This window comes from Halomonas sp. BC04 (genome assembly GCF_000568385.1).
This window is the reverse complement of the sequence record NZ_AZQX01000348.1, coordinates 1-56,446: the sequence shown is the minus strand read 5'-3', so window position 1 is coordinate 56,446 and position 56,446 is coordinate 1. Positions and strand designations below refer to the sequence as shown.

Sequence of the window (56,446 nt, the reverse complement as noted above, 5' to 3'; positions counted from 1 at the left end):
CGTCGGTGACGATCTCCACCCTGGCACCCTTGTCGGCCAGAAAATCCGCCGCCGAGACGCCGGAAAATTCGCAGATGGCGTCATACACCAGCACGTTCTTGCCCGGGGCCACCTTGCCCGAGAGGATGTCCCAGGTGCTGACCACCAGGCTCTCCTCGGGATTCTCCGAATAACCCCACTCCGGATACTGGCTCAGGAAAGGCTGGCCGCCGGTGGCCAGCACCACGATGTCCGGACGCAGGTCCTCGATGGTGGCCACGTCGGCACGGGTACCCAGGCGCAGGTCGACCTTGAGGCGCGCCAGCTCCAGCTGATACCAGCGGGTGATGCCGGCGATCTGGTCGCGCTGCGGAGCCTGGGCGGCAATGGTGATCTGCCCCCCCAAGCTCCCTGCGGCCTCGAAGAGAGTGACGTCGTGACCACGCTCGGCTGCCACCTTGGCCGCCTCCATGCCGCCGGGACCGCCGCCGACCACGACGACCTTGCGCTTGGGGCCTTCGCTCTTCTCGATGATATGCGGCAGGCCCATGTACTCCCGCGACGTCGCGGCATTCTGTATGCATAGTACGTCCAGGCCCTGGTACTGGCGGTCGATGCAGTAATTGGCGCCGACACACTGCTTGATCTGGTCGATCTGGCCCATCTTGATCTTGGCGATCAAGTGAGGATCGGCGATATGCGCTCGGGTCATGCCCACCAGATCGACGTAGCCTCCTTCGAGAATGCGCTGGGCCTGATTGGGGTCCTTGATGTTCTGGGCATGGATCACCGGCACGCTCACCACTTCCTTGATGCCCGCCGCCAGGTGCAGGAAGGGCTCCGGCGGGTAGGACATGTTGGGAATCACGTTGGCCAGGGTGTTATGAGTGTCGCAACCGGAGCCGATCACGCCGAAGAAGTCGACCTGGCCGGTGGCATCGTAATAGGCGGCGATCTGCTTCATGTCCTCATGATTCAGGCCGTCGGGATGGAACTCGTCGCCGCAGATGCGCATGCCGACAACGAAGTCGTCGCCCACCTCGGCGCGCACCGCCTTGAGCACTTCCATGCCGAAGCGCATACGGTTCTCGAAGCTGCCGCCCCACTGGTCTTCGCGCTTGTTGACACGCGGGCTCCAGAACTGGTCAATCAGGTGCTGGTGCACGGCGGAGAGCTCGACGCCGTCGAGACCGCCCTCCTTGGCCCGGCGCGCGGCCTGGGCGAAGTCGCCGACGATCCGCCAGATCTCCTCCTCCTCAATGGTCTTGCAGGTGGAGCGGTGCACCGGCTCGCGAATGCCCGAAGGCGACACCAGGGTCGACCAGTCGAAGCCGTCCCAGCGCGAGCGGCGGCCCATATGGGTGATCTGGATCATGATCTTGCCACCATGCTTGTGCACGGCATCGGCCAGATTCTGAAAGTGTGGAATGATGCGATCGGTGGCAAGGTTCACTGAACTCCACCAGCCTGGGGGCTGTCGATGGAGACCACCGAGGAGCCGCCGCAGATGGAAAGACCGCAGCCGCCCTTGGCCTTCTCCTCGTAATACCGAACATAGCGCTCGGTGGTCATGCCGCCGTCGGTGGCGTGCACCTCGGCGTGGGCGGTGCTCACCACGCGGTTACGGATGGTCAACTTGCCGATCTGAATCGGCTCGAAGAGTGCTTCGAATGCCATGAATATCTCTCCTCGTCCCGGAATTAGTGAGCGGCGCCGGTCAACGGCTTGACTTCGAAATAACCCACGTCGCAGCCTTCCTCGGCCCCGCTCTGGGTCTGCTCCGCGACGGTGCGCAGATTGCTGCCCCGGGCGGCGAGGATCTGGTCCATGGCGCCGGCGAACCAGCCGGTGAACATGTACTCCACCTTGCGACCCACCTTGCCCAACTGGTAGACGAAGGCGCTGTGCTCCAGGCGCACCCGGCAGGTGCCGGCATCGAGGTCGATGGCATCAATGATGAAATGACCCCAGCCGCGCTGGGAGAGCCGCGTCATATAGTGCTCAAACACCGCCTCACCCTGGAGACGGTGCAATTCGGCCTCCTTCTCGCACCAGTGCCAGGCGCTCTTGTAGCCGGCGTGATAGAGGATCTCGGCGTACTTCTCGGCGCCCAGCGCTTCCTCCACCGCCACATGGTTGTTGATGAAGAAGTGGCGCGGCACATAGAGCATGGGCAGCGCGTCGGTGGTCCACACGCCGGTCTCGGCATCCACCTCGATGGGCAGCTCGGGGGCCAGTTTGGTCACGGTTGAATTCCTTGAAGCTTGATGATTGTTATGAAGTTGCTAAGCAGCCGTTCTGCAAGGAAAGCGGCGCCGGGGATAGGTCGTAGAGGGGGTCTTTTGCCATGGATGGCAAAAGTAGCGTCCAGGGAAGGATTCACAGCGCCCCCTCGTAGGCCTATCGTCGGGAAAGCCGCGTGTAAGGACCTAAGCGTAAGTCCTGCCACGACGGCGTTCCCTCAGGCGCCCCAGACGTCCTTCAGGACCCGCACCCAGTTCTCGCCCATGATCTTGCGCACCTGGGTCTCACTCATTCCGCGCTTCAACAGCGCCTCGGTCAGGTTGGGGAACTCGCCGATGGTGCGGATACCCTCGGGGTTGATGATCTCGCCGAAGCGGGTCAGGCGGCGGGCGTAGCCCTTGTCGTGGGTCAGCCACTCGAAGAAGTCCGATCCGTGGCCCTGGGTGAAATCGGTGCCGATGCCGATGGCATCCTCGCCGACGATGTTCATCACGTACTCGATCGCCTCGACATAATCGTCGATGGTGGCGTCGACACCGGCACGCAGGAAGGGGGTGAACATGGTCACACCGACGAAGCCGCCGTGCTCGGCGATGAAGCGCAGCTCCTCGTCGGACTTGTTGCGCGGGTGATCCTTGAGGCCCGAGGGGAGGCAGTGGGAGTAGCAGACCGGCTTCTGCGACTCGAGGATCACCTCTTCGGAGGTCTTGGAGCCGACGTGGGAGAGGTCGCACATGATGCCGACCCGATTCATCTCGGCGACGATCTCGCGCCCGAAGCCCGAGAGCCCGCCATCACGCTCGTAGCATCCGGTGCCCACCAGATTCTGAGTGTTGTAGCACATCTGCACGATGCCCACGCCGAGCTGCTTGAAGACCTCCACGTAGCCGAGCTGGTCCTCGAAGGCGTTGGCGTTCTGGAAGCCGAAGAGGATGCCGGTCTTGCCCTCCTCCTTGGCCCGGGTGATGTCGGCGGCGGTGCGCACCGGACGTACCAGGTCGCTGCACTCGGCCATCAGCTGGTTGGACTTGACGATATTATCGACGGTGGCCTGGAACCCCTCCCACACCGAAACGGTGCAGTTGGCCGCCGTGAGGCCACCGCGGCGCATGTCCTCGAACAGCTCGCGATTCCATTTGGCGATGATGAGGCCATCGATGACGATGGCGTCCTGGTGCAGTTCGTGGGGGGTCATGGCCGGTTCTCCGTGTTGTCGTTGCCTGCCGGCAGCATAGCGCCGGCAGGTTCCCTACACGGAGGCTGGAAGCGACGGAGAGGATTCCAATTGCGTCACATCTGTCGCGAAAGCGAGACCAGGCTATTTTTTGATCGCCACTCTCGATTGGTTGACCGCCACACTGGCATAGGTCGGCTCCCCACGGGCCTGGTCGAGGGCGACCATGGCGCTGGAAACCGGCTCAACGGAGACCGGCTCGAAAGCGGCACCGCTGAATAGCGTGTCCACCTGCTTCTCCTCGATGCGCGCCATGGGCTGGAGATTCCCGATACGCTCATCCCTGGGAGGAAAGCCGAAGAACTCGCGGTAACACTTCGAAAAGTGGGGCGTCGAGACAAAACCGCAGGCCGAGGCTACCTCGATGATCGACATTGAGGTCTGCTTCAACAGTTGCCGCGCGCGGGTCAACCGAAGCTTGAGGTAATAACGGGATGGAGAGCAGTGAAGATTCTTCTGGAACAGTCGTTCGAGCTGGCGCCGGGAGATACCGACATAGTGGGCCAGTTCGTCGAGGCCGATGGGCTCTTCCAGATTGACCTCCATCAGCGCCACGATCTCGAGCAGCTTGGGCTGTGTGGTGCCCAGCACGTGGCGCAGGGGAATGCGCTGCTGGTCCTGCTCGTTGCGCACGCGCTCGCAGATGAACATCTCGGAAATACCCGCCGCCAACTCTCGGCCATGATCCTTCGCGATCAGGTTGAGCATCATGTCCAGCGGCGCAGTGCCTCCGGAGGAGGTCGCTCTATCGCGATCGATGCAGAACAGCCGCGTGGTGAGTTCGACCCGGGGAAAGGCCTCTCGCATCGCCGCCATGCATTCCCAATGGGTACTGACGTCGTAGCCGTCGAGCAGGCCGGCCTTGGCCAGGGCCCAGCTACCGGTACAGATCGCCCCCAGCCGGCGCGAGAGTCTCGCCTGGCCCTGGAGCCAGGCCACGTGCTCGCGCTGCACGCTGCGATGCGGCCCCACGCCACCACATACCACCACCATATCGAGTCCCAACGGTGTTCGCAGGGAGACGTCCGGCGTGACCTTGAGTCCATCGCTGGCGCTGACCGGCTCACCATCGGCGGTGAGGGTGTACCAGCGGTAGAGTTCATGGCCGGCGAGCTGATTGGCCATGCGCAAAGGCTCGATGGCAGAAGCCAGCGAGATCAGGGTGAAGTTGTCCAGCAGGAGAAATCCGATCGTCTGGGTCTTGATCCTTCGCCCCGGGTCTGCGGGCTCCTGAATCCCTCAGGATCCTTCCGTGATGAGCTTGTCATGGTCTCTCTCCCGCGGTACTGGTTCGATCGGCTCTTACCACACCACTGCCCGATTGGTGTTAGAAGTACAGAGCCGATATGCGACACCCTGTCGCATATCGGCATGTCTTATACACATTATCCAATCCTGAGACGCGCCGCTTATCGTATTTTTCTCTATCGGGCTCCGTTCTCATTGAGTGACACAATCGCGACGACCAGAGCCCTCTCTGCCGCAGGCAATGTCGACACGGGTTATGATATTCCCAATATTCTGCCATGGAGCCCTCATGCCCTCCGCACTACCCCTGCCCCTTTCGACTCCCAGCCGCAACCTGGTACGCCTGACCATCGTGCGGGGCATCACCTGGACCGGCTTCCTGGCCGCGGTGATCATCGGCGTGGAGCTGCTTCATTTCGACCTGCAGGTGGTCGCCGTCATCGGGGTGATCGTCGCCATGGGGCTGATCAATCTCTTCACCTGGTGGCGGCTCGGCCGCCAATGGGCCGTCAGTCATACCGAGTACGTGCTTCACCTGCTGGCCGACGTACTGGGCCTGACCCTGCTGTTCTACCTCACCGGCGGCTCCACCAACCCCTTCATCAATTACTACCTGATACCGGTGACCATCGCCGCCGCCACGCTGCCCTGGCGCTACGCCTGGATCATCGCCTCGGCGGCCATGGCATCCTATACGATGCTGATGTTCGACTATCATCCCGTGCCGCAGTTGACCCACCACTACGATGATGAGGCCATCGATCTCCATGTGCTGGGGATGTGGCTCAATTTCGCCCTTTCGGCAGGCCTGGTGACCTTCTTCATCTACAAGATGGCCCATGCGTTGCGCAGCCGTGAGCAGGCCCTGTCACGCACCCGGGAGGCGGCCCTGCGCAATGAACAGGTCGTGGCGGTCGCCACCCAGGCCGCGGGAACCGCTCATGAGTTGGGAACGCCGCTCTCGACCATGGCCGTGCTCTTGAGCGAGATGCGCGAGGAAGTGCGTGGAGACAGTGGGCTCGAAAAGGATGTCGACCTGTTGCGTCAACAGGTGGACGTCTGCAAGGAACGCCTGCGTCAACTGGTACAGAGTGCAGACCGCGGCCGCATGGCAAAGCCGGAGGTGCGCGATGCCCGCGAATGGCTCGCCAGCGTGGTGCAGCGCTGGCTGGTCCTGCGACCCGATGTCAGTCATCGGCTGGATATCGGTAGCCAGGACAGCACCCCCTGGCTCAAGGTGGATGCCACCCTGGATCAGGCCATCACCAACCTGCTGAACAATGCCGCGGATGCTAATCCGGACAACATCAGCATCCGCCTCGATTGGACAGCCGAGGAAGTGGTGATCGATATCCGTGATCATGGCCCCGGGGTCGCCCTGGAGATCGCCGACCAGCTCGGTGAGACCTTCGTGTCGACCAAGAGCAAGGGACTGGGAATCGGCCTCTTTCTCACCCACGCCACCATCAACCGATTCGGCGGCGGCGTAAGCCTGTATAATCATCCCGATGGGGGAACGCTGACCGAAGTGACCCTGCCGCCAAGCGAGCTCTGAACCGGGCGGCATCCCTTCCGAATGACGCGACGAGGTTGCCATGCAAGATGCCGACACACGCCTGCTGATCATCGATGACGACGAAATGTTCTGCCATGTCCTGTCGCGTGCCATGACCCGGCGCGGTTTCGAGGTCCTCGTGGCACACGATGCCGAACAGGCGATGGCCCTGGCGCGGCGCCATCGCCCCGACTTCGCCACGCTGGACCTCAAGCTGGAACAGAGTTCCGGCCTGAAACTGCTGCCGGAGCTCCTCGACGTCCTGCCCACCTGTCGCGTCGTTGTGCTCACTGGCTACTCCAGCATTGCCACCGCCGTTGAAGCGATCAAGCTCGGCGCCGTCAATTACCTCTGCAAACCGGCGGATGCCGAGGAGATCCTCATCGCCCTGGGCCGCGAACAGGGCGACCCGAACGCCGAAGTGGCCGTCTCCCCACCCTCCATCAATCGCATCGCCTGGGAGCACATCCAGAAAGTGCTGCAGGAGCATGACGGCAACATCTCCGCCACAGCCAGGGCACTGGGCATGCACCGCCGAACACTGCAGCGCAAGCTGCAGAAACGGCCAGTTCGGCGATGATGTTGCTTCCACATTGACGCTACCCTCACCCCGCGTCGGGGCTCATCACCTTGTCCATCATCCGCTGGGCCAGCCGACTCGCCTCCTGCAGCGAATCGAGGTCCGATAGATCGTCGATGAGCTCGCAGCGCCACAGCCATAGCGACGGGTTGGGTCGCTCCGCTACGAAGGGGTAGCGCCCCGAGGGCAGGGCGAAACGACGACGGCTTCCCGGCTCCGGTGGGAGCGCGTCTTTCTCGGCCGGAACCAGCACCAGCGAAAGCGACACCGGGGTGACCAGGGCACCGACCAGATAGATCGCTTCCTCCCCTTCCGCCTGATCCTCAGGCAACACCTGAAAGCACAGGCATCCACGCTCAACCGTGGGTTGTAATGGGCCATCTCCTTCAACCCGCGCCCCTGCTGCTGCTGCCAGGCTGCCGCCAGATTCCGGAGACGTTCATATTGGTCTGGTGTCAGGGCCTGCATTGGCACTCCTTCTGGACAAGTGGTTAGGAGCCTGTCGGATTTGACAGATCATCGCGAGAGATTTGAATAGCGAAACAAGTTTCACGATCTGATGAGGCGAATAGCCCGCAATTTAACGATTCGGATCCCAGGGTCGTTCGGTTCGGCAAGGAATCGCAACGACTGCTATTCTGGCAGCTCCACCTGCGACGAGGAATGCCCATGCTTCCCCAAGATCGCCTCGAGCTGGCCATATCGATTGCAACCGAAGCCGGTGAACGCATCATCGCCGCGCGCCAGGGCCAGGCGTTCAGTCAACGCTACAAGCAGGGCCAGGAACTGGTCACCGATGTCGACCTTGAGATCGACAGGCTGATCAGCGAGCGGCTGGAGACAGCACTGCCGGGCGAGTCACGCCTGAGTGAGGAGCTGGCGCCGGATCGAGGGGTGATGGCAACGGCCGAGGCACTGTGGGTCGTGGACCCCATCGATGGCACGGTCAACTTCGCCCACGGCCTTCACCATGTCGGCGTCTCCATCGCCTGGGTCAGCGAGGGCAGGACCCGCCTCGGCGTGGTCCACGCCCCGTTCCTGGGTGAAACCTACACCGCCCTGTATGGCCAGGGCGCCTGGTGCAACGGCAAGCCCATCCATGCCAGTCGCCGCTCCAACCTGGAGCACTGCCTGGTTGGCACCGGCTTTCCCTACCGGCGCGATAGCCGCCCTCCCCTGATGCGGCGACTGATGGCGATACTTCAGCACTGCCAGGACGTACGGCGCAACGGTTCGGCGGCACTGGACCTCTGTGATGTCGCCTGCGGCCGGCTTGATGCTTACTACGAAAGCGTCTCACCCTGGGACTTCGCCGCCGGCCTGTTGATCGCGCGAGAAGCCGGCGCCCGGGGAGGCCATCTCTATCCTTGCCCGGAGGCATTCCCGAGGACCTGTATGGCGAAAACCTGCTGGTCAGCGCACCGGAGATCCACGCCGAACTCGCCGACCTGCTGCGTGCTGCCGATGACAATGAACTGATGCCTTACTGAGGCTTTCCGACGCCCAGCAACACCATTGGCAAAAGGCTAGTTGATTACGCATAAGACTCAGCAGGCGCCTGGCGGAGGCCGCTGCGTCGGTGATGGCCGCGAATGTTGGCAACACCGCCGGGAGGCTTGCGCCTCCAGTCGTGATCTAAAGATTCCACCTACAGCGGCGTGGCAACGTCGGTGGAGAAAGCAGCTGTAGGAGCGCTCGGTTCGGCGCCCCGACTCCGCATCGCGACTGGCGCCGTCAGGCGCCTTGGCGGAGGCCGCAACGCCAGTGGTCGTCGCAGACATCGGCAACAACGATAGCCCTGGGTAATATCCAGGCTAGCGGCTCGCTATTGGCGCCCGTACAAGCGATCGGTCACAATGTCGCCAACCAATTAAAGGAGTGCTTCTATGTTCGTGGTTATTTTCGGCCGTCCCGGCTGCCCCTTCTGTGTCCGTGCCCAGGCGCTTGCCGAGCGGCTGGAAGCGTCCGGCGCCATCGAAGGCCACCGCTACGTCGATATCCTGGTGGAAGGTATCAGCAAGGCCGACATGGAGAAGACCATCGGCAAGCCTGTCACGACCGTGCCGCAGATATTCGTCGACCAGTCCCACGTGGGCGGTTTCACGGAGTTCGACCAGTACGTGCGTGAACACGACCTTCTGGCCCAGACCAGTGCTGGCTAATGGCCAACCCTCGGGGAGCACCCCGCCCTGCTCCCCGTAGCGTCATTATTCCGTTGACCGTTCTTCTCCGTTGAAAGCCGATTGCCGCCAGCACCTATACTGACGCCAAGCGTCCTGCCTACAGGCGCATCAGGAGACAAGGAACGGCAACGATGCAGCGGGAAGAGTTCTTGCAACAACTGTGGCTCGACTACATCCACCAGAATACGGATGTGGGCGCCCTGCGCCTGTGGCCCATCGATACTCCGGCCGAATACCTGGCGATACTGACGCTGAATCAGTCGCCCTTTGCGGCTGTCGACCTCTTGCCCACCCTGGGACATCTCGGCTTTCGTTCCACCCAACGCTATGCCATGGCCGATCGTGGCCTGCTTGTGACCCTGCTGGCTCCGCCCGATGACGGCCCATGGCTGATACTGGCCGAACTGCAGATGGGAACCCTCTCGCGTGAGCCAAGGGCCCGACTCGCCGAACTGGTGGCCAATACCCATCCGCAGGATGCCCGTGGACAGAACCTGTTGACGCGAGGTCGTCCCTGGGCGATGCCCGACTGGCCCAGCTATCGAATGCTCTGCGATGCCCATCCGCTGGCCGGCTGGCTATCGGTCATGGGGCCGAGCATGCACCATGCCGGCTTCGACTGCGAGCACATCGGGCAGGGTATAGACAGCCTCGACAAAGCCCTCGAGGAGAGCGGGCTCAAGGGTAGCGAGGGTCGCCAACATGGACTCTTTCCGATCTCGCCACTGCTGAATTACCGCTTCTATCCCACCTGTTCGCGTCGTATCGCCTTCGCCGACGGCGATGAGCACCGCATCCCCCTGGGTGGCCTGGCCTGATGCAGAAGCGACTCAGCAGCGACCATGAACGTGCCGTCGAGCTGCTGCTACCCCACCACACCCGCTGCGAGATCTCCTGAAGGAGACGGTTATCCACAAAATTTGTGGATAACACTGTGAAAGAGCCCGTTGTAAGTCCGGCTTGGCCAGGAAACAACAGGGTTGAAACAGGCTGGTCATAAATTCATCAGGCCTTCGCAGCGATGCCGGAAGCGATGCACAAGACCGCAACGCATAAACCGATGAAGCCCGGACCAGCAGGCCCGGGCTTCATTGAAGTCAGCGGTTAACGAGGGTCACTCGTCAAACGTCATTTCCGGCACATGCTCGGGCACCACCAGCTTGCCCGCTGTCTTCTCGACGATCTCCTCCACGCTGACGCCCGGCGCTCGCTCCTTGAGGATGAAGGCACCGTTCTCGATCTCCATATAGGCCAGATCGGTCAGTACTCGGTTGATACAGCCCGCCCCGGTCAAGGGCAGGGTGCACTTCTCAAGCAGCTTCGACTCACCGTGCTTGGACGCATGGGTCATGGTGCAGATGATGTTCTCGGCACCGGCCACCAAGTCCATGGCACCACCCATGCCCTTGATCAGCTTGCCGGGCACCATCCAGGAGGCGATATTGCCCTCCTGGTCGACCTCGAATGCGCCGAGGACGGTCAGGTCCACATGGCCGCCGCGGATCATCGCAAAGGATTCCGCGGAGGAGAAGATCGCGGCCCCGGGGCGCGCCGTCACGGTCTGCTTGCCGGCATTGATCATGTCCGGGTCAACCTCTTCCTCGGTGGGGAAGCGGCCCATTCCCAGCAGCCCATTCTCGGACTGGAGCATGACATCGATACCATCGGGAATGTAATTGGCCACCAGCGTGGGAATGCCGATGCCCAGGTTGACGTAAAAGCCGTCCTGGAGTTCACGCGCCACGCGCTGTGCCATCTGTTCGCGAGTCAGTGCCATCTTCTTGCCTCTTGTCGTTGTGAGCCATGCCGGCCTGGCCGAAAGGCTCGAATCGAATCCATGGAAAGTCGCGGTTCAGTCGCGAACGGTGCGCTTCTCGATGCGCTTCTCGAAAGAGCCCTGGATGATCCGGTCGACATAGATCCCGGGGGTATGGATCTGGCTGGGCTCCAGCTCACCCGGCTCGACGATCTCTTCCACTTCGACCACGGTGATCTTGCCGGCGGTGGCGGCCATGGGATTGAAATTCTGCGCCGTGTGGCGATAGACCACATTGCCGTAGCGATCGGCCTTCCACCCCTTGACGATGGCGAAGTCACCGATGATGCCCTCCTCGAGGATATAGTGGCGCCCGTTGAACTCGCGCACCTCCTTGCCCTCGCCAATGGGCGTGCCGTAGCCGGTTGCGGTATAGAAGGCGGGAATACCCGCACCACCGGCCCGCATGCGCTCGGCCAGGGTACCCTGGGGTGTCAGTACGACCTCGATTTCGTTATTGAGCATCTGCTGCTCGAACAGGGCATTCTCACCGACATAAGAGGCATAGATCTTGCTGATCTGGCGATCCTCCAGCAGCAGCCCGAGGCCGAAACCATCAACGCCGCAATTGTTGGAGACCACGGTCAGGTCCTTGACGCCTCGGCGCTTGATCTCGGCAATCAGGTTCTCCGGAATACCGCAAAGACCGAACCCCCCGGCGAGCACGGTCATGCCGCTTTCGATGCCTTGCATTGCCTCTTCGTAGGAATATACGCGCTTGTCGAATCCGGCCATCGCGAAGCCTCGTCTTGTTGTGGGATGAAAGGGTGACAGTACCTGATCAGTGTTGACCCGACGAATATATTTGTTAAGTTTGTTTTTTTTATCAATTAATCCGGAATACAAATAAATCAGCCATGGCCATGACCATCAAGCAGCTCCGCGCCTTCCAGGCCGTCGCCCAGACCCTGAGCTTCACCCAGGCCTGCGAGCGCCTCCATCTGTCGCAGCCGGCGTTGAGCCTGGCCATCAAGGGACTCGAGGAGACGCTGGGCGGAGCCCTGCTGATCCGCAGCACTCGCAGCGTACGCCTGACACCCGAAGGAGAGACGTTGCTGCCCATGGCCAAACGCCTGCTCACCGACTGGGACAATGCCGAGGACCTGCTCCGACAGCGATTCACGCTGCAGCTCGGCCGCGTGGCGGTTGCCGCCATGCCCTCGATCGCCTGCAATCGACTGCCACGGGCACTACGCGTCTTCCGCGAGCAATTCCCGAAGGTCAACGTGACCGTCCATGACGTTATCAACGAACAGGTCATCGACATGGTTCGCCAGCAGCAGGTCGAGCTTGGCGTCGCTTTCGAACCCGAAACCAGCGAGGGGGTGGATTTCCTGCCACTCTTCGACGACACCTTCGTCGCCGTCGTGGCACCTGAATCCCCGCTGGCCAATGCCGGGGCGATCGACTGGAATGCCCTGCTCGACCACGACTTCATCACCCTGCAACGTCCCTCAATGGTACGCATCCTGATGGAGCAGGCCCTGGCACTGCGCGGCACCGAGCTTCCCGTGGCCTTCGAAAGCCACCAGTTGGCAACTGTGGGTCGAATGGTCGCCAGCGGCCTGGGGGTCAGCGCCGTGCCCGCCCTCTGCCGGGAACAGATGCATGAGCTGGGGGCTCGCTGCCTTCCGCTGCACGACCCACAGATACGGCGCACGGTCGGGGTGGTCATCGGTGCCGGCCAGGAGCTCTCCACTGCCGCCCGAGCCCTATACGACGTGCTTCGTAACACCCTTCAGCAAACCGACCCGTAACGACAGGTAGCGCTGGGCAGCCCACCCTTGATCCATTAGCATGAGCGGCTCTCATGAAAGCGATCGAAGGAGTGAGGCATGTCGACCCTGAAGGGGATCGTCAGCGTGCTGCTGCTTATCCTCAGCACCCTGTTCTGGGGGGTTCCTCTGGTGCTGCTGACCGCCCTCAAGCTGATCACGCCCGGGCGCCCGTTGCGCCGGCTCATCCTGCGCGGGCTCAATGGCGTGGCACTCAACTGGATCGGGTTCAACCTGTGGTGGATGCGCCATTGGCTGAAGCCCCAGGTGAGCATGGACCTGCCGGATGGACTGGCCCGGGACCAGTGGTGGCTGGTGCTGTCGAACCATCGCAGCTGGACCGACATCTTCATGCTGTTGATGGGGCTGCATCGCCGCATTCCCATGCCTCGCTTCTTCCTCAAGCAGCAGTTGATATGGGTTCCCATCGTGGGACTCGCCTGGTGGGCGCTGGAATACCCGTTCATGCGCCGCTATACGAAGCAGCAACTGGCCCGCAAGCCTCAGCTCGCCCGTATCGATCGCGAGGCGACGGAGCGGATGTGCGAGCGGGCCCGCGAAATGCCGATCGCCATCTTCAATTTCGTTGAAGGCACGCGTTTTACCCCAGTCAAACGAGACCTGCAGAATAGTCCCTTTCGGCATCTGCTGAGGCCCAAGGCCGGCGGCATCGCCCAGGTCCTCAACCTGCTCGGCGACCGACTCAGCGGCATACTTGACTTCACCCTGCGCTACGAGAACCCCAAGCCGACCTTCTGGGGCTTCCTGTGCGGCCAAGAGGGGCCGATCTGGGTCGAGGCACGCCGCATTGACGTGCCCACCTGGATGCTGGAAGGCAGCTATTACGACGACCCGCACTACAAGGAGCGCTTCCACTCATGGCTCAACGCCCTGTGGCAGGAAAAGGACGAGGCGCTCGACTCGCGCTGACAATCGCCATGCTGCTGTTGCTCGCCGGCTGTGCCAGCAGTGGCGGTGGCGGTGGCGGTGAGGTACAGCGCAGTGGCGACCCCGGCATCGCCGGTAGCTGGATTACCGTGCAGCAGGGCGACACCCTGGGCAGCATCGCGGCCCGGGCGGATGTGCCATTGGCGCGACTGCAGCGCTTCAACCCGGACGCCAACCCCAATAGGCTGGCGGTAGGCCAGCGGCTGCTGGTGCCGACGCAACAGGAGCGCGCGCCATCCGGCGGCCCCTATCGCTATCAGATACGCCCCGGTGACACCTACTCCGGTATCGCCCGACGCTTCTCCACTACGACGGGTCGCATTCAATCGGCCAATCCGGGCGTCGAACCCACCCGGCTAAGGGTAGGCCAGGTGATTCAGGTGCCCTTGCAGGGAACGGCTGCCCGGGCAGCGCCTGCCACGGCAAGCCGAGCGCAGAGTGGCGCAGCCTCCAGTGGTGGCAGCAGTACGCCGCGTGCCACGCCGCCTGCGCCCGATACCAGCTCGCTACCCGGCTCTGCACGCAACTGGCCCTGGCCGCTGGATGACTACCGGATCGTGCGCGCCTTTGGCAGCGACAGCCGCGGCACGCTGCAACCGATGCTGCTGGCCACCAGCCGTGGGGCCAAGGCCAAGGCCGTGGCCGATGGTGATGTGCGTTTCGCCGGCAGCATGCGCCAGCTGGGCCGGGTCGTGATCGTGCATCATGCCGACAACCTGCAAAGCGTCTATGCCCTGTGCGACTCGATCCTGGTCGATGATGGCGCACGAGTCACCCGTGGCACACCGTTGTGCGAGGTCGGTTACAGCAACACCACCGAGAGACATGACCTGCTCTTCGATCTGCGTCTGGGTGGCAAGCCGATAGATCCGCGGCGGGTGCTACGCTGAGGCCATGTTGACTGCTCCCCGCCCTGAAAGGACGGGGATTCCCAATTCACCGAGAACCGGACACGGAGACTGGCTCCATGCCGCTTACATTCTCTCCAAGGGCTAACACCGCCAGCCCGGCGGCTTTAATGTTGATCGCGGCATTGATGTCGCGGTCGTGTTCGACTGCGCATTCGGGGCACGCCCAGGCGCGAACCTGCAACGGCATCTCGGGCATCACATGCCCGCAGCCTGAGCAACGCTTGCTGGACGGATACCACTGGTCGATGGCCGATACCTGCCGCCCCGCCCAGTCGACCTTGTATTCCAGCTGGCGGACAAATTCTCCCCAACCCGCGTCGCTGATCGATTTGGCCAGCGAGCGATTGCGCAGCATGTTCTTCACCTTGAGGGACTCGACGCAGATCACTTGGTTCTCGTTGACGATCTGGCGGGACAGCTTGTGCAGGCGGTCCATCCGGCAATCGGAAATCTTGGCGTGAAGTCGGGCCACTTTCTGCCGAGCCTTGGCGCGATTCTTCGATCCGCGCTGCTTCTTGCTCAGCCGCCGCTGCGCCTTGGCGAGCTTGGCCGCGTACTTTGCCGTATGGCGGGGATTTCCGGTTCGGTGCCCGTCGCTGGTGACGAACAGGTCTTTCAGGCCGAGATCAATGCCCACCATTTTCGGGGTGACAGGCAGGACCTCGGGTTCGAACTCGCAGAGGAGGCTGACGAAATAGCGCCCTGCCGAGTCCTTGGAAACGGTCACAGTGGTCGGCTCGCTGGGCAGCTCTCGGCTCCAGCGGATCGCCAGCGGCGCCTGGCACTTGGCCAGGAACAGCTGGCCGTCGCGGCACTTGAACGCCGAGCGCGTGAACTCGGCCGACTGGCGGTGCCGCTTGCTCTTGAAGCTCGGGTAGCGGGCACGGTCCTCGAAGAAGTTCTTGAACGCCGTCTGCTGGTGGCGCAGGCACTGTTGAAGCGGGACCGAACTGACCTCGTTGAGAAAGGCAGTGTCGTCGGCCTTTTTCATCCGCGACAGCTCAGCATTCGCCGCCACATAACCGATCTTCTCGCGGCGTTCGTAGAATGCATCGGTGCGGTAACGCAGTACCGCGTTGTAGACGAAACGCACGCATCCGAATGTCCGCGCCAGCAAGGCCTCCTGCTCAGGCGTGGGATAGAAGCGGTATTTGTAGGCGCGTTTCGTCATTACTCACAGAATAATAATTTTTCTGTAAGATAGCAAACCTAAGAAGAAGGAGGCGAGGTCAGGGTCGTCCTGACGGACGACGCGCTATCCCTCCCGGCACTAAAAGTACCGGGTATCTCGCGCAGAATCTGATGAGTTCGAACGCATTGTCGAGTGACATCCTGCTGCACTCGCCGCCGCTGCAGCGATTCCCCGGCCTGCTCGGCGAACCCGTGGCGAGCGACTTCCTGGCGCGTCTGGATCATGAGCTGTCATGGCAACAGCCACGCCTGCACCTCTATGGTCGTGAACATCCGATTCCCCGACGGCAGGTGTGGATGGGGGATGGCGAGGCGCAGTACCGCTACTCAGGGCAGGATTTCCGGCCCCAGCCATGGCACCCCGATGTCGCCAGGATCCGTGAAGCCGTCGTCGAACGCCTGGCCGCTGCCGGAGTGGCCGCCAGGTTCAACAGCGTACTGCTCAACCGCTACGCCAACGGTGAGGAGCGGATGGGCTGGCACAGCGACGACGAGCCCGAACTCGGGCCTGCTCCCTTGATAGCTGCCGTCAGCCTGGGCGCTGAGCGCCCACTGCGGCTGCGCTGGCGCCGGGGTTCGGGCAATGCCTTCAATGTCTGGCTGCCCCACGACAGCCTGCTGCTGATGGGGCCGGGGGTACAGGAGCAACTGCAGCATGCGTTGTTACCCCGCAAGATTCCCGGGCTCAGGATCAGCCTCACCTTTCGACAGGTTGCGGTGAACGTCGATACAGGCCCCATAGAATAACCAGCAGCAGTGCATAGACCATCCCGCCGATGGGATAGGCAAGGAAACTGTAGGTCAGGCCAAAGTCGATGAAGGCCACCGACAGCAACGTACCTGCCACGGCCAGCGCCCGCCTCTCGCCGGAGGCACTGCCGATACCGCCGACGAAAAGCCATATCGGTGTGGCATAAAGCGCCAGCAGGGTGAACAAGCCGGGCAAGCCACGCTTGACCCAGGCATCGAGCAAATCGTTATGCGCATGCCAGAATCGTCCCAGTGACGGGTCCTGCAATCCTTCAGCGCCGCGCTCGCGCATGGCAGCACGATACTCCCGGCTTCCCCATCCAACGATCGGTCGCTCGGCAATCAACCGGCTTGCGCCCTTCCACATTTCCAGTCGCGCGCTGACCGAGTTCATGTCGTTGCTGCCTGCCCTGTACTCCTGGACACCATTGATGGCGTTATGCACCCGGTTGGCCACGCCGGTCTGCGGGGTCATGTAGAGACTGCCCAGCACTACCAGCAGGCAACCACCCACCAGCAGCCGCCAGCGAAGCGACAACCGCTTGCCATGGCCGCGATAGAGCACCCAGATAGCCAGCGGCAACCCGATCCAGCCGCCCCGTGAGCCTGAGAGTGCCGACGCCGTGAGCCCTGCAAGTCCCCCTGTGGTCATCAGCAGCATCCAGTGCCAGCGTTCGTGCCGTGTCATGGCCCAACTGAGACCGGCAAAGCACAGGAGTCCCGTCATCAGCCCCAGGTTGCCGAACAGGATCGCATGCAGGGGGTCGTGGCCATCGGCACGAGAGGATCCCTCGATGATTCGCTGCCAGATCGCCCAGCTACCGGCGGAGATGCTGCCCAGCGCAAGGCCGGCCCATAGCCAGCCTGCGGCAGGTCTCAGTCTGACCAGGGCGATCAGTGCCACCATGGCAAGCCAGATCGGCAATGCATCGCGAACACCCTTGAACCCCATGCCGTGACCCAACTCCATCACCACCCAGCTCAAGCCATACAGCAGCAGCACCGCCATCAACACCTTGTCCTGGCGATGGGGGAAATCATCAGGCTGATCCTTGCCGACCGCCAAAGCGGCCAGAATCAACAGTAGCGGCACCGTCGCAATGGCCGGCCAGGGCAGCACAAGATACGCGACGGCGGAAAACAGCAATGCCATGGCGGCAAGTGAGCCATGGCATTGGTCTCTGAGGGTCAGCGATGGCATCACGGTCATCTGCACCGTTCATGGAAGTGGGTAAACAAAGGCCTAACCCTGAATATAGAGTTCTTTAGTATTTCAGCGAGCAATCATTGATATGCCCCCTCCCCCACCCCCTCAGGACGTTGCCGCTTGACGTTGGAAAGGAAGGGGATTCCTATGATGCTCAGACACAGACTATGGCTGCCCGGGGTGCGGTGCACAGCTGGCTCGCAGCGTCTCGCTCTACGACGTGACCGAGGAGCGTCAGATGGGGCGTTATTGGCAGGATTACGATGATGTGATGCACTAGGAGCCTGTCGGGCTTAACCAATCGTAGCGCTCCTAGCCCCCCTCCAGGCAGGTAGCCTGCTCTGGAGGGAGTACCGGGGTCATCGCTTAACCGCGGAAATACCCCGGCTGCACGAACGGCATCTTGCTAACCGTCATTGGCAGGCGCTTGCCACGCACCTCGGCGTACACCGTCGTGCCGATCTCGGCGTTCTCGATGGTGACGTACCCCATGGCCACGGGCCGGCCAACGCTGGGGCCGAAGCCGCCGGAGGTGACCACACCGATCGAATCGTCATCGCCGCTGAACAGCTCGGTACCCTCTCGCACCGGCGCCCGTCCCTCCCCGAGCAACCCGACCCGCTTGCGCTGGTGATCCTTCTTTTCGACCTGGTGCAGGATCAGGTCGGCGCCAGGAAAACCGCCCTGGCGCTCGCCACCGCGCCGACGCGGCTTGCCGATCGCCCAGATGAGACCCGCTTCCACCGGCGTGGTCTCGGTATCGATGTCATGTCCGTAAAGGCAGAGGCCAGCCTCAAGACGCAGGGAGTCGCGAGCACCGAGGCCTATCGCCTCCACCTCCTCTTCGGCAAGCAGGCGACGGGCCAACGCTTCGGCACGGTCTGCCGGTACCGAAATCTCGAAGCCATCCTCCCCGGTATAGCCGCTACGACTGATCCAGACGGGGATGTCGTCGATCTGGAAATGGCCGTGCTGCATGAAGACCATCTCGCAGGCCGGCGGGCACAACCGCTGCATGACAGTTGCCGCCTGGGGGCCCTGCAGAGCCAGCAGGCCGCGATCGAGCACCTCTATCTCATGCTCGGTATCCAACCCGGTCTCGAGCAGGGCGATATCCTGATCCTTGCAGGCCGCATTGACCACCAGGTAGAGATGGTCGCCGACATTGGCCACCATCAGGTCATCGAGGATGCCACCCTCCTGCCCGGTGAAGAGTGCATAGCGCTGCATCCCCTCGGGCAGCCCGACGACATCCGCACAGACGAGGGTCTCCAGCGACTCGGCGGGCCGGGGTCCGCGCAGCAGTATCTGTCCCATGTGAGAAACGTCGAACAGGCCACAAGCCGCCCGGGTATGCTCATGCTCCTTCTTGACGCCGAGCGGATACTGCACCGGCATGTCATAGCCGGCAAAAGGAACCATCTTTCCCCCCAGCTCGAGGTGAAGGCCATGCAGCGGCGTATGCTTGATATCGCTCATGCGGAAGTCCTCGGGTAGTGATAGTGGTAGACGATGAAACCGACAGCGGGCTTCAGCGGTAGCAAAGGCGCCCCGCAGGACGCCTGTCGTATTGCCGGTTCCCGATGTCAGTGCTGACCGTGGTCGAGATCCTCTCCCGGCAGGACCTCCTTGCCATCGAAATAGTCACGGGTCACCTTGAACACCACCGGCGAGAGCAGTGCCAGGGCGATCAGGTTGGGTATCGCCATCATGGCATTGAAGGTATCGGCCATCAGCCAGATCAAGCCCAGCTGCGCCATTGCCCCCAGAGGGATGGCCAGCACGAACAGCGTGCGATAGAGCATGATCGAGCGCGTGCCGAACAGGAACTGGAAGCACTTCTCACCATAGAAGGACCAACCCAGGATGGTGGTGAAGGCAAACACCGCCAGCGCCACCGAGACGATCTGGTTGCCAAAGCCCGGCAGGGCCGCATCGAAGGAGAGCGCTGTCAACGAAGCGCCCTGCTCGCCCTCGATCCACACCGTGGACGTCAGGATCACCAGTGCCGTGATGGTGCAGACGATGATCGTATCGATGAAGGTGCCCAGCATGGCGATCAAGCCCTGGCGGACGGGGTTCTTGGTCTTGGCGGCGGCATGGGCGATTGGCGCACTCCCCAGGCCGGCCTCGTTGGAAAAGATGCCGCGCGCCACACCAAAGCGGATGGCCGCCATCACGGCCGCGCCGGCGAACCCGCCCGCCGCCGCATGGGGGTTGAAGGCGTAGTAGAAGATCAGGCCGAAGGCATCGCCGATCTGTCCCGCATTGACGACCAGGACGAGCAGCCCCGCCAGGATATAGAGGATGCCCATGACCGGCACCAGCTTGCCCGCCACCTTGGCGATACGCTTGATACCGCCCAGGATGACCGCCCCGGCCAGGACCATGATCACCACACCTGTCAGCCAGTGCGGGATATTGAAGGTCGAATCCAGCGCGTCCGCGACAGAGTTGGACTGCACGGTGTTGCCGATACCGAAGGCGGCGACGGCGCCGAAGAAGGCAAAGGCACCGCCTAGCCAGAGCCACTTCTTGCCCAGGCCATTCTTGATGTAGAACATCGGCCCGCCGACGTGAAAGCCGAGACTGTCGGTCTCGCGAAAGCGAACCGCCAGCACCGCTTCGGCAAACTTGGTTGCCATGCCGACCAGAGCCGTGATCCACATCCAGAAGATCGCCCCGGGACCGCCCAGGGCAATGGCCGTTGCCACCCCGGCAATGTTACCCGTGCCGATCGTGGCGGAAAGTGCCGTCATCAAGGCGTTGAAGGGGGATATCTCACCCTCCTCTTCCGCACGCTTCTTTTCGCCTGGTGCCGGCTTGGCCTCGCGCCCCTGCCACATCAGCTTGAAGCCGATGCCCAGCTTGCGGATAGGCATGAATTTCAGGCCGAGCTGCAGGTACAGGCCGACGCCCAGCAGCAGAATCAGCATCAGCGGGCCCCAGACCACGCTGTTGATGGCCGTGAATATTGCTGTCAAGGTTTCCACGCACGTTTCCCTCTGTTGTATGGATTTGTTGTTGGGGCTGCCGATGTGCAATTCGCACGTATAGTTGCCAATGTTAATCTGGCAAGTAGCAGCCGACTTGAACGATCAGCAGCACAAACCGGCGTACCATAGCGGAATCCACCATGAATGCGCCAGTCTGTCGAAAGGTCCGCTTTCGAAACCGCTCATGCCGCTGGAGCGCAAGCGTACCGCGTGTTTCCTATCGGAAACAAGCGTCTACTCTCTACCGCCGCCCGTGGATTGACGTGCTGGCATGAGAGCGAAACTTGCAGGCCTGGCTACAGGCTAGTGAGCGCTGAAGGCGCTGTCTAATCGTGGAATCGGTTAACATCGGATGCGATTGGAACGCAGCGCACCAGAACCCTGTCCCCCCAGCGGGCACGTGTTGCTTGCTGACCCGGGCTACCGGTACGGATCACCGGGCCGGGGCATCAGACAGGCACAGGGACTCGCCAAACGGCCCTAATGGCGTTAGCATTCAAGCGTTCAGAAACCTTTTTCGTATAGGAAAACCATCATGAGCACGATTCCCGCCAACCTGCGCTACAACAATAGCCATGAATGGGTGATGGACAATGGCGACGGCACCGTCACCATCGGCATCACCGACCATGCTCAGGAAGCCCTGGGCGACGTGGTCTTCGTGGAACTCCCCGAGGTCGGCCGCACCCTGGCAAAGGGCGATGAGTTTGGGGTGATCGAATCGGTAAAGGCTGCCTCCGACCTCTATGCCCCGGTGGCCGGCGAGATCGTCGCCGTCAACGAAACCCTGGAAGACACCCCTGAAACGGTGAACGAAGCGCCCTACGAAGGCGGATGGATCATGAAGGTGCGCATCGAGGACGCCACCAGCCTCGAAGACCTGCTCGACGCCGACGCCTATCAGGCCGCTATCGCCGAAGACTGATAACCAGCCGCTCCAGCTCCCGGCCCCGCGGCCGGGCTCATTCTCATCTTATGACAGGGTGCTCCATGGCTTTCGACAATCGCCGCCTGGCCGAACTGGCCGATCATGACGCCTTCATCCGGCGCCACAACGGACCCGGTACCGATGACGTTGCTGCCATGCTGGCGTCGATGGAAATGGAAAGCCTCGACGCCCTGATCGAGCGCACGGTGCCAGCGGACATTCGCCTGGGCCGGGAGCTGGATCTCGACCCACCGCGCAGTGAAGCCGAGGCGCTGGACTACCTGAAGCGGCTGGCACGCCAGAACAAGGTGTTCAAGACCTATATCGGCCAGGGCTACTACAACACCCACGTGCCGGCCGTGATCCAGCGCAACGTGCTCGAGAACCCCGGCTGGTACACCGCTTACACCCCCTATCAGCCGGAGATAGCCCAGGGTCGACTCGAAGGCCTGCTGAACTTCCAGCAGATGGTGATGGATCTCACCGGCATGGAGCTGGCCAACGCCTCGCTGCTGGATGAGGCCACCGCGGCGGCCGAGGCCATGGCGCTGTGCCACCGCGCCAACAGGAAGTCGAAGAGCAACGCCTTCTTCGTCGCCGATGACGTGCTGCCGCAGACCCTGGACGTGGTACGCACCCGCGCCCACTACTTCGGCTTCGAGCTGGTCGTCGACGCCGCCGACAGCCTGGCCGAACATGATGTCTTCGGCGCCCTGCTCCAGTACCCGAGCCAGAGTGGCGAGATCCGCGACCTGGCGCCGCTGCTTGCCACGGCGCGGGAGAATGGCGTGATGACCTGCGTGGCTGCCGATCTCATGAGCCTGGTGCTGCTCAAGGAACCGGGGGCCCTGGGCGCCGACATCGTGGTGGGCAGCAGCCAGCGCTTCGGCGTCCCCATGGGCTTCGGCGGCCCCCACGCCGCCTTCTTCGCCACCACCGACAAGCTCAAGCGCTCCATCCCTGGACGTATCATCGGGGTCTCCAGGGACTCTCGCGGCAACACCGCCCTGCGCATGGCCATGCAGACCCGCGAGCAGCACATCCGTCGCGAGAAGGCCACCTCCAACATCTGTACCGCCCAGGCCCTGCTGGCCAACATGGCGGGCTTCTACGCCGTCTACCATGGTGCCGAGGGGCTCACCACCATCGCCACTCGCATTCATCGCCTGACCACCATCCTCGCCGAGGGCGTGACCAGCAAGGGCGTGAGGCTAGGCCATGACAGCTGGTTCGATACCCTGCGTCTGACCGGCATCGATGCCGGCAAGGTCCACGGTCGTGCCATGACCCACGAGATCAACCTGCGCTATTTCGACAATGGCGACATCGGCGTCAGCCTCGACGAGACCACCACCGCCCACGATCTCGACACCCTCTTCGATGTGCTCCTGGATGAAGAGCACGGGCTCTCGGTCACCGCCCTGGATGAAGCTGTGGTCAACGGGGGCAGTAGCGGTATCCCGGCCGCCTGCCGCCGCGAGTCGGGCTTCCTCGACCACCCGACCTTCCAGCGCTATCGCAGCGAGACCGAGATGCTGCGCTATCTCAAGCGGCTGGAGAACAAGGACCTGTCGCTGACCCATGCCATGATCCCGCTGGCTCATGCACCATGAAGCTGAATGCCACCAGCGAGATGATCCCCATCACCTGGCCGGAATTCGGGCAGATCCACCCGTTTGCCCCGCGCAACCAGGTGGCCGGCTACCAGCAGATGATCGACGAACTGGCCGCCTTCCTGGTGGAGATCACCGGCTACGAACATATCTCGATGCAGCCCAACTCCGGCGCCCAGGGCGAATATGCCGGGCTGGTGGCCATTCGGCGATACCAGCAGGCCGAAGGCCAGGGCCATCGCAACATCTGCCTGATCCCCAGCTCTGCACACGGTACAAACCCCGCCTCGGCGGCCATGGCCCATATGAAAGTCGTCGTAGTGGAGTGCGACAGCGACGGCAACATCGACCTCGAGGACCTTCGCGCCAAGCCGCCCAGCACGGCGACGATCTCTCGGCGATCATGCTCACCTACCCCTCCACCCACGGCGTGTTCGAGGAAGGCGTGCGGGAAGCCTGTGCCATCGTCCATCGGCACGGCGGACAGGTGTATATCGACGGCGCCAACATGAACGCCCAGGTCGGCCTTTCCCGTCCCGGCGACTTCGGCGGCGATGTCTCGCACCTGAACCTCCACAAGACCTTCTGTATCCCCCATGGTGGCGGCGGCCCGGGCATGGGTCCCATCGGGGTCAAGGCACACCTGGCGCCCTACGTCTCCAACCATGTAGTCACCCCGATCGCCGGCGTCAATGCCGACTGCGGCGCCGTCTCGGCGGCGGCATTCGGCAGCGCTCGATCCTGCCGATATCATGGGCCTATATCAAGATGATGGGCGCCCGCGGCCTGCGTGAGGCCACCGAGCTCGCCATCCTCAACGCCAACTATGTGGCCAGGCGGCTCGAGGCGCACTATCCGGTGTTGTATCGGGGTGTCAACGGCACCGTGGCCCATGAGTGCATCATCGATATCCGCACCATCAAGACGGCCTCCGGCATCAGCGAAGAGGATATTGCCAAGCGCCTCATGGACTACGGCTTCCACGCCCCGACCATGTCCTTCCCGGTGCCCGGCACCCTGATGGTCGAACCCACCGAGTCGGAGTCCCGCTACGAGATCGATCGTTTCTGCGATGCGATGATCAGCATTCGCAAGGAGATCGCGGCGGTGGAGCGTGGTGACTGGCCGGCGGATGACAACCCGCTGGTCCATGCGCCCCACACCATGGCCGACCTGATGGACGACGCTGGAATCGCCCCTATGCCCGGGAGCTCGGCGCCTTCCCCTCCGACGCGGTCAAGGCCGCCAAGGTATGGCCGGCGGTCAACCGCGTCGACAACGTCTTCGGCGATCGGCAGCTGATCTGCTCCTGCCCGAGCATCGACGAGTACCGCGACTGACCGGGCCTAGCCCCGCCCTCATGCAATCGACCCGCCAATGGCGGGTCGATTGCGTTCAAGAGCAGGGGCTTTCAACACCTCATATGGCCGGCGCACCATCACTATACCCAAAGCGCTCCCGCAACCGTTGCTCACGAAATCCCTCCAGCAGGCGCTCATAACGACGGGGCACCCGGGCACTGCTGCGGGTGATCAGGTGTAGCGATTCGTGCTCCACCACCGGCAGGTCGAGCTCCTTGACCTGCCGCTGCCAGGGGGAAGTCTCGAGCACCAGGCGCGAGACCACCGTGAAGCCGAGCCCGCGCGCCACCGCATCCAGCACCATGGCCACTTCATTGGTGTAGCCCTGTCGCCGGAACTGGCTCATGGAGCGAAACTCGTCGGGAAAGTTGCTGCGCAGCAGAGCGCCGGCATGATTGACGCCATCGGAGTAGTTGATGAAGCCGATACCCATCAGCTCGGTGAGCGTGGTCCCGGTGAAGTCAGCGGGAACCACCAGGCAAAGCGGCTCCTGATGCCAATGCGAACAGTCCAGCTCCGGATGGCGAACCGGCTCGGTGATGATACCCAGGTCGTGTCGACCATCCAGCACGTCGGTGACGATCTCGTGACTGAAAGCGAAGCTGTAACTGACCGTGAGGCCCGGATACATCTGCTGCTGTCCCAGGATATAGGGATACAACATCAACCCTACGCTACCCGGCGAACCGATACGACACTCCCCCGTATCCAGGGCCTCGTCATCCAGGGAGTGGCGGAACTGCTCGTGCTCGGTGAACAAGCGCAGCCCGTAGTCATAGGCGCGCCGGCCGGCCTCGGTCAATGCAAAGCGACGACCGTTACGCTCCAGCAACGGCTTGTCGAGGTAGTGCTCCAGCTTGCGCACGTGCTGGCTGACGCCGGGCTGGGTCATTTCCAGGCGCTGGGCGGTACGCGTAAAGCTGCCGGTCTCGACCAGCGTAATGAAGGTGCGAAAATATTGAGCGTTGAACATGGGCATCGCTTGCGATTCGACCAAGGCCTGATAGGCGCCATTCTATCAGCACCGGAGAACCCGCGCAGCGCTGCGCCCAGCGGCAAGCCCGTGGTAGCATTCCTGAAGTGACCACACCTTATCCGGCGGCCCTCTCCCCGGGAGAGGACGCGCCAACCTGACCTGACAAGGACCGTACATGCCCGACACCATTTCCAGCACCGTTTCACCCCTGGGTAGCCTGGAAGTACTCTCCCAGCATGAAGTCAACCGGCTGCGCGACACCTCCAAGGCGGGCCTGCATGACCTGCTGCGCCGCTGCGCCCTGGCGGTGCTCAGCTCCGGCAGCATGACGGACGACAGCCTGGTGCTGATGGAAACCTACCACGACTTCGATATCGAAGTGATTCAGCAGGATCGCGGCATTCGCCTCAAGGTCACCAACGCCCCGGCTGAGGCCTTCGTCGACGGCAAGATGATCCGCGGTATCCGCGAGCACCTCTCATCGGTGCTGCGCGACATCGTCTACGTCTACAACGAGATCCAGCGCCATTCGCGCTTCGACCTCACCACGGCCGAGGGCACCACCAACGCCGTTTTCCACATCCTGCGCAAGGCCGGTACCATGAAGCCGGGCCGCGACCCCAGCATCGTCGTATGCTGGGGCGGGCACTCCATCGCCCGCGAGGAGTACGAGTACACCAAGGATGTCGGCTATCACCTGGGGCTGCGGGAGCTCGACATCTGCACCGGCTGCGGGCCGGGTGCCATGAAGGGGCCGATGAAAGGGGCCAACCTGGCCCATGCCAAGCAGCGTATCCACAATGGCCGCTATCTCGGCATCTCAGAACCCGGCATCATTGCCGCCGAGGCCCCCAATCCGCTGGTCAATGAACTCGTGGTGATGCCCGACATCGAGAAGCGCCTGGAAGCCTTCATTCGCCTCGGCCACGGCATCATCGTCTTCCCCGGTGGGGTCGGCACGGCCGAGGAAATCCTCTATCTGCTGGGCATCCTGCTCCACCCGGAGAATGACGACATGAAGATGCCGGTCATCTTCACCGGGCCGGCCAGTGCCGAGGACTACTTCAAGCGTATCGACGAATTCCTGGTCTACACCCTGGGAGAACAGGTGCGCAGCAAGTATCGCATCATTGTCGATAATCCCACCGAAGTGGCCCGCGCCATGCGCAAGGGTATCGACGCGGTCACCGATTTCCGCCGCGAACATCAGGATGCCTTCCACTACAACTGGCGCCTGACCATTGCCCGGAACTTCCAGGAGACCTTCGAGCCGACCCACGAAGCCATGGGTGGTCTCGCCCTGCACAGGGATCAGCCGGTTCACGAACTCGCCGCCAACCTGCGCCGAGCGTTTTCCGGAATCGTCGCCGGCAACGTCAAGGAGAACGGCATTCGCGCCATCGAGGCGAAGGGCCCCTTCTCCCTGCACGCCGAACCGGAACTGATGCGGCGGCTGGACGAACTGCTGAGCTCCTTTGTGACGCAGGGGCGCATGAAACTGCCAGGTCGGGAGTACGTGCCCTGCTATCGGTTGGTATAGCGCCCGTCTCGGGAACACCGCCGGGAGCCCTTCGGTCTCCAGTCGTGAGCTGAAGCTTCCTCCGACAACCTCGTAGCACCGTCGGTGGAGAAAACAGCTGTTGGAGCGCTGGCCCCCATCGCGACTGGCGCCGATAGGCGCCTCGGCGGAGGCTGCAGCGTCGATGGTAACCACAGCCGTCGGGCAACACCGCCGGGAGGCTTGCGCCTCCAGTCGTGATCTAAAGATTCCTCCTACAAGATGGTGAGGCAGCGCTGGTGGAGAACATCATTGTCGGAGCGCTGGTCCCCATCGCGACTGGCGCCGATAGGCGCCTCGGCGGAGGCTTTGACGTCAATGGTAACCGCCAACCTCGGCAACACCACCGGGGAGGCCTACGGCCTCCAGTCGCGATCTAAAGATGCTCCGACAGGGTGGCAATCGCCCAACATGGCAGGAACAAACAGCTGTAGGAGGACGATTTATCGCACGACTGGCGCCGTCAGGCGCCTCGGCGGAGGCTGCAACGTCGGTTGTAACCACCGGCGTCGGGCAACACCGCCGGGGAGGCCTGCGGCCTCCAGTCGCGATCTGAAGATGCTCCTACAATTTTTTCTCATATGGCGGAGGCCGCGGCGTCTAGCCGGTTTCCGAGGGCCGCCACCAGAGCCACAGCACATGCAGCAACAACCCAGCCGTGGTAGCGTGGGCGATGATCAGCTGCCAGCTGATCCAGTCGGTCATCAGGGCGTGCCAGGCACCCATCACGCCCAGGCCGGCGAGCAACGAGATGCCGAAGCGCTTGAGCAACATCGGCAGACGGCGACGCTCGCTCACTTCCAGCATGCGCCAGTGCACCACCGTGACTGCCGCAACGGCGACCAGGGCGAGCATGATCATCGTCAGGCGGTTGTCGTGCCCGCCCGCCAGGTAACGCGGTATGGTGGAGAGCATCAGCACCAGCAGGCCCAGCATGATGCTGAGCCGCTCTGCTGTCGGCGTGGCGCCCATCAGGCCACCTTCAACTGCTGGGCGTCGATCCATTCTTCCACCCAGGGAATCGCCGCATCATCGGCCATGAAGGTTTCCATGGCGTCGACCTCCAGGCGGTCTCCCAGGCGAGTGGCACCCAGCCCCTGCAGCATCTCATCCAGCTGACGACCGGCACCGCAGAAGGTTTCCCCATAGGAACTGTCGCCCAGCGCAATCACGCCGTAACGCAGGTCAGTGAGCCCGGGGCACTGCTCATCGAGACCACGGGCGAAGGGGACGAAGTTGCCGGGGAAGTCCCCACTACCGGTAGTCGAGACACAGAAGAGCGCAAGATCGGTGGGGGAATCGGTCAAGTCCGACACTGTCGGCTGCTCGAGGATATCCACCTCATAGCCGGCCGACTCAAACAGCGGCTTGACCTGTTCGGCGACATCGAGCGCGCCACCATACATGGTTCCTACAAGGATCTTCAGCATTGGCATGTCGAGGGTATACCTGAGTATTTTGGTCGGATATTAGCATAGCTCGAACGGCTTCGAAACCGGCACGCTTCCGACATGGGATCACATGCAGCCGGGGGAATGTCCGAGTATAATAGTCGGACATTATGCCAAGGAGGCGACATGCTGCAGACCTTCGAAGCCTGGATCACACCGATCATGATCGGTGGCCTGGTCCTGTTCATGAGCTTCATTATCTGGGATCTGGCCAAGCAATCCCAGGCCGGGCGATTCGGCACCATCATGCTGTTCGTGGTGCTGGGTGCCGGCATTCTCGGCTATCTGTTGAAAGTCGTCATCACCTGGTTCATCGAACGCGGCAGCGTCTGAGTGATCCAGAACGGCCGATGCCACCCGCTGGGTGGCATCGGACCATCGTCGCTCAGCTGGGCAGCGGCCCCTCGAAGCGCTCGACCTGGCTCTTCAGTTTCTGGCCAGGACGGAAAGTCACCACACGGCGAGCCGAAATGGGAATCTCCTCGCCCGTCTTCGGGTTTCGCCCCGGGCGTTCGCGCTTGTCCCGCAGATCGAAATTGCCGAAACCGGACAGCTTGACCTGCTCGTTCTCACGCAGGCAGGCCCGAATTTCCTCGAAGAAGGCCTCCACCATCGACTTGGCTTCCCGCTTGGTCAACCCCAGCTCGGCATGAAGGTGTTCGGCCAGTTCCGCCTTGGTCAACGCTCCCATGTCTACTCCTTCAGAGTGGCGGTCCAGCCCGCCGCCGGGCATTCGGCATCCACCTGATTCGCGAACTGCGTAAACGCCCTCCTCCAATCACGATCGGAAAGGTCATCCGCGCAGCTCAGCCCCCAGGTGTTGATGCGATTCGGCGACAATGGCATCGACCAACTGATTGATTTCCTCGTCATTCAGCGTGCGCGAAGGATGCTGCCAGGTCAAGCCCAAGGCGACGCTTTTGTATCCAGCTGTAACGCCCTTGCCCTGGTAGACATCGAAAAGTCGCAGTTCTTCCAGCCATTGACCGGCCTTTCCCCGTACGCAGTCGAGCAGCGCCTGGACCGGCAGGTCCGCCTTGACCAGGAAAGCCAGGTCACGGCGCACTTCCGGGTAGCGGGAAAGCGGCACGAAGGTCGGCAGTACGCCACGGACCAGGGCATCCTGGCGCACTTCGAAGAGTAGCGCATCGGTCTTGATCCCCAGCTCCGCCTTGACCCCCGGGTGCAATGCACCGATCCAGCCGACCGCTCCCCACGATAGAGGACACGCGCGCTCTGGCCCGGGTGCAGCGAAGGGTGCTCACCAGGCTCGAAACGCCAGGCCTCCGGCTCGCCACCCATGGCGATCAGGCTTTCCAGGTCGCCCTTGATGTCGAAGAAATCCACCTTGTCGCGACCACCGGCCCAGCCCTCCGGCTCGCGGGTACCGCAGGCCAGCCCGCCAAGCATCGGCGTTTGTTGCAGATCATCCAGATCCCCCCGGAAGACAAGGCCCGCCTCGAACAGCCGAACACGATTCTGCTGCCGATTCAGGTTATGTTCCAGGGCTCTCACCAGCCCTGGAAAGAGGCTCGCACGCATCACCGAGAGGTCGCTGGAGATGGGGTTTGCCAGCCTGGGCGATACCGCGTCGGGCAGCATCGCCTGCTGGAGTTCAGGTGCCACGAAGCTGTAGGTCACCGCCTCCTGGTAGCCCCGGGCCACCATCTGCCGGCGCAAGCGCCCCAGCGGAGTGCGCGCCTCATGGTCCGGGCGCAGCGCCAGCCGCGCGGAAGGACGACGCACCGGCAGCTGGTTATAGCCGTGAATCCGCGCGATTTCCTCGATCAGGTCCTCCTCGATGGCAATATCGAAACGCCAGCTAGGCACGCGAGTCTGCCAACCGGACTCAGTGGTATCCACCGCCATCCCCAGTCGCTGGAGAATGTCGGTGACCTCCTCCCGCGGCAGCTGCTTGACCAGCGCCTGTTCGAGACGGGCAGCCCGCAGCGTCACCACACGCTCACCGGGCAGCTGCGCCTGGCTTGTGGCGTCGACCAGCGGGCCCGGCTCACCCCCGGTGATCTGCAGCAGCAGCGCCGTGGCCCGCTCGATGGCATCCACCGTCAGTTGCGGGTCGACACCCCGCTCGAAGCGGTGGGATGCATCGGTATGCAGGCCATAGCCACGTGCCTGCCGGCAATGGCCAGGGGCGAGAAGTAGGCCGCCTCCAGGAAAATGTCCCGCGTTTCGGGACTGACACCCGAGTCCTCACCTCCCATGACACCGGCAATGGCCAGCGGGCCACGTTCATCGGCAATCACCAGCGTCGAGGCACCCAGGGTGATCTCCTGCCCATCGAGCAGCACCAGCCGCTCACCCTCACGGGCCAGGCGCACGACAACGCCGTCATGCAGGTTGTCACGATCGAAGGCATGCAGCGGCTGGCCCAGCTCGAGCATCACGTAGTTGGTGATGTCGACCACCGGATCGATGGAGCGCACGCCACTGCGGCGCAGTCGCTCGACCATCCATAGTGGCGTAGCAGCTGTGACATCGACCCCCTTGATCAAGCGCCCGATGTAGCGCGGGCAGCGCTCGGCATCCTCGACACGAACCGGGAAGGTCTCCTCATGGGTCGCCGGTATCGGCGTCACGTCCGGCGACACCACCGGCAGCCGGTTTAGTACACCCACTTCCCGGGCCAGCCCCTTGAGACTCAGGCAGTCACCGCGGTTGGGCGTCAGGTCCACTTCGATGGTGTTGTCGTCGAGACCCATCCAGGCGCGGAAATCATCCCCCACCGGCGCCTCCAGCGGCAGCTCGAGAATCCCCGGCGAGGTCTCCTCCTCCAGGCCCAGCTCCGAGGCGGAGCAGATCATGCCCCGGGACTCCTGGCCACGCAGCTTGGCCTTCTTGATGTTGAAGTCGCCGGGGAGCACGGCACCGACGCGGGCGAAGGGCACCTTCTGGCCGACCGCCACATTGGCTGCGCCACAGACCACCTGGACCGGCTCACCGCTGCCATCCAGCACCTGACAGACATTGAGCTTGTCGGCATCCGGATGCGGCGCCTTGGACACCACCTCGGCGATGACAACGCCGCTGAAGATCGCCGCCACCGGCTCGATGGCATCCACCTCAAGCCCGGCCATGGTGATCTGGTCGGCCAGCGCCTGGACGCCCAGCTGCGGCGAGACCCACTCACGCAGCCACTGTTCGGAAAATTTCATGACTTATCCTGTGTTCTGCCGAAGTTCATGTAACGCCGCCCGATCAGGCGAACTGGCGCAGAAAGCGCAGATCGTTCTCGAAGAACAGTCGCAGGTCATTGACGCCATAGCGCAGCATGGCCAGGCGCTCGGCTCCCATGCCGAAGGCGAACCCCTTGTAGCGCTCCGCATCGATGCCGGAATGGCGGAACACCTCCGGATGAACCATGCCGCAGCCCATCACCTCCAGCCAGCCGCTGTGGGAGCAGACGCGACAGCCTTCACCGCTGCACATAACGCACTGGATATCGACCTCTGCCGAAGGCTCGGTAAAGGGAAAATAGGAAGGCCGGAAACGCACCGAGAGATCGTCACGCTCGAAGAAGGCGTGCAGGAAGTCCTCGATGGTGCCCTTGAGATCGGCAAAGCTGACATCCTCGTCGACCAGCAGCCCCTCTACCTGATGGAACATCGGCGTATGGGTCAGGTCGGAATCGCTGCGATAGACCCGCCCCGGGCAGACGATGCGAATCGGTGGCGACTGCTCCTTCATGGTGCGCACCTGGACCGGCGACGTGTGCGTGCGCAGCAGTCGAGTGGCATCGAAATAGAAGGTGTCGGCCATGCCCCGCGCGGGTGGTGGGCGGGAATGTTCAGGGCTTCGAAGTTGTGGTAGTCGTCCTCGATCTCCGGCCCCACGGCAACGTCGTAGCCGATCCGGGTGAAGAGCCCTTCGATGCGCTCCAGGGTGAGTGTCACCGGATGCAGCCCACCGCTGGGCTGGCCACGACCGGGCAGCGTCACGTCGATGCGCTCTGCGGCCAGCTGAGCTTCCAGCGCGGCCTTGCTCAGTGCCTGCCGGCGCTCGTCGAGCTCCTGGTTCAGCGCCTGCTTTGCCTGGTTGATGCGCTCGCCTGCTGCGGGACGCTCATCGGCCGGCAGCTTGCCCAGCCCCTTTAGCTGGGCGGTGATCTCGCCCTTCTTGCCGAGATAGCGCACCCGCAGTTCATCGAGCGCCGCGATACTCTCGGCGGCCTGGATGGCTTGACGGGCCTCGGTGACCAGTGTCGGTAGATGGTCCATCCGTTGAGCTCCGAAATCATTGATCTTGGCTGAAAGAAACGTCGAGTTTCGATCGACAAAAAAACAGGGGAAGAGCGGCTGCTCTTCCCCTGCGACGGTCTGGCGTTAAAGGAGACCGGCCAACGCCGGCCCGACGCCATCGGTCGGAATCGCTTACTGGGCAGCCTTGGCCTTCTCGACGATGGCAGCAAAGGCGGCCTTCTCGTGAACAGCCAGATCGGCCAGCACCTTGCGGTCGATCTCGATACCGGCCTTCTTCAGACCACCGACGAAACGGCTGTAGGACATGCCGTGCTGACGAGCACCCGCGTTGATACGCTGGATCCACAGGGCACGGAACTGACGCTTGCGGTTACGGCGGTCACGATAGGCATACTGGCCTGCCTTGATGACGGCCTGCTTGGCCACGCGAAAGACGCGCGAACGGGCGCCATAGTAGCCCTTGGCCAGCTTCAGTACTTTCTTGTGACGACGACGAGCGACGACACCACGCTTGACACGAGTCATAGCTTTCTCCTGACGTTAAAATAGAACAAGCAGAGGCTTACAGGTTCGGCAGCATGCGCTGAACGAGGGCCTTGTCGGCGTCGTGGATAAGCTTCGTACCACGCAGGTGACGCTTACGCTTGGTCGACTTCTTGGTCAGGATATGGCTACGGTAAGACTGCTTGTGCTTGAAGCCATTGGCAGTCTTCTTGAAGCGCTTGGCAGCGCCACTGTTAGTCTTGATTTTCGGCATGAGTCAATTCTCCGCTCGAGTTTTTTAGAAAATCCGTGGCCTATGGCCGGCATTTACGCCGGCCATCCGTTTGACTGGCCGTCGGATCACTTCTTCTTGGGGGCAATGATCATGATCATCTGGCGCCCTTCCATCTTGGGGAAGGCCTCCACGGTCCCGATCTCGTCGAGATCCGCAGCGATCCGTTCCATCAGCTTGCGGCCGATGTCCTGGTGCGCCATTTCACGGCCGCGAAAACGCAGCGTGACCTTGCCCTTGTCGCCACCTTCGAGGAACCGGATCAGGTTTTTCAGCTTGACCTGATAGTCGCCCTCGTCGGTGCCAGGCCGGAATTTGACTTCCTTGACCTGTATCTGTTTCGTCTTCTTCTTCTGAGCTGCCTTCTGCTTCTTCTGCTCAAAGACGAATTTGCCGTAATCCATGATCTTGCAGACGATGGGATCGGCATTGGAAATCTGGACGAGGTCCAAACCGGCCGCTTCGGCTCGCTCCAGTGCTTCACTGGTGGGCACTACGCCCAGCTGCTCGCCGTCGCTGTCGATCAGGCGTACCTGATCCTCGGTAATACGCTCGTTCATTGGGGGGCGCTTGTCCTGAGGACGTCCGCGCTGGCTGCTTCGCTTGATCGTTCCGTCTCCGTTCCGGTAATTGACAGTGTCGTTACCAACCTTCGGTCCGAACGCGCTCGATGAATTCATCGACGGTCTGGACGCCGAGGTTTTCGCCGGTGCGGGTGCGCACGGCAACCGAATCGGCTTCGACTTCCTTATCCCCTACCACAAGGAGATAGGGAACTTTCTGCAACGTATGCTCGCGGATTTTAAAGCCGATCTTCTCGTTCCTCAAGTCCGCCTTGACGCGAAGACCGATTTTCTGCAAGCGACGCTCCAATTGTACCGCATAGTCGCGCTGCGCATCGGTAATTGTCATCACCACCACCTGTTCCGGCGCCAACCAGAGCGGCATCGCCCCGGCATAGTGCTCGATCAGGATGCCGATGAAGCGCTCGAAGGAGCCTAGAATGGCCCGATGCAGCATGACCGGCGTCTTGCGCTCGCCGTCCTCGTCGACGAATTGGGCGTTCAATCGACCCGGCAGATTGAAATCCAGCTGCAGTGTACCGCATTGCCAGACACGATTCAGGCAATCGCGCAGGGCGAATTCGATCTTGGGTCCATAGAACGCCCCTTCACCCGGCTGCAGCTCCCACTCCAGACCGGTGGCATCGAGCGCCGCCTCGAGCCCCTGCTCGGCCCGATCCCATAGCGCCGCCTCGCCCATGAAGCCCTCCGGGCGGGTCGAGAGCTTGAGCTCGACGTCGTCGAAACCGAGCTCCTTGTACACCTTGAGGGTCAAGGCGATGAAATCTTCCGCCTCGGCCTGGATCTGCTTCTCGGTGCAGAAGATATGCGCATCGTCCTGGGTGAAGCCCCGCACCCGCATCAGACCGTGCAGCGAACCGGACGGCTCGTTGCGGTGGCAGCTGCCGAATTCCGCCAGGCGCAGCGGCAGATCGCGGTAGCTCTTGAGCCCCTGGTTGAACACCTGCACGTGGCAAGGACAGTTCATCGGCTTGACCGCGTATTCGCGCTTCTCCGACTCGGTGGTGAACATCAGGTCGCTGTAGTGCCCCCAGTGACCGGACTTCTTCCACAGTGACAGATCCACCACCTGCGGGGTGCGAATCTCCTGGTAGCCATGCTCGACCTGGACCTTGCGCATATACTGCTCCAGCGCCTGATAGATGGTCCAGCCATTGGGATGCCAGAACACCATGCCCGGCGCCTCCTCCTGGAGATGGAAGAGGTTCATGCGCTTGGCCAGCTTGCGGTGATCGCGCTTCTCGGCCTCCTCGAGGCGCTTGAGATAGGCCTTGAGCTGCTTCTTGTCACCCCAGGCCGTACCATACACCCGGGTCAGCATCGGATTGCTGGCATCACCGCGCCAGTAGGCACCAGCCAGCTTGGTCAGCTTGAACGCCTTCAGGTGCCGGGTATTAGGCACATGGGGCCCCCGGCACATGTCGACATACTCCTTGTGCTGGTAGAGCCGGATCGTCTCGCCCTCGGGAATCTCGCGGACGATCTCCTGCTTGTACGGCTCGTCGCGGTGCAGGAAGGTCAACATCGCGTGGTCGCGATCCACATACTCGCGAACCACGTCATACTCCTCGTCGATGAGCGCTTTCATGCGCGTCTCGATCGCCGCCAGATCGTCCGGGGTGATGGAAACGCCAAAGTCGATGTCGTAGTAAAAGCCATCGTCGATCACCGGCCCGATAGCCATCTTCGCTTCCGGATAGAGCTGCTTTACCGCGTGGCCGATCAGGTGGGCGCAGGAGTGGCGAATCACCTCGAGACCTTCCGGGTCGCGGGCGGTAATGATGGCCACCTCGGCATCATGGTCAATGATATCGGCAGCATCCACCAGTTCGCCGTCGATCTTGCCGGCGACACAGGCCTTGGCCAGACCGGGGCCGATCGATTCGGCCAACTGCATCACGGAAAGGGGTTCGTCGAAGGATCTCTGGCTGCCGTCCGGCAGGGTCACGATGGGCATTGAAGCGTCCTTGTGCGCAGTGGTGATCCATACCAGGGATCACGTGCCGCAGTTAGTGGCATAGTTCTAATGACGTGGCTCTAGTGTCGTGGTTCTAGTGATGTGGCTCTGGTGACATCGCTCACGACAGCCGACAAGACTACCAGATGCCACCCTTCTCACGCCACGCCCGCCGACACGCAACAGGGGCACCCGAAGGTGCCCCTGTGTACTTCTCACGGCCTTGATTCAGGCCCCGGGTCCAATCAAGCGATCAATCCCAGTTGACGATTTCCACGCGACGGTTCTGCGCGCGTCCTTCGTCGGTCTCGTTGGTGGCGACCGGACGTGACTCGCCATAGCCAATGGTAGTCATGCGGTTTTGGCTGATGCCGCGAGAGACGAGGAAGTCCCTGACGGAATCGGCGCGACGCTGGGACAGGGCTTCGTTGTACGCAGCAGAACCGACGTGGTCGGTATGACCCTCGATACGAACGCGCATCTCGGGATTCTCGCGCAGGGTGTTCGCCACCTGGTCGAGCTCGCGGTGTGCGGCCGGACGAATCTCGGAAGAATCGAAGGCGAAGGTGACTTCGCTATCGAGCACTACCGGTTCGAACTCGGGCGCAGGTGCCGGTGCGGGCTCGGGCATCGGCTCCGGCGCAAGGCCGGGCAACCGGTTCCGGCGTGCGATCGGCGCACAGCAGCGCACCGATGGCCGCGCCGGAAGCACCGCCAACAGCAATCCCCTGATCCTCATCGGAGCTGCCGCTGACGGCGTAGCCGATGCTGCCACCGATCAGGCCGCCGGCGACACCGCAGACAACGGGCTGCTGATACCAGGGACGGTCTGATGAGGCGGATGCCCCTCCCTGAGTATTGGCGCAGCCGGAGAGACCGATGACGAGAGCAGAACCTAACAGCAAGCCAGTCGTAGATTTTTTCATTACAAGACTCCTTCTTGATTCATCTTCGGGCAGTCCATTTTTGAGGACCCGAAATATCCGGGAATTCTGGGACCCGGTTCTGCATAGTGTAGGCTTTATTCAGCCTCTCTCAAAGCAGAACCTAATTCAATCACCCAGAATTTAGGCAGTTTCGGCCCCAAACAGGCAAGGCCCATTCCAGAGTCCCCAAGGAATCAGAGTGTTGCAATGAAGCTTCTTCGTATCATTAGCGTACAATATGCTCCTGCCAATGTTGCCCATACCGTCAATGCAAGCTCCCTGGCCAGGCCCGGCGAAATTCCAGCACCTCGGCGGCCGCCTTCAGCACCGGCTGGCGCAGCTCGGCTTCCACCTCCAGGCGCTCACGGTCTTCCCGCATCCTGTCGCGGGGGCTGAGCGCCTTGCGGGCGGAGTGGGTATGCAAATGCTGCGTGCGTGCATAGACCTCGCCAAAGGGACGAAACGCCGGCCGCTCCATCAATTCAGGGTCGAGTATCTCCAGCAGTACCTTGCAGCGCCAGGACCCCTCGGTGACATCCACCTGCTCCTGCAACAGCGACGAGGCAACGATCTCCAGGTTTTCGAGACAGTTCGCGTGAGCCCGCTGCAGCTCATCCTCTTTGAGCGCCCGCCGACGCTTGACCTCACGCCAGAGAGTGAAGGCATAGGCACCCAAACCGGCAATAATGGCCGCGCCCAGAGCGAGCAGGACCAAGGCAGTCGTCATCGTCATGGATTCTTCCAGCCTTTCGTTGAAAATCAACCTGAATTGTACCGCAGGCAGGGCCTGTCGATACACTCAGGCCAGGAGATGAGCCACCAGGGCGACATCGCTGCAGGCCACGAAGGGTCCATTGACGAGGCTTTCACGGGTGTTGTAACGCAGGGGCAACCCCGTCTCGAGGCTCAATACAGCCCCGCCTGCACCCTCCAGCACCCCCTGGCCCGCCGCGGTGTCCCACTCACAGGTCGGACCGACCCGCGGATAGATGTCGGCACTGCCTTCGGCTATCCGGCAGAACTTGACCGAACTGCCGTAACGCTTCAGCCGCGCCTCGGGAAAGGTCGCCACCAGGCGCTGGGTCGCGTCATCGATATGAGCCCGGCTAGCCACGATCCGCAACGGGTTGCCGACACGCACCCTCAGGGGCTCACGGAAATCCTCCCGCCAGCGCCAGGCACCCAGGCCCGAACCACCCGCCCAGGTCAAGCCATTGGCAGGCGCATGGACCATGCCGAGCAGCACATTGCCATCCCGGACAAGCGCCACATTGACGGTGAAGTCGTTAAAGCCGTCGACATAGTCACGCGTGCCGTCGAGAGGATCGACCAGCCAGTAGCATTGCCATTGGCTACGCGCCTGCCAGCGGGGCAATGTCTGTTCCTCGGCGAGCATGGGAAGGTCGATCAACTGAGGCAGACCTTCCTCCAGGCGCCGTTGAGCGGCGTAGTCCGCTTCGGTGACCGGGCTCTCGTCGGTCTTGTATTGCACATCGCTGCCGACCTTGCGCACAGCAAGGATATCGCGCCCCGCCGCTTCGCAGAGCCCACGCAGTGCCTCAAGGCTCGGCAGTTGCACCGGTATGTTGCCGCTAGACATGGACACACCCCCTCCCGCGGCAGATATCACTATGCTCGACTAGCCTTACCTTTGACCGAAGCCGCATATCAACAGAAGTATAATAGAAGCCGCCTTGGATTCTGCACCATTCCCCCTTGAGCCGCTGTCGAGAACCCATGCAGACAACAAGCGAGACACCACCAAAGACACCTGGGCCCAATCGAGTCGGTCGTATAGGCCTGTGGCTGGGCCCGCTGTGGCTTGTCATGACACTCGTGGCGCCGCCCCCCACGGGTATGACAGACACCGCCTGGGCCTGTGCCGGCCTGGCGCTATGGATGGCTACCTGGTGGTCCACGGAAGCCATCCCCATACCGGTCACTGCGCTACTTCCCCTGGCACTGGTTCCGGCACTGAATCTCGGCACCATGGCGGAAGCCGCAACGAGTTACGCCAACCCCATCATCTATCTCTTCCTGGGCGGCTTCCTGCTGGGCATCTCGATGCAGTACTGGAACCTGCATCGTCGTATCGCCCTGCATGTACTCAAGCTGGTCGGGCAGCAGCCAAGAAGGCAGATTGCCGGCTTCATGATCGCCACCGGCTTTCTCAGCATGTGGGTATCCAATACGGCAACCACCATCATGATGCTGCCAATCGGCATGTCGGTGGTCAACCTGCTCAGCGACCGCGACCCCGAAGAGCTGAAGCGATATGCCACCGCCCTGCTGCTCGCCATCGCCTACTCGGCCAGCATCGGCGGTGTCGCCACCTTGATCGGCACCCCTCCCAATGCCCTGCTCGCCGGCTACCTGGCCGAGGATCGCGGCATCGATATCGGCTTCGCGCAATGGATGCTGATTGGCCTGCCAATCAGCGTCGTCATGATGGCCTGCGCCTGGTGGTGGCTCACTCGCCGGGGGTTCGATGTCCAGAGCGCGGATGGCGGCGACACCATGATCGACGATCAACTGGCACAGCTTGGCAGGATGACCAAGCCGGAGGCACGGGTGGGCATCATCTTCCTGGCAGCCGCCCTGGCCTGGGTGGCTCGCCCGCTACTCAATGACCTGGGACTTGGCTGGCTGTCAGACACAGGTATCGCCATCACCGCCGGCATCACCCTTTTCCTGGCGCCCAGTGGTCGCGGAGACGGTGAGCGCCTGATGGTCTGGGAGGAAGCAAAAAAACTGCCCTGGGGCATTCTGCTGCTGTTTGGCGGCGGCCTATCCCTGGCAGGCTCCATCACCCGCTCGGGCCTGGCCGAATGGATAGCCATGCAGCTTGGCGTGTTTGGTCTCTTACCGCTGCTGGCCATGACCGGGATCGTGGTATTGGTGGTCATCTTCCTGACGGAGATAACCTCGAATACCGCTACCGCTGCGGCATTTCTGCCTCTACTCGGGGCACTGGCAATGTCCCAGGGAGTCTCTCCGCTGCTGATCACCGTGCCCGCCGCCATTGCCGCAAGCTGCGCATTCATGATGCCGGTGGCCACGCCACCCAATGCCATTGTGTTCGCCACCGGTCATATGAAGATTCAGTCGATGATACGTGCAGGCTTCATGCTGAACCTGATGAGCACCGTGGTCGTGACCCTGATGGCCTACTACCTGATCGTCTGGCTGTGGTGAGTGACCAGAGTGAGGGCGCCGAGGATTCGGCGCCCGAGCATTACATCGCCCAGAGAGCCGCGTAGTGGTCAAGCAGCAGCACCCCGAACACACCGAGGATATAGCGGATCGAGAACCAGAATGCGGCCAGGGGAGCCTCGGGGTCGCGGCCTCGCCAAACCTTCCAGTTCCAGAACATGAAGCGAATATTGAGCGCCAGGACGCCAACAAGATAGACCGCTCCGCTCATGCCGATGACGAAGGGCAACATCGTCACTGCCACCGTCAACCAGCCGTATAGCCAGACCTGAAGCCGAGTGAATGCCTCGCCATGGGTGACCGGCAACATGGGAACCCCGGCGCGCGCATACTCTTCGCGCTTGTGGATCGCCAGCGCCCAGAAGTGAGGCGGCGTCCAGGCAAACACGATCAGCAGCAGCAGCAGCGGCTCCGGACCCAACTGGCCGGTGACCGCCGTCCACCCCAGCAGCGGCGGTGCCGCACCGGCAACGCCACCGATGACGATGTTCTGCGGTGTGGCTCGCTTGAGAAAAGCCGTATAGATAAGCGCGTAGCCGATCAGCGAGCCAAAGGTCAGCCAGGCCGTCAATGCATTGACCTGCCACAACAGCAGCAAAATGCCCGACACGGAGAGCAGCGAGGCCCAGGCCAGCGCCAGCCACGTCGGCATACGCTGGCTGGCCAGCGGGCGACGCGACGTTCGCAACATCATGGCATCCAGCCGACGATCGACCACATGGTTGAATGCAGCGGCTCCGCCAGCTGCGAATCCGATCCCGGCCAGCCCGAAAACCACTGTGCTGAGCGGCGGCAAGGTCGGTGTCGCCAACGCCATGCCCACCAGGGCACAAGCCAGCATGACGACGACCACACGCGGCTTGCACAGTGTGAGCAGATCCTGCCCGGTCCAGTCGGCAGCGCCCTCGGTAGTGAAGGGTGCCACCAGGACACGCTTCAGTCCCGTTCGCTTCATTACCGCATTAGACATGCGCCCACTCCTTGTCCTTTGGTGTTGTATTCACTTCCCCCGCCGCCTCTCGCCAATGCCATACCGCCAACGCCAGGCACAGGACCAGGGCCACTGCCCCGGCGGTATGCAGCAGGGCCAGCCAAAGCGGCAGCCACAGCAGGACATTGGCAATCCCCAGCCCCAGTTGAAGCGCGTAGATACCGACCAGGCCGCCCAGCCAGGGCCGCAGGCGTGCCTCATGCCAATGGCGGAACGCCAGAGCCACCAGGACCAACCCCAGCAGGAGCGCACCGATGCGATGCCCCTGGTGAATGGCGACTCTTGCATCGGCGTGCAGCTGCCCATGCAGATAGTTCGGCCCCACCGTCTGGGTCAGATGGAAACCCTCGCTCCAGTCCATCTCCGGCCACCACTGGCCATTGCAGGTCGGGAAGCCCTGGCAGGCGATACCGGCGTAGTTGCTGGAAACCCAACCGCCCAGGGCAAGCTGGAGCAACAGCATCAGCGCGGCAAGCCCCCACAGGGGCGTCAGCCGCCGCCTGGGACGCTCCTCCGTGTCCCCGGCGGCAAATCGGCGAAGTCGCAAATGCAGCCAGAGAAACAGCAATAACACGGCCAACCCGCCCAGCAGGTGCATGGTCACCACCTGGGGCCAGAGCTTCAGCGTCACGGTAAAGGCACCGAAAGCCCCCTGCAGCAGGATCACCACCAGCAGTGCCACGCTCACCCCCCCAGGGATACCCCTGCGCTTACGCAAGCCGGCACCCGCCACCAGCAGGGCGATGACCAGCAACCCCAGCGCCGAAGCCACATAGCGATGAATCATCTCGACCCAGGCCTTGAAGACTTCCAGCGGCGCATCCGGGGAGTGGGCCACGGCCCGCTCGGCATCGGGCACCACCAGGCGACCATAGCAACCGGGCCAGTCCGGGCATCCCAGGCCGGCATCCACCAGGCGCGTCCAGACACCCACCAGAATGACGGCGGTGGTGAAGAAAATACCTGCCAGACTCAGGCTGAGCAGAAGCCCCAGCCGAGACGCCCCTTCATGGCCCCGCGTCGATATATCCTGCATTGGTAGATTCCTTGTCGATCCTGCCTGCCACTCGATGATGCCTGCCTCGATCGTGAGAGACGACCGCTGCCCTTTCAGCGATTGCCGACCTCAAGCTCCGGTGCCACTCGCTTTTCAGGATTCATGCGCAACAAGTGGCTGATGTCATCCATCACATCGCGTAGTTCCACTTCACGCGAGTAAGTCAGCACCGCTTCGCCCCGCGGATCCACCAGCCATACACGGCCCGGCGAGTGCCATTCCGGTGCCTGGGCCCATTGCGCCACGGACTCTCCCGGCAATGCCGGCTGATCGCCACCAATGCGTAAACGACTCACCCTTGGCGCTTCCCGCCCCAGGGCACGATGCAGGCGCCACCACTGATCGGCCAGTGCCTCACACTCGGTGGAGCAGTCGAAAGCCAGCACCCAATCCCCCGGTTCCAGCGCCTCGATGGGCTCCACCAGCGGCCACTCGGCAAGGGCAGGAACGGCAGGGGCCAATTCGCCATGGGCCGTACGCTGTTCGGGAATACCGATACGCCACTCCACCATGACCCAGGCGGTAACCACCGGTATGGCGAAGATAGCGATCAGCGCCAGCAGCTTGAGTCGCTGGCGACGCGCCCTCAGGGTGTCCTGGGCGTTACTGTGTTGCTCGGCCGGCTTTTCTTGCACGTCTGTCCCTTAATCTGATGTCAGCTCCCAACGAGCCCAAGTGTACCCGAGTGACGGGTTACCGTTCGTCTGGACGCGATTCCGGAAGTTCTTCTGGACCTGGTACCTGCCGCTGCGGGTGATGATCGCGGGAAGCGAATCTATCGCGACGATCCCGGGCCAGCCGGCGCCCGCCGACGACCATCATGACCAGGGCCGCAAGCGCCAGCCCCCACCACTGCACTGCGTAGCCGACATGTCGTTCGGGAGGCATCACACTGGGCTCCCACCAAGGCTCGAGAAGCCCCTCCCCCTCCTCCAGGTGCAGCCAGCCATCATGGGCAAATCCGGGCGACAGGCTCCAGGCGTCGAGGTCGATCTGCTGCAGGCGTTGCCCCTCGCGATTCGGGCCATAGAGCGGGCCTGAATCGCCGGCCACTTGCCAGCGGCCTTGCAGCGTCACCTCCCCGCGGGGCGTATCCACTTCGGGAGTCTCACGCACCGGACCGGTGGCCATGAAGCCACGCTGGACCAGCCATAGCCGGCCATCCTCGGTACGCAACGGGGTCAATGCGGCCACACCAACCTGGCCATTGAGTGTACGATTATCCAGGAACAGGGTGTCGTCAGCCTGGTACTCGCCGCGCAGCGTCAACCGCGTTCCCCCAGGGGGAGCCGCCATGGGCGCCTCGAGCGTTGGCGCGGCGTCGAGCCTGGCGAGATAGTCGCGCTTGTCGTCGGCCCGCTCCCACTGCCATAGTCCAAGGGCCAGGCCGAGTGCCACCAGCAGCGACCAGAGCACGCACCACAGGCCCAGTCGCCAGCCAGGAAAACGCATGGTCGGCACCCCTTTTTCCCCCGCCCCCTGACCCTTGATGGAGTAACTCATGCTGCTGAAGACTCTGATCGCCGTTGTATTCCTGGCCATGGTGACCAGCCTGGCAGCCGGTGTCGGCTTCCTGCTGCACGATGACAGCCGTTCCCGCCGCCTGCTGGTTTCACTGAAGATTCGCGTTGGATTGGCCGCACTTCTGATCGCCCTGCTGTTTTACGGCTTCTATATCGGCGACCTGGGCGCCTGATCACCCGCCCCGTCACATGAACTCCCGCCCGGCCACACCGGGCCGGGCGGGAGACATTGAATCATCGACTGCTGAATGGCGTTGGCCTGCCTGAATCTTAGAATACGTAGACAAACAGGAACAGCCCCACCCAGACCACATCAACAAAGTGCCAGTACCAGCAGGACGCCTCGAAACCGAAGTGGTCCTCGGGTGTAAAGTGGCTGCGGATCACCCTCGCCAGCATGACGATGAGAATCAAGGTGCCGACGATGACGTGCACCCCATGGAAGCCGGTCAGGATAAAGAAGGTTGCACCATAGATGCCAGCCTCCAGGGTAATGCCGTAATGCGCATAGGCCTCGTAGTACTCGACGCCCTGGATCACGATGAAGCACAGGCCCAGCAGTACCGTACCGGCCAGCCAGTTGCGGCAGATCTTCCGGTGGCCCTCCTTGAGTGCCTCGTGGGCCACCGTCAGGGTGATGCTCGACGAGATGAGGATCAGCGTATTGACCAGCGGCAGATGCCAGGGACTGAAGACCTGTGCCGGACCGGCAATGGAGGCATCAGGCGGGCTGAGCAATGGCCAGTGTGCCGTGAACTCCGGCCATAGCAGCGCCGTGGGGCCCTTGGTGCCCTCGCCGCCCAGCCATGGAATGGCAAACATGCGCACGTAGAACAGGGCACCGAAGAACGCCGCGAAGAACATCACTTCGGAGAAGATGAACCAGCCCATGCCCCAGCGGAAGGAGCGGTCCATCTGGGCATCATAGAGGCCGCTGCGGGATTCCACCACGACATCTCGGAACCAGAGCGCCATGACGGCCACCACGCCCGCCAGCCCCAACAGCATGATGAAGGTGCCGCGACCATGGACCAGCACCATGCCGGTACCTATCATCATCATGCCCAGCGCCAGGGATCCCAGCACCGGCCACTTGCTGGTTGCAGGTACGTAATAGCTGCCACTCATGCCTCATCTCCTTCAATGGTCTTTGCAGCGGCCTGAAGCGGCGCTTTCTTTCCTTCCACGGGGTAGAGCGTATAGACCAGGGTGACGGTAGTGATCTCGGGGGGTAGATCGCGATCCAGCTGGAAGACCAGCGGTAGCTCGAGCTTCTCGCCGGCCTGCAGCTGCTGTTCCTCGAAGCAGAAACAGCTCGCCTTGCGCACGTGTCGCGTAGCGGTCGAAGGCGAGACACTGGGCACCGCACGCCCCCAGCTCTCGCCATTGCTCTGGTTGTTGAAGGTGAAGTTCACCTCGGATGTCTGACCCGGATGGAGTCGCACCTGATGCGTCTCCACCTCCATTCGCCAGGGCAGCCCGGAGCCATTGCGGGTGATGAACTGCACGGTAACCATCCGCGAATCGTCCACATCGTCATGGACCAATGCCTGGGCGTTGGTGTCCACCTTGCCGTTGATACCGGTGACACGGCAGAACACGTCGTATAGCGGCACCAGGGCAAAGGCAAAGGCAAACATGCCTACCAGTGCCGCCACGCTGCGCCATACGGTGCGTTTTACGCCGGCATCTCGAGTATCGGTCTGGTTCTCACTCATGCTTCGCTCCTTCAGTCACAGGCCGGCACGCCGGCTCAGTGAGCCGGGCGCTGGTAGTTCGGCGGTGTCTCGAAGGTATGCAGCGGAGCCGGACTCGGCACGCTCCACTCAAGGTCATCGGCGTAATCGCCCCAGGCCGCAGCCGGCGCCTTCTTGCCACCCCGCACGCATATGATCACCACGGCCACGAACAGCAACTGGGAGAAGCCGAACAAGAAGGCCCCGATACTCGACACCATGTTGAAATCGGCGAACTGGAGGCATAGTCGGGGATCCGGCGCGGCATGCCGGCAAGGCCCGAGAAGTGCATCGGGAAAAAGGTCAGGTTGACGCCGATCACCGACAGCCAGAAGTGCCACTGGGACAGGCGCACATTGGGATAGTGGCCGGTCCACTTGGGCAGCCAGAAGTAGACACCTGCCATGATCGCAAAGATCGAGCCCGGCACCAGCACGTAGTGGAAGTGCGCCACCACGAAGTAGGTATCGTGATACTGGAAATCCGCCGGCGCGATGGCCAGCATCAAGCCCGAGAAGCCGCCAATGGTGAACAGCACCACGAAGGCCAGGGCGAACAGCATCGGCGGCTCGAAACTGATCGACCCCTGGAACAGCGTGGCGATCCAGTTGAACACCTTCACCCCGGTGGGCACCGCAATCAGCATGGTGGCATACATGAAGAACAGCTGCCCTGCCAGCGGCATCCCCACCACGAACATGTGGTGCCCCCAGACCATGAACGACAGAACGGCGATGGCGCCAGTGGCGTACACCATCGACGCATAGCCGAACAGGCGCTTGCGGGCAAAGGCCGGGATGATCGCCGACACGATACCGAAGGCCGGCAGGATCATGATGTAAACCTCGGGATGGCCGAAGAACCAGAACAGGTGCTGGAACAGCACCGGATCGCCCCCGCCCGCGGCATTGAAGAAGCTGGTGCCGAAGTTGATGTCCATCAGCATCATGGTGATCACGCCGGCGAGTACCGGCATCACCGCGATCAGCAGGAAGCCGGTGATCAGCCAGGTCCACACGAACAGCGGCATGTCCATCATGCGCATGCCCGGGGCACGCATGTTGAGGATAGTGGCGACGATGTTGATGGCGCCCAGGATCGAGCTGATGCCGGCAATGTGCAGCGCCAGGATGAAGAATGTCGTCGAGGGCGGTGCATAGGTGGTTGAAAGCGGTGCATAGAAGGTCCAACCGAAGTTGGGCCCGCCGCCCGGCATGAACAGCGTCGACAGCAGCAGGCCGAACGCCACCGGCAGCAGCCAGAAGCTGAAGTTGTTGAGGCGTGGCAGGGCCATGTCGGGCGCCCCGATCTGCAGCGGAATCATCCAGTTGGCAAGCCCGGTGAAGGCCGGCATGACCGCCGCGAAGACCATGATCAGGCCATGCATTGTCGTCATCTGGTTGAAGAACTCCGGATTGACGAACTGCAAGCCGGGCTGGAAGAGTTCCAGGCGTATCACCAGGGCGAAGATCCCCCCGATGAAGAACATGACCAGCGAGAAGATCAGGTAGAGGCTACCGATCTCCTTGTGGTTGGTAGTCAGCAGCCAGCGCATGAGGCCCTTGGGGGGCGCTGCATGGGCGTGTCCATGCCCAGCTTCCGCGGCGGTGCTGCTCTGCTCGAGGGTAGGCTGAGGAGGTACCTTAGGGGCCATCGGAAATCTCCAGATTCATTGTCTTGTTATATCGGCGCACAGGGTGGCCACGGCAGAGCGTGCCGTGGCCTTGATCAACGTTCCAGCCGCTCGGCAATCTCGGCAGGCTGTACCGCATCGCCGGTGTCATTGCCCCAGGCGTTGCGGGTATAGGTGATCACCGCGGCGAGCTCGACAGGGTTGAGCGTAGTCCGGAACGACGGCATGGCGGTACCGGAAACGCCATTGATGATGACGTCCTTGTGCCACTCGATATCGCCCAGCATCTGCTCGTTGCCGGCCAGCGCCGGGAACGCCGGCGGAGAGCCCTGACCTTCCGGTTGGTGGCAGGAAGCACAGATGCTGCCATAGACAGACTCACCGCGCTCCATCAGCTCATCCATCGCCCAGTCGCGGTCGACACCAAGCGCTTCCTCGGCGGCCATTTCCTTGCGCTCGGCCAACCAGGTCTCGAAGTCGTCTTCTTCCATGGCGTGAACCACGATGGGCATGAAGGCGTGATCCACACCGCACAACTCGGCGCACTGGCCACGATAGATCCCCGGCTCGTTGATCCTGACCCAGTTCTCGCTGATGAAGCCGGGGATGGTGTCCTGCTTGACGGCGAAGTCAGGCACCCACCAGGCGTGGATGACGTCATCGGAGGTGAACAGGAAGCGAACCTTGCGGTTGATCGGCAGGACCAGGGGCTCGTCGACCTCCAGCAGGTAGTTCTCGCCGCGAACCTCGTCGCCGCGAATCTGGGAACGCGGCGTCGCCAGGTTCGAGTTGAAGGCCACATCTTCACCGAGATACTCATAGCGCCAGCGCCATTGCTGGCCCGTGACCATGACATCCAGCTCGGCATCAGAGGGGTCGTAGATCTTCTGCAGTGTCGCCGTGGCGGGGATGGCCATGCCGACCAGGATCAGCAGCGGGACCGCTGTCCAGATCACTTCCACGGTGGTGTTCTCGTGGAAGTTGGCGGCCTTGGCGCCCTTGGAATGGCGATAACGGAACAGGGAGTAGAACATCACCCCGAACACGAGTACGCCGATGACCACACAGATCCAGAATATGGCCATATGCAGATTGTAGATTTCTCTACTGAGGTCTGTTACCCCCACCGGCATGTTCCAGCCACTGGCCAGAGCCGCCTGGCTCGAGCCGACAAGGGATAAGCCCCCTGCCAACCATACGAGCAGAGTGCGCATCGACGCCTCCCGAATGTTTGTAGTTGTCGTAGGAGCGGTAACCCCGGATGTCAGGGACGGGGGCCCTCACGCAAGCGCAAGAACATTAGCCGCTTCTGCAAAGAGTATATGAAGTCGAAGCTCGAAAGTCACTGCCTCTGCTCCCGTATTCTGATAAACGCGCCAGTCAACGCAGGGTGCCGCAGTGGCTCAACCAGCCGCCCAGATTGCCACCAGGGCAATCAAGCCCACGAACACCAACGCCATGACGATGCCGACCAGGATAAAGGCCATCGGATTCCCCGTCTCGAAATCCTCACGCCGCTGCTGCTCCTTCTGCACCCCCAAAAAAGCCGCCAGCACGGATTTGATCACTCCCCACATGCCTGATCTCCACGGCCGGATTGGTCGTTCACAGCATGCCACAGCAGGCCCGGCTTCGGGAAACCACAGCCTCTGAATATATGACGAAAAAACCATACTGCGGCGCAGCAATAGTTCCGCCAAAAGCCTCCGTCTAGGCTACACTTCAAACAGGAGACAAGCCTTGGTTTACTTTCCCTCAGGAGCACGACATGACCACCAAGAAGACGGCCCCCAGCCCCACCCCCCTCGAGGCTACCCAGCCGATCATGGAGTGGTGGGCCGAGCAGTGGATGCAGGGCGCGAAGCCCATGACCCGCATGCAGCTGGCCTGGATGGAAAACCTCTCGGAGATCATGCAGCAGGAGGCCCGATTCCTCTCGGCCCTGGCCGAGTCCAGCCAGCGCATCGCCAAGTGCTATGACACCCACCAGGCGACCCGGCGAAGATGAACGAGTGCTATCAGGAACTCGCCAAGGAAGTGGCGGAACACCACATGGAAAGGATGAAGAATGTCGCCAACCTCTCCCACGACTTTCGTGCACGCATCTGGGAGGAGATCTAGCCGAGCCCGAAAGCCCTGACCACCACGGGCAACAGGAAGGCGGTCAGCAGACCCGTCAGCGCCATGGCCAGCCCCGAGAAGGCGCCCGCCACCGCCCCAATCCGAGCAAAGGCGTGGGCGGTACCGAAGCGTGGGCCGCCAGGCCAAGGGTGAAGCCCTGGACGACGGGGTCGCGAATTCCCATCACCCGGAAAAGCAGCGGCCCCAGCGCACAACCGATCGAGCCGGTCAACAAGACCAGTCCCGCCGCCAGCGAGGGGATACCCCCCACCTGCTCGGCAATACCCATGGCGATTGGCGAGGTCACCGAGCGCGGCGCCAGGGTCAGGATGGTTTCTACCTGCGCCCCCAACACCATGGCGATGGCGATCGTCGAGGCCACGGCGGTAAAGATGCCCACCAGGCAGGCCAGCAACAAGGGCCACAGCAAGCGGCGGATGCGTTCGCGGTGGTCATATAGCGGAATCGCCAGGGCCACCGTGGCGGGTCCCAGCAGAAAGTGGATGAACTGCGCCCCCTCGAAGTAAGTGGCGTAATCCATGTCGACCAGCAACAAGAAGCCAATGAGCATGGCGATGGCCAGGGTCACCGGATGCACCAGGGGCGTACCTCCCAGCGCACGGTTGACTCGCACCGACAGCATGAATGCCAGCAAGGTCACCAGCAGCGACAATAGCGGATTGCCGGAGAGATAGACCCACAGCTGATCCAGGGCGACGACGCTCATGACGCATCGCCTTGCCGATAGCGGCGCTGCAAACGCTCCAGCACCCAGGCGGTCACCGCCAGGGTCATTGCGGTCGACACAATCAGCGTCAGCACGATGGGCCAGAAATCCATGCCAATGAGCCTGGCATGCACCATCAGCCCGACACCGGCGGGCACGAACAGCAGCGTCAGGTAGCGCAACAGCCCCTCCCCCGTAATGCGCAGGCTCTTGGGTACCCGGCCCAGCACCACCAGGCCCAGCAGCAGAATCACCATGCCCACTACCGGCCCCGGTACCGGCACCCCCAGCCCACGCGCCAGCAGCTCTCCGGCGAACTGGCAGGCCAGCAACACGCTCATCCCCATGATCAACGGCATGCCAGCCCCCTTCTGCTCGTCGCAGCGTTCGCTCAATGCGCCTTGTGAGCCTCGTCATTGGAAACCGGCACCGGCTGGGAGCCGGCATCGTCGAGGTCTGCCCACGGCTCCCTGGGCGCCTCGGCGCGCTCACCTGTCCGTGCCGCATAGCGCTCACGATGCAGCGCCTTGAGCAGTCCGGCAACCATCAACATGATCACCACCGAGAATGGCAGGGCCGCCATGATCACGGCTGCCTGCAGTGTCTCGAGCCCACCCGCCATCAGCAATACCGCCGTCAGCAAGCCCAGCAGGCCACCCCACAGAATACGGTGGGCCGTGGGCGGCTCGGGGTCGCCCCCTGCCAGTATGGTATTGATCACCAGGGTGCCGGCATTGGCCGAGGTGATCAGGTAGGTGGCGATCAGCAGTACCAGCACGGCAGAGACGCCCTGCCCCAGCAGCCCGAGCCCCATGGCATCGATGGTGACAAAGAGCGCCGTGGCCACGTCAGCCTCCACGGCGGCCACGATGCCGCCGGCACCAAACAGCTCATGATAGAGCGCGGTGCCGCCGAACAACCCGATCCACACAATGGTGATCAGCGTGGGCACCAGCAGCACGCCCATGACGAATTCACGGAAGGTGCGCCCCCGGGAGACCCGGGCGATGAACATGCCGACAAACGGTGACCAGGCCAGCCACCAGCCCCAGAAGAACACCGTCCACTCCGCCTGCCAGCCATCGTCCCGGGTCGCATTGGTGTGGAACGTCATGCCCATCAGGTTCTGAATATAGTCTCCCGTGGACTCGATGGTAATCGCTATCAGGTACTGGGTCGGCCCGAACAGCAGCATGAACACCACCACAGCGATGCTCAGCCAGAAGTTGGCTTCCGACAACAGTCGCACGCCACGCTTGACGCCGGAAACAACGGAAAAGGTGGCCACGCTCATGATCACGGCGGTGACGATCAACTGCAGGGTCAGCGAAGACGGCAGGCCGAACACCGCGTCGAGGCCCGCGTTCATCTGCTGGACACCGAGCCCCAGGGTAGTCGCGATGCCGAATACGGTACCAAACACCGCCAGCACATCGACGGCATCACCCAGCAGTCCATCGGTTCGATCGCCGAACAACGGCTTCAGGCCCGAACGAATGGTGAGCGGCATCTTCCAGCGATAGGAGAAATAGGCCAGCACCAGCGCCACGAAAGAGAAGATCGCCCAACCGTTCAACCCCCAATGAAAGTAGGTCAAGCGCATGGCCACGCGAGCGGCGTCAGGGCTCATGCCGTCGGCGATGAAGGGGTTCTCCTGGAATTGCAGTATCGGCTGGGCCACCGACCAGAACAGGATACCGACACCGGTACCTGCTGCGAACAGCATCGCCACCCAGGAGAAGAAGGTGAACTCCGGCTGCTCGAAGTCGCTACCCAGGCGAACGTTCTTGTAGCGCCCGGTGCCCAGCCAGATCATGAACAGCAGCAGAAAAGCCACCAGCAGCACGTAATACCATTCGAGAAACGGATCCAGCACGGTGCGCATCAGGGCCAAGCCATGTCCCAACTGCTCGGTATAGAAGGCGCCGAAGATCAGGGAAACCGCCACGACCACGAAGGTCACCAGAGTGACCCGCGGATTCATACCCTTCAAAGGGCCGCGCTGAGCCTGTTGGTACATGGACGTATTCCTTTGACGATGATGAGCATTTGCCGATGCTCATCATAAAGCAATGGACGCCTGCCTTCACGGCACGCTCGGCGCCCCACCCCGACCAACCCCTTGTAAAGGCAAGCTTCTGAAAGGAAAGTACAAAAGAGGCTTTTCATTTAGACAGGAACGCGCTAGTATACGCCTCGTTCTCGGGGGCGCTGGCCATTGCCAACAAACCTGAAAACCAGAGTCGGAGCGTGGCGCAGCTTGGTAGCGCGCTGCAATGGGGTTGCAGAGGTCGCAGGTTCGAATCCTGTCGCTCCGACCAGAAAACACCAGCAAAGACGGTCACTTAGCCAACTCTCGGCGGTGGCCGTTTTTCGTGGGTGGTAAAACTCTGGTAAAAAACTGGTAAAACTCTATCCATCACCAGACACTGGCGCAGCTGCATTGACCGCCCATCAGGAGAGGAATATGCCCACCAGCTTCCAGCCAGGCCAGCGTGTAACAATTCCCAGGGAACACCTTCGCTACATCAGACAGGAGCTCCAACCGGGCGTCGAGTTTGCCGGAACCGACCTCAATGATATTGCTGAGAATACTGGCGACGAGATCCGCTACGCCCGCTATAGGCTCAGGATCGAAGATGTCGGGGAAATTGCTTGCGAATGCACAGTGCTGGGCTTAATCAACGATTGAGCGGCGGGTGTAGCTCAATGGTAGAGCTACACCAGCGCCGATATTCCTGCCCTTTCAATAACCTGCAACACCCTCTGTCTAACAAATCGGCAATTGTCTAACGCTCTCGGTACCTGCCGTTGAGCGATCCATGGCGCCAGCACCAGACACGAAAAAAGCCCGGCCGATTGGCCGGGCCCATCTCGTTGCGCATCGATCCCTGATGCCGCCTCAGCGTGGCACACGACAGGCGTTTGTCACGCGCCTTCTCCACTTCTAGCCGCCTGGCGAACCTCTTCGGCGATGGCGGCTCGAGTGCGTGCTGCGTGGCAGTGCTTGGTGTAGCCGGCGAAGGATGCCCAGCTGGCGGCGATCTCTTCGTCGGTTACGCGCCCGGCGTGATGGCCATGCACGAGGGCAAGCATCCGGCGGCGCGCCGCCTTGGTGTTGCGCTTGCGGGGCAGGGTGTGAGTGGTCCAGGTGCGATAGCCGGCGAAGTCGATGCCTTGGGCGGCGGGGTAGACGGTGCTCTTGGGATTGATGACCAGGCCGAGCTCGTCGTCTAGCCACTGGGTGAGGTGCTCGAGCAGCCGCCAGAGCTGGCCTTTGTCGGGCCCCATGATGACCCAGTCGTCCATGTACCTGGCGTAGAAGCCGAAGCCGAGATCGTCGGTGACGTAGTGGTCGAGCACGTCGAGGTAGACGTTGGCGGAGAGCTGGCTGGTCAGGGCGCCGATTGGCAGGCCGACGCCGTCGGCGCCCTGGGCGAAGATGATGCGCTTCCATAGCTCGAGCACGCGAGGGTCGCCGATGACGCGCTCGAGCTGCTGGATCAGCCGGTGCTGGTCAATGCTGGGGAAGTAGCGGGCGATGTCGCCTTGCAGCACGTAGACGCGGCCCCACTTGGCCTGGGCGCGACGCAGCATGCCCTGCACGGCGGCAGTGGCGGCATGGGTGCCCTTGCCCTTGCGACAGGCGTAGCTGTGATGGATGAAGCGGCGCTCGAAGTGGGGTTCGACGATGCGATGCAGGGCGTGGTGCACCACTCTGTCGGGGAATGGCGGCGCTTCGATCAGCCGCACCTTGGGTCACGCTTAGGGTGGCGCCTTCAGTCGCGGCCATGGTCGCCCACGGGACGCGCCAGACGGATCGCTGCCCATGCCCCGGCAGCCCGGCCACGGACGGCCAGCCCAACAGCGTCTCCCAATGTTAGGTTTTGTCAGGTAGCCGGCGCCCTCGCCATGCCAGCATTTGCCATCACGCTGACACCAGCGCCTTAACATTCCTTAACATCCACTCAGCCCAGCCGCCGGGGCCAATGTTAGGTAGGCATCGCCCTCGCCATGTCAACATTTGTCAACGTGTTGGCGCCTTGGTGGATGCGTGAAATTGGTGCGTGAAGCCAGTGCGTGACGCGCGCGTATATGTCAAAAAATCATCAGCCACCATACGACAAAGGCGCCCGGTCTGGGGCGCCTTTGATTTCCGTTGATTGTTTTTCAACCGCCGGGCCTTTTAGGGGGCAGATAATCATCAGGCGAGCACCGCGCCAGCTGTCGCTCAACTGGATACACAATTCCGTTTACTGCCCGACTATCGCTTATGTCGTTACTCTCATACGATGGAAACGGGTAGGCGCTTAAGGTTATGCAAGATAGGCGATGCGCGCCTCTACGGCAGCGGGGCTGTCGGCCCGGTGGCGACATGGCCGAGGTGACTGAGTACGAGGATAGCCACGCTGACGGCCCCAATAACCACCAGCGACCAGATATTCTGCATTCGCAACTCAGTGCCATATTCCTTGCGAAGCATGGTGTCGATCACCTGTTCGGGTCGGACCCTCGCATCGAAAGACAAGTGCAGCACTATATATACCAACGACGCACTGGTCATCACAGCCAGTGCGTCGCCGATCACGCTTTCGGCGCGAAACAGCGTAATGCAAACAACTGAGAACATACCCAACGTCCACATCACCAGTAGCTCGCCGGACCGGATGACAGGGATCTGAGCCAGCCGCAATTGCCGGACGTGGTGTTGCAACTCGACCGGCAGATCGCGCCGGTGCTTGATCAGTGCCAGCACCTCCGGAGCTAACACACGGGTCTGGTTCGCAGCTAGGTGGTCGATCAGGCACATACCGCTGTGACGTGCGTCGGCATGAAGCATACTAATACGCTGCAACAGAAACCCGCCGAAGATGCCGATGAAACCCAACGGCAGCGCAACGAGGTCCAACAGCGAAGCTTCACTGACGAATCCTTTCAGTGATAGGGGCGCGGTTAAGGTTACGATGACCCCGGTCACCCCAACGCTGAGAAACACGCCGACGAAGGCGGGCGTGGTATCGGCCCGCATATGTAGAAGTGCGTTGGCACTGACAATTAGGAGAGCACCCACCCCCACCGCGACGGTCAGACTTTCCCCCCCAACTAGCCACAGCCACATCAGCGCAAACACGGGCGTCGTATACCATAGGATCGCCAACTCCATACGATCAGTGCGCGCTAGTGCCTCGCGGTAGGTCAGCGAACCGATGGTGACGATAACCACCCCATTCAGAGCAACCCAGCCCCAGCTCTCGGCTCCCATCTCGCAATCGACGGTACTATTCCGGGCACGAAAGGGATGGTAAGTACAAACCCCAGCGCACCAAAGACCTTAGTCGCGGCACTTGCGATCAGGCACGGTTCAACTCAGCCCACTTTCCCTCGCAATTGCCGTACCTGTGCTCGACAAAAACCCGCGTGTTGCGTCCAAGCGCAACCGAATACGCCATGAAGACCGCCGAGAGAATCGCTAAAACCAACCCGACCTGCACGTCGCGAGAATACATCACTGCAGTAAATCCGGCGGTGCCACTCATGGCATTCAGATCGCCTGCCATGATCACAACCAGCCCCAGAAAGGCAACCAGCGACAAGAAATAGACCCGCGCACCAATCGGATCCCTGCGCTTTTTCACGGTCGTACCCGAGAAATCTCGCGCGAGAGCTACAAGGAAGAACACAGCTAGTACCGGCCATGCCTCAAACACCACGGTTGCCGAGGCCTTTGACATAAATGCAAATGACACGAACAGGAATGCATGGCTGAGGTAGTTGACCACGCCGCTCGTTACCGCCTGGCGCAGCGCAATGCGGTCGTGCGAGAAGTCGTGCACCAGCGAAGTCAAACTATAGCAATCCGACTGGCGCGACAGCCAAAGCGCCCCAGCCACCGAGACGATGGCAGATAAAAAATGGCTCAGACCGGCGAAGGCGAAGCCCGACACCTCGACTGTACCGAAGACACCAACCAGTGGAAATAGGCTGTACAGAAAGATGGACGTCAGCATGAAGAAGACAGGAAGGTAAGACATGCATCGCGCCCGGCATTGTGATCTAGAAAGTCTGTAAATAGCGCTGGTAGCTGGAAATATAAACACCCATTTTCAGGCTGGTCAATGCCAAACTCACTAATTATGAAGCGCCGTTCTATCCCACCCAGCCTGGTTACCGCTCCCTACTGGACGCTTCGGAATAGCAGCATCCGGGGTTGAGCGACGGAGATGGAGTCAGATGAACAGGCCAGCAGGGGCCGTATACGCTAAGGGCCAAAAGCTCAACGAATTGGGGCGGCCTGGGGCTGAGGTTGCGTCGTCTCATGGTGACGCACCTCGCAGAAAGGCGTTAGCAGCTTGCCTGCCAGCATTGGCTTGGCGATGGGCCTGGGGCTCAGCAGCAGCGCCAGCCGCCCACGCCTCAACATAGCGATGGGCCAGGCGCACGGCCTCGGCTTCGGAACGGGCGGCCAGGTGGTGCAGCAGATG

General features: G+C 62.1%; 50 protein-coding genes, 1 tRNA gene and 7 pseudogenes (1 of these 58 cut by a window edge). 18 read left to right on the top strand and 40 right to left on the bottom strand.

Going from position 1 to position 56,446, the window contains the following annotated elements:
• The 4 genes and pseudogenes from dgcA to Q427_RS23430 all read right to left on the bottom strand — a co-directional run.
• Window positions 1–1,656: pseudogene (dgcA, locus tag Q427_RS23445) on the bottom strand (dimethylglycine demethylation protein DgcA); it reaches 428 nt to the left of the window's first position.
• Between the two features lie 23 nt (window positions 1,657–1,679).
• The gene (locus tag Q427_RS23440; RefSeq protein ID WP_043517660.1) at window positions 1,680–2,225 is read right to left on the bottom strand and encodes a 4-vinyl reductase; all 546 of its coding nucleotides are present in this window, start codon (window positions 2,223–2,225) and stop codon (window positions 1,680–1,682) included.
• Window positions 2,226–2,440: 215 nt separating this feature from the next.
• On the bottom strand, window positions 2,441–3,418 hold the full coding sequence (locus tag Q427_RS23435) for a dipeptidase (RefSeq protein WP_043517659.1): 978 nt from the start codon (window positions 3,416–3,418) through the stop codon (window positions 2,441–2,443).
• Window positions 3,419–3,541: 123 nt separating this feature from the next.
• On the bottom strand, window positions 3,542–4,693 hold the full coding sequence (locus tag Q427_RS23430) for a GlxA family transcriptional regulator (protein ID WP_051496638.1): 1,152 nt from the start codon (window positions 4,691–4,693) through the stop codon (window positions 3,542–3,544).
• Between the two features lie 301 nt (window positions 4,694–4,994).
• Here Q427_RS23430 and Q427_RS23425 point away from each other — a divergent pair, with 301 nt between their 5' ends.
• Both Q427_RS23425 and Q427_RS23420 read left to right on the top strand, forming a co-directional pair.
• The gene (locus Q427_RS23425; RefSeq protein WP_043517655.1) at window positions 4,995–6,260 is read left to right on the top strand and encodes an ATP-binding protein; all 1,266 of its coding nucleotides are present in this window, start codon (window positions 4,995–4,997) and stop codon (window positions 6,258–6,260) included.
• Between the two features lie 40 nt (window positions 6,261–6,300).
• Window positions 6,301–6,840 carry a response regulator transcription factor gene (locus tag Q427_RS23420; protein WP_043517653.1) on the top strand — a complete coding sequence of 180 codons (540 nt, stop codon included), beginning with the start codon at window positions 6,301–6,303 and terminating at the stop codon, window positions 6,838–6,840.
• Between the two features lie 25 nt (window positions 6,841–6,865).
• Here Q427_RS23420 and hybE read toward each other — a convergent pair whose 3' ends face one another.
• Window positions 6,866–7,174 carry a [NiFe]-hydrogenase assembly chaperone HybE gene (gene hybE / locus Q427_RS23415; RefSeq protein WP_051496637.1) on the bottom strand — a complete coding sequence of 103 codons (309 nt, stop codon included), beginning with the start codon at window positions 7,172–7,174 and terminating at the stop codon, window positions 6,866–6,868.
• A 335-nt stretch (window positions 7,175–7,509) separates the two neighbouring features.
• Here hybE and Q427_RS23410 point away from each other — a divergent pair.
• From Q427_RS23410 to Q427_RS23400, 3 genes and pseudogenes are all read left to right on the top strand, one after another.
• A pseudogene (locus Q427_RS23410) lies at window positions 7,510–8,330 on the top strand (inositol monophosphatase family protein).
• Between the two features lie 396 nt (window positions 8,331–8,726).
• On the top strand, window positions 8,727–9,002 hold the full coding sequence (locus Q427_RS23405) for a GrxA family glutaredoxin (protein WP_043517651.1): 276 nt from the start codon (window positions 8,727–8,729) through the stop codon (window positions 9,000–9,002).
• Window positions 9,003–9,154: 152 nt separating this feature from the next.
• Window positions 9,155–9,841 carry a DUF1338 domain-containing protein gene (locus tag Q427_RS23400; protein ID WP_331280697.1) on the top strand — a complete coding sequence of 229 codons (687 nt, stop codon included), beginning with the start codon at window positions 9,155–9,157 and terminating at the stop codon, window positions 9,839–9,841.
• Window positions 9,842–10,137: 296 nt separating this feature from the next.
• Here the strand turns inward: Q427_RS23400 and Q427_RS23395 are convergent, their stop codons facing one another.
• Together Q427_RS23395 and Q427_RS23390 are read right to left on the bottom strand one after the other, a co-directional pair.
• The gene (locus Q427_RS23395) at window positions 10,138–10,800 is read right to left on the bottom strand and encodes a CoA transferase subunit B (protein ID WP_043515138.1); all 663 of its coding nucleotides are present in this window, start codon (window positions 10,798–10,800) and stop codon (window positions 10,138–10,140) included.
• 75 nt (window positions 10,801–10,875) lie between these two features.
• Window positions 10,876–11,574, bottom strand: coding sequence for a CoA transferase subunit A (locus tag Q427_RS23390; protein WP_043517650.1), 699 nt, complete (start codon window positions 11,572–11,574; stop codon window positions 10,876–10,878).
• A gap of 128 nt (window positions 11,575–11,702) precedes the next feature.
• Here Q427_RS23390 and Q427_RS23385 point away from each other — a divergent pair, with 128 nt between their 5' ends.
• From Q427_RS23385 to Q427_RS23375, 3 genes are all read left to right on the top strand, one after another.
• Window positions 11,703–12,596 (top strand): LysR family transcriptional regulator, encoded by an 894-nt coding sequence (locus tag Q427_RS23385; RefSeq protein WP_043517674.1) that lies wholly within the window; start codon window positions 11,703–11,705, stop codon window positions 12,594–12,596.
• Window positions 12,597–12,674: 78 nt separating this feature from the next.
• Window positions 12,675–13,544: an acyltransferase gene (locus Q427_RS23380; protein ID WP_043517649.1), complete on the top strand. Its 870-nt coding sequence runs from the start codon at window positions 12,675–12,677 to the stop codon at window positions 13,542–13,544.
• Window positions 13,493–14,452, top strand: a complete 960-nt coding sequence (locus Q427_RS23375) for a LysM peptidoglycan-binding domain-containing protein (protein ID WP_081786180.1) — start codon at window positions 13,493–13,495, stop codon at window positions 14,450–14,452. Before Q427_RS23380 ends, Q427_RS23375 begins: the two co-directional genes overlap by 52 nt.
• 46 nt (window positions 14,453–14,498) lie before the next feature.
• On the opposite strand, the gene Q427_RS23370 is transcribed toward Q427_RS23375, so the two are convergent.
• Complete coding sequence (locus tag Q427_RS23370) at window positions 14,499–15,644, bottom strand: RNA-guided endonuclease InsQ/TnpB family protein (protein WP_043517647.1); 1,146 nt, start codon at window positions 15,642–15,644, stop codon at window positions 14,499–14,501.
• A 131-nt stretch (window positions 15,645–15,775) separates the two neighbouring features.
• Here Q427_RS23370 and Q427_RS23365 point away from each other — a divergent pair, with 131 nt between their 5' ends.
• Window positions 15,776–16,411, top strand: a complete 636-nt coding sequence (locus Q427_RS23365) for an alpha-ketoglutarate-dependent dioxygenase AlkB family protein (RefSeq protein ID WP_043517646.1) — start codon at window positions 15,776–15,778, stop codon at window positions 16,409–16,411.
• Here the strand turns inward: Q427_RS23365 and Q427_RS23360 are convergent.
• The 3 genes from Q427_RS23360 to Q427_RS23350 form a co-directional block, all read right to left on the bottom strand.
• Window positions 16,362–17,624, bottom strand: a complete 1,263-nt coding sequence (locus tag Q427_RS23360; protein ID WP_051496636.1) for an O-antigen ligase family protein — start codon at window positions 17,622–17,624, stop codon at window positions 16,362–16,364. The two genes, Q427_RS23365 and Q427_RS23360, sit on opposite strands and share 50 nt — an antisense overlap.
• 363 nt (window positions 17,625–17,987) lie before the next feature.
• The gene (gcvT, locus tag Q427_RS23355; RefSeq protein ID WP_043517645.1) at window positions 17,988–19,100 is read right to left on the bottom strand and encodes a glycine cleavage system aminomethyltransferase GcvT; all 1,113 of its coding nucleotides are present in this window, start codon (window positions 19,098–19,100) and stop codon (window positions 17,988–17,990) included.
• A 107-nt stretch (window positions 19,101–19,207) separates the two neighbouring features.
• Complete coding sequence (locus Q427_RS23350) at window positions 19,208–20,614, bottom strand: alanine/glycine:cation symporter family protein (RefSeq protein WP_043517644.1); 1,407 nt, start codon at window positions 20,612–20,614, stop codon at window positions 19,208–19,210.
• A gap of 538 nt (window positions 20,615–21,152) precedes the next feature.
• Between Q427_RS23350 and gcvH the strand changes: the two genes are divergently transcribed.
• Both gcvH and gcvP read left to right on the top strand, forming a co-directional pair.
• Complete coding sequence (gene gcvH, locus Q427_RS23345; RefSeq protein ID WP_043517642.1) at window positions 21,153–21,542, top strand: glycine cleavage system protein GcvH; 390 nt, start codon at window positions 21,153–21,155, stop codon at window positions 21,540–21,542.
• A gap of 65 nt (window positions 21,543–21,607) precedes the next feature.
• Window positions 21,608–24,498 (top strand): annotated as a pseudogene (gene gcvP / locus Q427_RS23340) (aminomethyl-transferring glycine dehydrogenase).
• A gap of 79 nt (window positions 24,499–24,577) precedes the next feature.
• Here gcvP and Q427_RS23335 read toward each other — a convergent pair.
• The gene (locus tag Q427_RS23335) at window positions 24,578–25,492 is read right to left on the bottom strand and encodes a LysR family transcriptional regulator (RefSeq protein WP_043517669.1); all 915 of its coding nucleotides are present in this window, start codon (window positions 25,490–25,492) and stop codon (window positions 24,578–24,580) included.
• A gap of 178 nt (window positions 25,493–25,670) precedes the next feature.
• On the opposite strand from Q427_RS23335, the gene ppnN reads away from it, so the two are divergent.
• Complete coding sequence (gene ppnN / locus Q427_RS23330) at window positions 25,671–27,035, top strand: nucleotide 5'-monophosphate nucleosidase PpnN (RefSeq protein ID WP_043517640.1); 1,365 nt, start codon at window positions 25,671–25,673, stop codon at window positions 27,033–27,035.
• Between the two features lie 618 nt (window positions 27,036–27,653).
• Here the strand turns inward: ppnN and Q427_RS23325 are convergent.
• On the bottom strand, window positions 27,654–28,025 hold the full coding sequence (locus Q427_RS23325; RefSeq protein WP_043517638.1) for a hypothetical protein: 372 nt from the start codon (window positions 28,023–28,025) through the stop codon (window positions 27,654–27,656).
• Window positions 28,025–28,489 (bottom strand): flavodoxin domain-containing protein, encoded by a 465-nt coding sequence (locus Q427_RS23320; RefSeq protein WP_043517637.1) that lies wholly within the window; start codon window positions 28,487–28,489, stop codon window positions 28,025–28,027. The genes Q427_RS23325 and Q427_RS23320 overlap by 1 nt, the downstream gene beginning before the upstream one ends.
• 141 nt (window positions 28,490–28,630) lie before the next feature.
• Here Q427_RS23320 and Q427_RS23315 point away from each other — a divergent pair, with 141 nt between their 5' ends.
• A complete protein-coding gene (locus tag Q427_RS23315; RefSeq protein WP_043517635.1) occupies window positions 28,631–28,837 on the top strand; it encodes a DUF2788 domain-containing protein in 207 nt (68 codons plus the stop codon).
• A 52-nt stretch (window positions 28,838–28,889) separates the two neighbouring features.
• Here the strand turns inward: Q427_RS23315 and ihfA are convergent, their stop codons facing one another.
• The 11 genes and pseudogenes from ihfA to cysQ all read right to left on the bottom strand — a co-directional run bounded on the left by ihfA (window position 28,890) and on the right by cysQ (window position 38,563).
• The gene (gene ihfA, locus Q427_RS23310) at window positions 28,890–29,195 is read right to left on the bottom strand and encodes an integration host factor subunit alpha (RefSeq protein ID WP_043517633.1); all 306 of its coding nucleotides are present in this window, start codon (window positions 29,193–29,195) and stop codon (window positions 28,890–28,892) included.
• 102 nt (window positions 29,196–29,297) lie between these two features.
• Window positions 29,298–31,677, bottom strand: a pseudogene (gene pheT, locus Q427_RS23305) (phenylalanine--tRNA ligase subunit beta).
• 43 nt (window positions 31,678–31,720) lie between these two features.
• Window positions 31,721–32,739: pseudogene (gene pheS, locus Q427_RS23300) on the bottom strand (phenylalanine--tRNA ligase subunit alpha).
• Window positions 32,740–32,892: 153 nt separating this feature from the next.
• Entirely contained in the window at window positions 32,893–33,246 is a 354-nt protein-coding gene (rplT, locus tag Q427_RS23295) for a 50S ribosomal protein L20 (protein ID WP_043517631.1), read from the bottom strand.
• A gap of 37 nt (window positions 33,247–33,283) precedes the next feature.
• On the bottom strand, window positions 33,284–33,478 hold the full coding sequence (gene rpmI / locus Q427_RS23290) for a 50S ribosomal protein L35 (protein ID WP_043517630.1): 195 nt from the start codon (window positions 33,476–33,478) through the stop codon (window positions 33,284–33,286).
• Between the two features lie 86 nt (window positions 33,479–33,564).
• Entirely contained in the window at window positions 33,565–34,176 is a 612-nt protein-coding gene (infC, locus tag Q427_RS23285) for a translation initiation factor IF-3 (protein ID WP_081786179.1), read from the bottom strand.
• Window positions 34,139–36,037: a threonine--tRNA ligase gene (gene thrS / locus Q427_RS23280; RefSeq protein WP_043517628.1), complete on the bottom strand. Its 1,899-nt coding sequence runs from the start codon at window positions 36,035–36,037 to the stop codon at window positions 34,139–34,141. Before thrS ends, infC begins: the two co-directional genes overlap by 38 nt.
• 253 nt (window positions 36,038–36,290) lie before the next feature.
• Window positions 36,291–36,668: an OmpA family protein gene (locus Q427_RS34715; protein ID WP_231613878.1), complete on the bottom strand. Its 378-nt coding sequence runs from the start codon at window positions 36,666–36,668 to the stop codon at window positions 36,291–36,293.
• Window positions 36,613–36,963: a hypothetical protein gene (locus tag Q427_RS34710; RefSeq protein WP_231613877.1), complete on the bottom strand. Its 351-nt coding sequence runs from the start codon at window positions 36,961–36,963 to the stop codon at window positions 36,613–36,615. Before Q427_RS34710 ends, Q427_RS34715 begins: the two co-directional genes overlap by 56 nt.
• A 265-nt stretch (window positions 36,964–37,228) precedes the next feature.
• The gene (locus Q427_RS23270) at window positions 37,229–37,696 is read right to left on the bottom strand and encodes a DUF2489 domain-containing protein (protein ID WP_043517627.1); all 468 of its coding nucleotides are present in this window, start codon (window positions 37,694–37,696) and stop codon (window positions 37,229–37,231) included.
• Between the two features lie 66 nt (window positions 37,697–37,762).
• Window positions 37,763–38,563: a 3'(2'),5'-bisphosphate nucleotidase CysQ gene (gene cysQ, locus Q427_RS23265; RefSeq protein ID WP_081786178.1), complete on the bottom strand. Its 801-nt coding sequence runs from the start codon at window positions 38,561–38,563 to the stop codon at window positions 37,763–37,765.
• Window positions 38,564–38,700: 137 nt separating this feature from the next.
• Here cysQ and Q427_RS23260 point away from each other — a divergent pair, with 137 nt between their 5' ends.
• Complete coding sequence (locus Q427_RS23260) at window positions 38,701–40,158, top strand: SLC13 family permease (protein ID WP_043517625.1); 1,458 nt, start codon at window positions 38,701–38,703, stop codon at window positions 40,156–40,158.
• Between the two features lie 40 nt (window positions 40,159–40,198).
• Here the strand turns inward: Q427_RS23260 and cyoE are convergent, their stop codons facing one another.
• The 4 genes from cyoE to Q427_RS23240 form a co-directional block, all read right to left on the bottom strand.
• A complete protein-coding gene (cyoE, locus tag Q427_RS23255) occupies window positions 40,199–41,146 on the bottom strand; it encodes a heme o synthase (protein WP_043517624.1) in 948 nt (315 codons plus the stop codon).
• Window positions 41,139–42,203: a COX15/CtaA family protein gene (locus Q427_RS23250; protein ID WP_051496634.1), complete on the bottom strand. Its 1,065-nt coding sequence runs from the start codon at window positions 42,201–42,203 to the stop codon at window positions 41,139–41,141. Before Q427_RS23250 ends, cyoE begins: the two co-directional genes overlap by 8 nt.
• A 74-nt stretch (window positions 42,204–42,277) precedes the next feature.
• Window positions 42,278–42,859, bottom strand: coding sequence for a hypothetical protein (locus Q427_RS23245; RefSeq protein WP_231613876.1), 582 nt, complete (start codon window positions 42,857–42,859; stop codon window positions 42,278–42,280).
• A 58-nt stretch (window positions 42,860–42,917) separates the two neighbouring features.
• The gene (locus Q427_RS23240; RefSeq protein ID WP_051496633.1) at window positions 42,918–43,727 is read right to left on the bottom strand and encodes an SURF1 family protein; all 810 of its coding nucleotides are present in this window, start codon (window positions 43,725–43,727) and stop codon (window positions 42,918–42,920) included.
• Here Q427_RS23240 and Q427_RS23235 point away from each other — a divergent pair.
• Window positions 43,726–43,920 (top strand): DUF2909 family protein, encoded by a 195-nt coding sequence (locus tag Q427_RS23235; protein ID WP_043517622.1) that lies wholly within the window; start codon window positions 43,726–43,728, stop codon window positions 43,918–43,920. The two genes, Q427_RS23240 and Q427_RS23235, sit on opposite strands and share 2 nt — an antisense overlap.
• 97 nt (window positions 43,921–44,017) lie before the next feature.
• Here Q427_RS23235 and Q427_RS23230 read toward each other — a convergent pair whose 3' ends face one another.
• The 5 genes and pseudogenes from Q427_RS23230 to Q427_RS30600 form a co-directional block, all read right to left on the bottom strand.
• Window positions 44,018–44,875: a cytochrome c oxidase subunit 3 gene (locus Q427_RS23230; protein WP_043517620.1), complete on the bottom strand. Its 858-nt coding sequence runs from the start codon at window positions 44,873–44,875 to the stop codon at window positions 44,018–44,020.
• A complete protein-coding gene (locus tag Q427_RS23225; protein WP_043517619.1) occupies window positions 44,872–45,465 on the bottom strand; it encodes a cytochrome c oxidase assembly protein in 594 nt (197 codons plus the stop codon). The genes Q427_RS23230 and Q427_RS23225 overlap by 4 nt, the downstream gene beginning before the upstream one ends.
• Window positions 45,466–45,500: 35 nt before the next feature.
• A pseudogene (gene ctaD, locus Q427_RS23220) lies at window positions 45,501–47,137 on the bottom strand (cytochrome c oxidase subunit I).
• Between the two features lie 74 nt (window positions 47,138–47,211).
• Window positions 47,212–48,330 (bottom strand): cytochrome c oxidase subunit II, encoded by a 1,119-nt coding sequence (gene coxB / locus Q427_RS23215; RefSeq protein WP_043517618.1) that lies wholly within the window; start codon window positions 48,328–48,330, stop codon window positions 47,212–47,214.
• A gap of 189 nt (window positions 48,331–48,519) precedes the next feature.
• Entirely contained in the window at window positions 48,520–48,693 is a 174-nt protein-coding gene (locus Q427_RS30600) for a DUF2970 domain-containing protein (protein WP_081786177.1), read from the bottom strand.
• 191 nt (window positions 48,694–48,884) lie between these two features.
• On the opposite strand from Q427_RS30600, the gene Q427_RS23210 reads away from it, so the two are divergent.
• Window positions 48,885–49,124 (top strand): hypothetical protein, encoded by a 240-nt coding sequence (locus Q427_RS23210; RefSeq protein WP_043517617.1) that lies wholly within the window; start codon window positions 48,885–48,887, stop codon window positions 49,122–49,124.
• Window positions 49,125–49,233: 109 nt separating this feature from the next.
• On the opposite strand, the pseudogene Q427_RS23205 reads toward Q427_RS23210, so the two are convergent.
• The 3 genes and pseudogenes from Q427_RS23205 to Q427_RS23195 form a co-directional block, all read right to left on the bottom strand.
• A pseudogene (locus tag Q427_RS23205) lies at window positions 49,234–49,880 on the bottom strand (LrgB family protein).
• A gap of 80 nt (window positions 49,881–49,960) precedes the next feature.
• Entirely contained in the window at window positions 49,961–50,359 is a 399-nt protein-coding gene (locus Q427_RS23200) for a CidA/LrgA family protein (protein WP_331280696.1), read from the bottom strand.
• Window positions 50,356–51,984: a BCCT family transporter gene (locus tag Q427_RS23195; RefSeq protein ID WP_043517615.1), complete on the bottom strand. Its 1,629-nt coding sequence runs from the start codon at window positions 51,982–51,984 to the stop codon at window positions 50,356–50,358. Before Q427_RS23195 ends, Q427_RS23200 begins: the two co-directional genes overlap by 4 nt.
• A 224-nt stretch (window positions 51,985–52,208) precedes the next feature.
• Here Q427_RS23195 and Q427_RS23190 point away from each other — a divergent pair.
• Both Q427_RS23190 and Q427_RS23185 read left to right on the top strand, forming a co-directional pair.
• Window positions 52,209–52,285, top strand: a tRNA-Pro gene (locus Q427_RS23190).
• Window positions 52,286–52,431: 146 nt separating this feature from the next.
• Window positions 52,432–52,656, top strand: a complete 225-nt coding sequence (locus Q427_RS23185) for a hypothetical protein (protein ID WP_043517613.1) — start codon at window positions 52,432–52,434, stop codon at window positions 52,654–52,656.
• A gap of 236 nt (window positions 52,657–52,892) precedes the next feature.
• On the opposite strand, the gene Q427_RS23180 is transcribed toward Q427_RS23185, so the two are convergent.
• The 3 genes from Q427_RS23180 to Q427_RS23170 form a co-directional block, all read right to left on the bottom strand.
• Entirely contained in the window at window positions 52,893–53,717 is an 825-nt protein-coding gene (locus tag Q427_RS23180) for a reverse transcriptase/maturase family protein (protein ID WP_051496632.1), read from the bottom strand.
• A gap of 589 nt (window positions 53,718–54,306) precedes the next feature.
• On the bottom strand, window positions 54,307–55,227 hold the full coding sequence (locus Q427_RS23175) for an EamA family transporter (RefSeq protein ID WP_043517611.1): 921 nt from the start codon (window positions 55,225–55,227) through the stop codon (window positions 54,307–54,309).
• A gap of 88 nt (window positions 55,228–55,315) precedes the next feature.
• Entirely contained in the window at window positions 55,316–55,996 is a 681-nt protein-coding gene (locus tag Q427_RS23170; protein WP_043517609.1) for a hypothetical protein, read from the bottom strand.
• Window positions 55,997–56,446 lie beyond the last annotated feature (450 nt).

What these genes read in the sequence shown, in the direction of transcription:
- Q427_RS23435 (WP_043517659.1), bottom strand. Translation starts at nt 3,418, where the DNA reads ATGACCCCCCACGAACTGCACCAGGACGCCATCGTCATCGATGGCCTC.
- Q427_RS23425 (WP_043517655.1), top strand. Translation starts at nt 4,995, where the DNA reads ATGCCCTCCGCACTACCCCTGCCCCTTTCGACTCCCAGCCGCAACCTG.
- Q427_RS23420 (WP_043517653.1), top strand. Translation starts at nt 6,301, where the DNA reads ATGCAAGATGCCGACACACGCCTGCTGATCATCGATGACGACGAAATG.
- Q427_RS23405 (WP_043517651.1), top strand. Translation starts at nt 8,727, where the DNA reads ATGTTCGTGGTTATTTTCGGCCGTCCCGGCTGCCCCTTCTGTGTCCGT.
- Q427_RS23400 (WP_331280697.1), top strand. Translation starts at nt 9,155, where the DNA reads ATGCAGCGGGAAGAGTTCTTGCAACAACTGTGGCTCGACTACATCCAC.
- Q427_RS23395 (WP_043515138.1), bottom strand. Translation starts at nt 10,800, where the DNA reads ATGGCACTGACTCGCGAACAGATGGCACAGCGCGTGGCGCGTGAACTC.
- Q427_RS23390 (WP_043517650.1), bottom strand. Translation starts at nt 11,574, where the DNA reads ATGGCCGGATTCGACAAGCGCGTATATTCCTACGAAGAGGCAATGCAA.
- Q427_RS23385 (WP_043517674.1), top strand. Translation starts at nt 11,703, where the DNA reads ATGACCATCAAGCAGCTCCGCGCCTTCCAGGCCGTCGCCCAGACCCTG.
- Q427_RS23380 (WP_043517649.1), top strand. Translation starts at nt 12,675, where the DNA reads ATGTCGACCCTGAAGGGGATCGTCAGCGTGCTGCTGCTTATCCTCAGC.
- Q427_RS23375 (WP_081786180.1), top strand. Translation starts at nt 13,493, where the DNA reads ATGGCTCAACGCCCTGTGGCAGGAAAAGGACGAGGCGCTCGACTCGCG.
- Q427_RS23370 (WP_043517647.1), bottom strand. Translation starts at nt 15,644, where the DNA reads ATGACGAAACGCGCCTACAAATACCGCTTCTATCCCACGCCTGAGCAG.
- Q427_RS23365 (WP_043517646.1), top strand. Translation starts at nt 15,776, where the DNA reads ATGAGTTCGAACGCATTGTCGAGTGACATCCTGCTGCACTCGCCGCCG.
- Q427_RS23360 (WP_051496636.1), bottom strand. Translation starts at nt 17,624, where the DNA reads ATGACCGTGATGCCATCGCTGACCCTCAGAGACCAATGCCATGGCTCA.
- gcvT (WP_043517645.1), bottom strand. Translation starts at nt 19,100, where the DNA reads ATGAGCGATATCAAGCATACGCCGCTGCATGGCCTTCACCTCGAGCTG.
- gcvH (WP_043517642.1), top strand. Translation starts at nt 21,153, where the DNA reads ATGAGCACGATTCCCGCCAACCTGCGCTACAACAATAGCCATGAATGG.
- Q427_RS23335 (WP_043517669.1), bottom strand. Translation starts at nt 25,492, where the DNA reads ATGTTCAACGCTCAATATTTTCGCACCTTCATTACGCTGGTCGAGACC.
- ppnN (WP_043517640.1), top strand. Translation starts at nt 25,671, where the DNA reads ATGCCCGACACCATTTCCAGCACCGTTTCACCCCTGGGTAGCCTGGAA.
- Q427_RS23325 (WP_043517638.1), bottom strand. Translation starts at nt 28,025, where the DNA reads ATGGGCGCCACGCCGACAGCAGAGCGGCTCAGCATCATGCTGGGCCTG.
- Q427_RS23320 (WP_043517637.1), bottom strand. Translation starts at nt 28,489, where the DNA reads ATGCCAATGCTGAAGATCCTTGTAGGAACCATGTATGGTGGCGCGCTC.
- Q427_RS23315 (WP_043517635.1), top strand. Translation starts at nt 28,631, where the DNA reads ATGCTGCAGACCTTCGAAGCCTGGATCACACCGATCATGATCGGTGGC.
- ihfA (WP_043517633.1), bottom strand. Translation starts at nt 29,195, where the DNA reads ATGGGAGCGTTGACCAAGGCGGAACTGGCCGAACACCTTCATGCCGAG.
- rplT (WP_043517631.1), bottom strand. Translation starts at nt 33,246, where the DNA reads ATGACTCGTGTCAAGCGTGGTGTCGTCGCTCGTCGTCGTCACAAGAAA.
- rpmI (WP_043517630.1), bottom strand. Translation starts at nt 33,478, where the DNA reads ATGCCGAAAATCAAGACTAACAGTGGCGCTGCCAAGCGCTTCAAGAAG.
- infC (WP_081786179.1), bottom strand. Translation starts at nt 34,176, where the DNA reads ATGAATTCATCGAGCGCGTTCGGACCGAAGGTTGGTAACGACACTGTC.
- thrS (WP_043517628.1), bottom strand. Translation starts at nt 36,037, where the DNA reads ATGCCCATCGTGACCCTGCCGGACGGCAGCCAGAGATCCTTCGACGAA.
- Q427_RS34715 (WP_231613878.1), bottom strand. Translation starts at nt 36,668, where the DNA reads ATGCCCGAGCCCGCACCGGCACCTGCGCCCGAGTTCGAACCGGTAGTG.
- Q427_RS34710 (WP_231613877.1), bottom strand. Translation starts at nt 36,963, where the DNA reads ATGAAAAAATCTACGACTGGCTTGCTGTTAGGTTCTGCTCTCGTCATC.
- Q427_RS23270 (WP_043517627.1), bottom strand. Translation starts at nt 37,696, where the DNA reads ATGACGATGACGACTGCCTTGGTCCTGCTCGCTCTGGGCGCGGCCATT.
- cysQ (WP_081786178.1), bottom strand. Translation starts at nt 38,563, where the DNA reads ATGTCTAGCGGCAACATACCGGTGCAACTGCCGAGCCTTGAGGCACTG.
- Q427_RS23260 (WP_043517625.1), top strand. Translation starts at nt 38,701, where the DNA reads ATGCAGACAACAAGCGAGACACCACCAAAGACACCTGGGCCCAATCGA.
- cyoE (WP_043517624.1), bottom strand. Translation starts at nt 41,146, where the DNA reads ATGTCTAATGCGGTAATGAAGCGAACGGGACTGAAGCGTGTCCTGGTG.
- Q427_RS23250 (WP_051496634.1), bottom strand. Translation starts at nt 42,203, where the DNA reads ATGCAGGATATATCGACGCGGGGCCATGAAGGGGCGTCTCGGCTGGGG.
- Q427_RS23235 (WP_043517622.1), top strand. Translation starts at nt 43,726, where the DNA reads ATGCTGCTGAAGACTCTGATCGCCGTTGTATTCCTGGCCATGGTGACC.
- Q427_RS23240 (WP_051496633.1), bottom strand. Translation starts at nt 43,727, where the DNA reads ATGAGTTACTCCATCAAGGGTCAGGGGGCGGGGGAAAAAGGGGTGCCG.
- Q427_RS23230 (WP_043517620.1), bottom strand. Translation starts at nt 44,875, where the DNA reads ATGAGTGGCAGCTATTACGTACCTGCAACCAGCAAGTGGCCGGTGCTG.
- Q427_RS23225 (WP_043517619.1), bottom strand. Translation starts at nt 45,465, where the DNA reads ATGAGTGAGAACCAGACCGATACTCGAGATGCCGGCGTAAAACGCACC.
- coxB (WP_043517618.1), bottom strand. Translation starts at nt 48,330, where the DNA reads ATGCGCACTCTGCTCGTATGGTTGGCAGGGGGCTTATCCCTTGTCGGC.
- Q427_RS30600 (WP_081786177.1), bottom strand. Translation starts at nt 48,693, where the DNA reads ATGTGGGGAGTGATCAAATCCGTGCTGGCGGCTTTTTTGGGGGTGCAG.
- Q427_RS23210 (WP_043517617.1), top strand. Translation starts at nt 48,885, where the DNA reads ATGACCACCAAGAAGACGGCCCCCAGCCCCACCCCCCTCGAGGCTACC.
- Q427_RS23195 (WP_043517615.1), bottom strand. Translation starts at nt 51,984, where the DNA reads ATGTACCAACAGGCTCAGCGCGGCCCTTTGAAGGGTATGAATCCGCGG.
- Q427_RS23185 (WP_043517613.1), top strand. Translation starts at nt 52,432, where the DNA reads ATGCCCACCAGCTTCCAGCCAGGCCAGCGTGTAACAATTCCCAGGGAA.
- Q427_RS23175 (WP_043517611.1), bottom strand. Translation starts at nt 55,227, where the DNA reads ATGGGAGCCGAGAGCTGGGGCTGGGTTGCTCTGAATGGGGTGGTTATC.
- Q427_RS23170 (WP_043517609.1), bottom strand. Translation starts at nt 55,996, where the DNA reads ATGTCTTACCTTCCTGTCTTCTTCATGCTGACGTCCATCTTTCTGTAC.